General features: G+C 71.3%; 55 protein-coding genes, 3 tRNA genes, 1 other RNA gene and 1 pseudogene (2 of these 60 running past the window's edge). 35 read left to right on the top strand and 25 right to left on the bottom strand.

The genetic code is table 11. The features are described 5' to 3' along the window. Positions 1-374: the beginning of a M23 family metallopeptidase gene (locus tag V5O40_RS06035; protein WP_332904526.1), read on the bottom strand. Its footprint begins 409 nt before the window's first position; only the first 374 of its 783 coding nucleotides appear in the window; it begins with the start codon at positions 372-374; its stop codon lies off the left edge, out of view. Positions 375-403: 29 nt separating this feature from the next. Between V5O40_RS06035 and V5O40_RS06030 the strand changes: the two genes are divergently transcribed. The 4 genes from V5O40_RS06030 (at position 404) to V5O40_RS06015 (ending at position 2,336) form a co-directional block, all read left to right on the top strand. Continuing rightward, on the top strand, positions 404-784 hold the full coding sequence (locus V5O40_RS06030) for a hypothetical protein (protein ID WP_332904550.1): 381 nt from the start codon (positions 404-406) through the stop codon (positions 782-784). 88 nt (positions 785-872) lie between these two features. Next, the gene (locus V5O40_RS06025) at positions 873-1,040 is read left to right on the top strand and encodes a hypothetical protein (protein ID WP_170863604.1); all 168 of its coding nucleotides are present in this window, start codon (positions 873-875) and stop codon (positions 1,038-1,040) included. A 131-nt stretch (positions 1,041-1,171) separates the two neighbouring features. Beyond that, on the top strand, positions 1,172-1,702 hold the full coding sequence (locus V5O40_RS06020) for a tRNA adenosine deaminase-associated protein (protein WP_332904525.1): 531 nt from the start codon (positions 1,172-1,174) through the stop codon (positions 1,700-1,702). A gap of 145 nt (positions 1,703-1,847) precedes the next feature. Next, positions 1,848-2,336 carry a nucleoside deaminase gene (locus V5O40_RS06015; RefSeq protein WP_332904549.1) on the top strand — a complete coding sequence of 163 codons (489 nt, stop codon included), beginning with the start codon at positions 1,848-1,850 and terminating at the stop codon, positions 2,334-2,336. A 9-nt stretch (positions 2,337-2,345) separates the two neighbouring features. Here V5O40_RS06015 and V5O40_RS06010 read toward each other — a convergent pair whose 3' ends face one another. From V5O40_RS06010 to deoD, 3 genes are all read right to left on the bottom strand, one after another. Continuing rightward, entirely contained in the window at positions 2,346-2,798 is a 453-nt protein-coding gene (locus V5O40_RS06010) for an acyl-CoA thioesterase (protein ID WP_269738641.1), read from the bottom strand. Continuing rightward, positions 2,795-3,433 carry a TetR/AcrR family transcriptional regulator gene (locus V5O40_RS06005; RefSeq protein ID WP_332904524.1) on the bottom strand — a complete coding sequence of 213 codons (639 nt, stop codon included), beginning with the start codon at positions 3,431-3,433 and terminating at the stop codon, positions 2,795-2,797. The genes V5O40_RS06010 and V5O40_RS06005 overlap by 4 nt, the downstream gene beginning before the upstream one ends. A gap of 122 nt (positions 3,434-3,555) precedes the next feature. Beyond that, a complete protein-coding gene (gene deoD, locus V5O40_RS06000; protein WP_164450015.1) occupies positions 3,556-4,263 on the bottom strand; it encodes a purine-nucleoside phosphorylase in 708 nt (235 codons plus the stop codon). A gap of 75 nt (positions 4,264-4,338) precedes the next feature. Between deoD and V5O40_RS05995 the strand changes: the two genes are divergently transcribed. The 4 genes from V5O40_RS05995 (at position 4,339) to V5O40_RS05980 (ending at position 9,656) form a co-directional block, all read left to right on the top strand. Further along, positions 4,339-4,425, top strand: a tRNA-Ser gene (locus V5O40_RS05995). A gap of 180 nt (positions 4,426-4,605) precedes the next feature. Next, the gene (locus V5O40_RS05990) at positions 4,606-6,249 is read left to right on the top strand and encodes an FG-GAP and VCBS repeat-containing protein (protein ID WP_332904523.1); all 1,644 of its coding nucleotides are present in this window, start codon (positions 4,606-4,608) and stop codon (positions 6,247-6,249) included. A 30-nt stretch (positions 6,250-6,279) separates the two neighbouring features. Next, complete coding sequence (locus V5O40_RS05985) at positions 6,280-7,935, top strand: hypothetical protein (protein ID WP_332904522.1); 1,656 nt, start codon at positions 6,280-6,282, stop codon at positions 7,933-7,935. A gap of 86 nt (positions 7,936-8,021) precedes the next feature. After that, positions 8,022-9,656, top strand: coding sequence for a hypothetical protein (locus V5O40_RS05980; protein ID WP_332904521.1), 1,635 nt, complete (start codon positions 8,022-8,024; stop codon positions 9,654-9,656). 64 nt (positions 9,657-9,720) lie between these two features. Here V5O40_RS05980 and V5O40_RS05975 read toward each other — a convergent pair whose 3' ends face one another. Genes V5O40_RS05975 through V5O40_RS05960 form a run of 4 tightly spaced genes read right to left on the bottom strand, consistent with a single transcriptional unit; the run spans position 9,721 to position 11,856 of the window. Beyond that, positions 9,721-10,251: a hypothetical protein gene (locus V5O40_RS05975; protein WP_332904520.1), complete on the bottom strand. Its 531-nt coding sequence runs from the start codon at positions 10,249-10,251 to the stop codon at positions 9,721-9,723. A gap of 39 nt (positions 10,252-10,290) precedes the next feature. Continuing rightward, the gene (locus V5O40_RS05970; protein ID WP_332904519.1) at positions 10,291-10,848 is read right to left on the bottom strand and encodes a hypothetical protein; all 558 of its coding nucleotides are present in this window, start codon (positions 10,846-10,848) and stop codon (positions 10,291-10,293) included. Between the two features lie 43 nt (positions 10,849-10,891). Continuing rightward, entirely contained in the window at positions 10,892-11,098 is a 207-nt protein-coding gene (locus V5O40_RS05965) for a DUF397 domain-containing protein (RefSeq protein ID WP_332904518.1), read from the bottom strand. After that, on the bottom strand, positions 11,089-11,856 hold the full coding sequence (locus tag V5O40_RS05960) for a helix-turn-helix domain-containing protein (protein WP_332904517.1): 768 nt from the start codon (positions 11,854-11,856) through the stop codon (positions 11,089-11,091). Before V5O40_RS05960 ends, V5O40_RS05965 begins: the two co-directional genes overlap by 10 nt. Positions 11,857-12,286: 430 nt before the next feature. Between V5O40_RS05960 and V5O40_RS05955 the strand changes: the two genes are divergently transcribed. Further along, positions 12,287-12,607 (top strand): hypothetical protein, encoded by a 321-nt coding sequence (locus tag V5O40_RS05955; RefSeq protein WP_332904516.1) that lies wholly within the window; start codon positions 12,287-12,289, stop codon positions 12,605-12,607. Next, positions 12,604-12,846, top strand: coding sequence for a flavin reductase (locus tag V5O40_RS05950; RefSeq protein WP_332904515.1), 243 nt, complete (start codon positions 12,604-12,606; stop codon positions 12,844-12,846). Before V5O40_RS05955 ends, V5O40_RS05950 begins: the two co-directional genes overlap by 4 nt. 101 nt (positions 12,847-12,947) lie before the next feature. Here V5O40_RS05950 and V5O40_RS05945 read toward each other — a convergent pair whose 3' ends face one another. The 4 genes from V5O40_RS05945 to V5O40_RS05930 form a co-directional block, all read right to left on the bottom strand. Then, the gene (locus tag V5O40_RS05945) at positions 12,948-14,030 is read right to left on the bottom strand and encodes a hypothetical protein (RefSeq protein WP_332904514.1); all 1,083 of its coding nucleotides are present in this window, start codon (positions 14,028-14,030) and stop codon (positions 12,948-12,950) included. Then, entirely contained in the window at positions 14,027-14,392 is a 366-nt protein-coding gene (locus V5O40_RS05940; RefSeq protein WP_332904513.1) for a PadR family transcriptional regulator, read from the bottom strand. Before V5O40_RS05940 ends, V5O40_RS05945 begins: the two co-directional genes overlap by 4 nt. A gap of 226 nt (positions 14,393-14,618) precedes the next feature. After that, positions 14,619-15,764: a hypothetical protein gene (locus V5O40_RS05935; protein WP_332904512.1), complete on the bottom strand. Its 1,146-nt coding sequence runs from the start codon at positions 15,762-15,764 to the stop codon at positions 14,619-14,621. Between the two features lie 217 nt (positions 15,765-15,981). Continuing rightward, positions 15,982-16,066, bottom strand: a tRNA-Ser gene (locus V5O40_RS05930). Positions 16,067-16,147: 81 nt separating this feature from the next. Here V5O40_RS05930 and ffs point away from each other — a divergent pair. The 10 genes from ffs (at position 16,148) to V5O40_RS05880 (ending at position 27,230) form a co-directional block, all read left to right on the top strand. Continuing rightward, an RNA gene (ffs, locus tag V5O40_RS05925) (signal recognition particle sRNA small type) lies at positions 16,148-16,237 on the top strand. 234 nt (positions 16,238-16,471) lie between these two features. Beyond that, positions 16,472-19,468: a DNA polymerase III subunit gamma and tau gene (locus tag V5O40_RS05920; RefSeq protein ID WP_332904511.1), complete on the top strand. Its 2,997-nt coding sequence runs from the start codon at positions 16,472-16,474 to the stop codon at positions 19,466-19,468. 214 nt (positions 19,469-19,682) lie between these two features. Further along, positions 19,683-19,991, top strand: coding sequence for a YbaB/EbfC family nucleoid-associated protein (locus V5O40_RS05915; protein WP_269738761.1), 309 nt, complete (start codon positions 19,683-19,685; stop codon positions 19,989-19,991). Positions 19,992-19,999: 8 nt separating this feature from the next. Then, complete coding sequence (gene recR, locus V5O40_RS05910) at positions 20,000-20,593, top strand: recombination mediator RecR (protein ID WP_332904510.1); 594 nt, start codon at positions 20,000-20,002, stop codon at positions 20,591-20,593. Between the two features lie 29 nt (positions 20,594-20,622). After that, positions 20,623-20,907 carry a hypothetical protein gene (locus V5O40_RS05905; RefSeq protein WP_332904509.1) on the top strand — a complete coding sequence of 95 codons (285 nt, stop codon included), beginning with the start codon at positions 20,623-20,625 and terminating at the stop codon, positions 20,905-20,907. Positions 20,908-21,168: 261 nt separating this feature from the next. Further along, a complete protein-coding gene (locus tag V5O40_RS05900; RefSeq protein WP_332904508.1) occupies positions 21,169-22,830 on the top strand; it encodes an ABC transporter substrate-binding protein in 1,662 nt (553 codons plus the stop codon). 77 nt (positions 22,831-22,907) lie between these two features. Then, positions 22,908-23,912: an ABC transporter permease gene (locus V5O40_RS05895; protein WP_332904507.1), complete on the top strand. Its 1,005-nt coding sequence runs from the start codon at positions 22,908-22,910 to the stop codon at positions 23,910-23,912. Beyond that, complete coding sequence (locus tag V5O40_RS05890) at positions 23,909-24,871, top strand: ABC transporter permease (RefSeq protein WP_269738620.1); 963 nt, start codon at positions 23,909-23,911, stop codon at positions 24,869-24,871. Before V5O40_RS05895 ends, V5O40_RS05890 begins: the two co-directional genes overlap by 4 nt. Before the next feature lie 63 nt (positions 24,872-24,934). Next, the gene (locus V5O40_RS05885) at positions 24,935-26,050 is read left to right on the top strand and encodes an ABC transporter ATP-binding protein (RefSeq protein ID WP_332904506.1); all 1,116 of its coding nucleotides are present in this window, start codon (positions 24,935-24,937) and stop codon (positions 26,048-26,050) included. A gap of 76 nt (positions 26,051-26,126) precedes the next feature. After that, the gene (locus V5O40_RS05880) at positions 26,127-27,230 is read left to right on the top strand and encodes an ABC transporter ATP-binding protein (protein ID WP_332904505.1); all 1,104 of its coding nucleotides are present in this window, start codon (positions 26,127-26,129) and stop codon (positions 27,228-27,230) included. A 94-nt stretch (positions 27,231-27,324) separates the two neighbouring features. Here V5O40_RS05880 and V5O40_RS05875 read toward each other — a convergent pair whose 3' ends face one another. Together V5O40_RS05875 and V5O40_RS05870 are read right to left on the bottom strand one after the other, a co-directional pair. Next, positions 27,325-27,771 carry a hypothetical protein gene (locus tag V5O40_RS05875; RefSeq protein ID WP_332904504.1) on the bottom strand — a complete coding sequence of 149 codons (447 nt, stop codon included), beginning with the start codon at positions 27,769-27,771 and terminating at the stop codon, positions 27,325-27,327. Further along, entirely contained in the window at positions 27,753-28,412 is a 660-nt protein-coding gene (locus V5O40_RS05870) for an HNH endonuclease family protein (protein WP_332904503.1), read from the bottom strand. Before V5O40_RS05870 ends, V5O40_RS05875 begins: the two co-directional genes overlap by 19 nt. A 108-nt stretch (positions 28,413-28,520) precedes the next feature. Between V5O40_RS05870 and V5O40_RS05865 the strand changes: the two genes are divergently transcribed. After that, positions 28,521-29,996, top strand: coding sequence for an MFS transporter (locus V5O40_RS05865; RefSeq protein WP_332904502.1), 1,476 nt, complete (start codon positions 28,521-28,523; stop codon positions 29,994-29,996). Between the two features lie 39 nt (positions 29,997-30,035). Here V5O40_RS05865 and leuA read toward each other — a convergent pair whose 3' ends face one another. The 3 genes from leuA to V5O40_RS05850 all read right to left on the bottom strand — a co-directional run bounded on the left by leuA (position 30,036) and on the right by V5O40_RS05850 (position 33,480). Further along, positions 30,036-31,793, bottom strand: coding sequence for a 2-isopropylmalate synthase (leuA, locus tag V5O40_RS05860; RefSeq protein ID WP_332904501.1), 1,758 nt, complete (start codon positions 31,791-31,793; stop codon positions 30,036-30,038). Between the two features lie 237 nt (positions 31,794-32,030). Then, positions 32,031-32,579, bottom strand: coding sequence for a nitroreductase family protein (locus tag V5O40_RS05855; RefSeq protein ID WP_332904500.1), 549 nt, complete (start codon positions 32,577-32,579; stop codon positions 32,031-32,033). A 109-nt stretch (positions 32,580-32,688) separates the two neighbouring features. Continuing rightward, on the bottom strand, positions 32,689-33,480 hold the full coding sequence (locus V5O40_RS05850) for a hypothetical protein (protein ID WP_332904499.1): 792 nt from the start codon (positions 33,478-33,480) through the stop codon (positions 32,689-32,691). A 222-nt stretch (positions 33,481-33,702) separates the two neighbouring features. Here V5O40_RS05850 and V5O40_RS05845 point away from each other — a divergent pair, with 222 nt between their 5' ends. Then, a complete protein-coding gene (locus V5O40_RS05845) occupies positions 33,703-34,968 on the top strand; it encodes an aspartate kinase (RefSeq protein ID WP_332904498.1) in 1,266 nt (421 codons plus the stop codon). 5 nt (positions 34,969-34,973) lie between these two features. Continuing rightward, positions 34,974-36,035, top strand: coding sequence for an aspartate-semialdehyde dehydrogenase (locus tag V5O40_RS05840; RefSeq protein WP_332904497.1), 1,062 nt, complete (start codon positions 34,974-34,976; stop codon positions 36,033-36,035). A 148-nt stretch (positions 36,036-36,183) separates the two neighbouring features. Here V5O40_RS05840 and V5O40_RS05835 read toward each other — a convergent pair whose 3' ends face one another. Continuing rightward, complete coding sequence (locus V5O40_RS05835) at positions 36,184-37,602, bottom strand: GGDEF domain-containing protein (protein ID WP_332904496.1); 1,419 nt, start codon at positions 37,600-37,602, stop codon at positions 36,184-36,186. A 188-nt stretch (positions 37,603-37,790) separates the two neighbouring features. On the opposite strand from V5O40_RS05835, the gene V5O40_RS05830 reads away from it, so the two are divergent. From V5O40_RS05830 to V5O40_RS05820, 3 genes are all read left to right on the top strand, one after another. Further along, positions 37,791-38,570: a phosphodiesterase gene (locus tag V5O40_RS05830; protein WP_332904495.1), complete on the top strand. Its 780-nt coding sequence runs from the start codon at positions 37,791-37,793 to the stop codon at positions 38,568-38,570. A gap of 360 nt (positions 38,571-38,930) precedes the next feature. Beyond that, complete coding sequence (locus V5O40_RS05825; protein WP_332904494.1) at positions 38,931-39,389, top strand: lamin tail domain-containing protein; 459 nt, start codon at positions 38,931-38,933, stop codon at positions 39,387-39,389. 129 nt (positions 39,390-39,518) lie between these two features. Next, positions 39,519-39,980, top strand: coding sequence for a hypothetical protein (locus V5O40_RS05820; protein WP_332904493.1), 462 nt, complete (start codon positions 39,519-39,521; stop codon positions 39,978-39,980). A 38-nt stretch (positions 39,981-40,018) separates the two neighbouring features. Here the strand turns inward: V5O40_RS05820 and V5O40_RS05815 are convergent, their stop codons facing one another. The 3 genes from V5O40_RS05815 to V5O40_RS05805 all read right to left on the bottom strand — a co-directional run bounded on the left by V5O40_RS05815 (position 40,019) and on the right by V5O40_RS05805 (position 41,515). Beyond that, a complete protein-coding gene (locus V5O40_RS05815) occupies positions 40,019-40,345 on the bottom strand; it encodes a zinc finger domain-containing protein (RefSeq protein WP_332904492.1) in 327 nt (108 codons plus the stop codon). 134 nt (positions 40,346-40,479) lie between these two features. After that, positions 40,480-40,556, bottom strand: a tRNA-Pro gene (locus V5O40_RS05810). A gap of 65 nt (positions 40,557-40,621) precedes the next feature. Next, positions 40,622-41,515 carry a metallophosphoesterase gene (locus V5O40_RS05805; RefSeq protein WP_332904491.1) on the bottom strand — a complete coding sequence of 298 codons (894 nt, stop codon included), beginning with the start codon at positions 41,513-41,515 and terminating at the stop codon, positions 40,622-40,624. 25 nt (positions 41,516-41,540) lie between these two features. Here V5O40_RS05805 and V5O40_RS05800 point away from each other — a divergent pair, with 25 nt between their 5' ends. Next, a complete protein-coding gene (locus tag V5O40_RS05800; protein ID WP_332904490.1) occupies positions 41,541-41,996 on the top strand; it encodes a GatB/YqeY domain-containing protein in 456 nt (151 codons plus the stop codon). 109 nt (positions 41,997-42,105) lie between these two features. Here the strand turns inward: V5O40_RS05800 and V5O40_RS05795 are convergent, their stop codons facing one another. Next, positions 42,106-44,565 (bottom strand): penicillin-binding protein, encoded by a 2,460-nt coding sequence (locus V5O40_RS05795; RefSeq protein WP_332904489.1) that lies wholly within the window; start codon positions 44,563-44,565, stop codon positions 42,106-42,108. A 402-nt stretch (positions 44,566-44,967) separates the two neighbouring features. On the opposite strand from V5O40_RS05795, the gene V5O40_RS05790 reads away from it, so the two are divergent. Further along, positions 44,968-45,288 (top strand): WhiB family transcriptional regulator, encoded by a 321-nt coding sequence (locus V5O40_RS05790; protein ID WP_269738602.1) that lies wholly within the window; start codon positions 44,968-44,970, stop codon positions 45,286-45,288. Positions 45,289-45,335: 47 nt separating this feature from the next. On the opposite strand, the gene V5O40_RS05785 is transcribed toward V5O40_RS05790, so the two are convergent. Genes V5O40_RS05785 through V5O40_RS05775 form a run of 3 tightly spaced genes read right to left on the bottom strand, consistent with a single transcriptional unit; the run spans position 45,336 to position 48,140 of the window. Continuing rightward, positions 45,336-46,487, bottom strand: coding sequence for an ArsA family ATPase (locus V5O40_RS05785; RefSeq protein WP_332904488.1), 1,152 nt, complete (start codon positions 46,485-46,487; stop codon positions 45,336-45,338). A 52-nt stretch (positions 46,488-46,539) separates the two neighbouring features. After that, positions 46,540-47,517: an ArsA-related P-loop ATPase gene (locus tag V5O40_RS05780; RefSeq protein WP_332904487.1), complete on the bottom strand. Its 978-nt coding sequence runs from the start codon at positions 47,515-47,517 to the stop codon at positions 46,540-46,542. Between the two features lie 26 nt (positions 47,518-47,543). Continuing rightward, complete coding sequence (locus V5O40_RS05775; RefSeq protein WP_332904486.1) at positions 47,544-48,140, bottom strand: Rv0361 family membrane protein; 597 nt, start codon at positions 48,138-48,140, stop codon at positions 47,544-47,546. Positions 48,141-48,466: 326 nt separating this feature from the next. Between V5O40_RS05775 and V5O40_RS05770 the strand changes: the two genes are divergently transcribed. The 7 genes and pseudogenes from V5O40_RS05770 to V5O40_RS05740 all read left to right on the top strand — a co-directional run. Further along, positions 48,467-48,961 carry a hypothetical protein gene (locus V5O40_RS05770; RefSeq protein WP_332904485.1) on the top strand — a complete coding sequence of 165 codons (495 nt, stop codon included), beginning with the start codon at positions 48,467-48,469 and terminating at the stop codon, positions 48,959-48,961. Between the two features lie 44 nt (positions 48,962-49,005). Then, positions 49,006-49,161: a DUF4177 domain-containing protein gene (locus V5O40_RS05765; protein WP_013736319.1), complete on the top strand. Its 156-nt coding sequence runs from the start codon at positions 49,006-49,008 to the stop codon at positions 49,159-49,161. Next, complete coding sequence (locus V5O40_RS05760) at positions 49,158-49,628, top strand: RidA family protein (protein ID WP_363917844.1); 471 nt, start codon at positions 49,158-49,160, stop codon at positions 49,626-49,628. Before V5O40_RS05765 ends, V5O40_RS05760 begins: the two co-directional genes overlap by 4 nt. Positions 49,629-49,740: 112 nt before the next feature. Continuing rightward, the gene (locus V5O40_RS05755) at positions 49,741-50,568 is read left to right on the top strand and encodes an MBL fold metallo-hydrolase (RefSeq protein ID WP_332904483.1); all 828 of its coding nucleotides are present in this window, start codon (positions 49,741-49,743) and stop codon (positions 50,566-50,568) included. Then, positions 50,565-54,152: an adenylate/guanylate cyclase domain-containing protein gene (locus V5O40_RS05750; RefSeq protein ID WP_332904482.1), complete on the top strand. Its 3,588-nt coding sequence runs from the start codon at positions 50,565-50,567 to the stop codon at positions 54,150-54,152. The genes V5O40_RS05755 and V5O40_RS05750 overlap by 4 nt, the downstream gene beginning before the upstream one ends. A gap of 189 nt (positions 54,153-54,341) precedes the next feature. Continuing rightward, a pseudogene (locus V5O40_RS05745) lies at positions 54,342-54,735 on the top strand (hypothetical protein); the annotation flags it as partial. Positions 54,736-54,915: 180 nt separating this feature from the next. Beyond that, on the top strand, positions 54,916-55,936 hold the 5' portion of the coding sequence (locus V5O40_RS05740) for a serine/threonine-protein kinase (RefSeq protein WP_332904480.1). The gene runs 455 nt beyond the window's last position; 1,021 of the gene's 1,476 nt are visible here — the first part of the coding sequence; it begins with the start codon at positions 54,916-54,918; its stop codon lies beyond the right edge, outside the window.

The following is a 55,936-nucleotide window of genomic DNA, read 5'->3' as shown; positions in this document are numbered from 1 at the left end:
GTGACCGCGACTACCGGCTCACCGCAGTCGGCGAAGATGTCCGTCCCCGGGTACGCCGAGTGGGTCGGGTGATACGACACCTTCTCGGCGCGTACCGGAAAGACGTGGGGCAGGCCCGCGCGCGGTGCCGCCGGCTGGTCCGGACGATCGGGCGCCGCGCTGGTCGCGCCGGTGGTCGCCACGGCCGTCGGGCTCACCCCGGCCGTCGGACTCAGCCCGGCGGTCGGGCTCGACCCGGCGGTCGGGCTGACCAGTGCGGTCGGGCCGGCGCCCGTCGGTGCGTCGGGCGGCGCACCGCAGCCGCTCGCCGCGAGCACCGGCGCGAGCAGCAACAGGGCGTACGCGCGCCGGCGTCCGGTCGTCAGCGGAACCATCCGGCCATCCTGACAGACTCGGTACGGTGGTGGGCACAGCGTCCGTGCGTGCGGAGGAGTGGGTACCGGTGTTGCCGTACAACCCGTCGGGCCTCTTTCCCACCGGACGGCCACCACGCCCGACCTACCGGGAGCCGAATCCGGTCGGCGGCGGCGGCGTCGCCGCGGGTGCGTTCGGAACCCTGGCCTGGCTGGTCCTCTTCGGCCTGCTCGGTGGCAGCCTCGTCGGGTACGTCTGGTGGACCCTGCTCGCCGGCGCGCTGGCCTGGCTCACGGCCCTGGTGATGGCCGGGTACGGCGACCGGGGAGTGGCGGCCGGCATCGCGATCGTCACCGCCGGAGGCTGGAGCATCGCCACCGCCGCGGTCGTCACCCGCTGGATGAGCAGCGGCGACTGGCCACTCTGGTGAGCACCTCCGGCGGCGACTGCGCTGCGTCGTCGCGCGGACACCGAAACCCGTCTTGACTTCGATGGCCACGACTCGGCACTCTCCCGGTATGGCCTGGACCACTCCGCGGCTGGATCCCGATCGCAGCCGCCGCCGCCTTCAGCTCCTGGCGCAGTTGGCGGACGCGCGCGCGGTACGCGAACGCGAACGGCCACAGCGCGCCCGCACCGCGCAGCTCCGCCAACTGATCGCCACCCGTCGGCGGCTCGCCGGCTGAGCGGCTCCGAAGATCCTTCCCCAGGAATGACCGGCCCTTCGGGGCGTTGACCGGTCGCCTGCCGACCCGACCGGCTAACGTGCACGCGTAACGGATCGGCGAGTGCTGTGCCGAGGCAACTTGGGGGAACCGTGTCGTACTTCGCTGCGGCCGTCGTGCGCGAGAAGGGCGGCTGGACCGCCGCCGAGCTCAGTCTGCGGGGTGCCGCCGACGTCGATGAGGTCGCCGAGCGGCTCCGCGACGTCGCCCCGGACGCGGACCTGTCGCTGCTGTTCGTCGAGGCGGACGACACCTATCTGGTGATCCTGCGCCTCGACGAGGGTGAGGACCTGCGGGTCTTCGGCTCCGACTCGGCGTACGCGGAGGAATCCCGGCTGGGTGCCCTGCTGGTCGGTGACCTGAAGACGTCGGTGACCGGGCTCGACGAGCCCGAAGAGGCGCGTCCGGCCGCCACCGGCGGTGACGAGGACAGCGAGCAGCCGGCCGTCGACCCGGAGGCGGACCCGGTCGGCGAGGCGGACCTCCTGACCGACCTGGGCGTCCCCGCGCAACGGCTGCTCGCGCTCTGCGCCCACGAGGGAATGATGCCGGCCGACGTCACCGCCGAGATCTGCCAGGTCCTGGGCTGCGTCGACGACGTCGAGGAACTGCGTGAGGTCTGAGCCCTCCGACGTCACCGATCCGGCGCTGGAGACGGTCCGGCCGGGGCAACCCACCCCCGGGTCGGTCGGCCGGCGCGGGCCGGGAGCGGACGAGGGCCTGGCCGACCCGACCGGCACCGGCCGGCGGCAGCGCCACGAACTCTGGATGCGCCGCGCCCTCGAAGTCGCGGTCACCGGGGATGTCGCGCCCTCGGGCGGCGGTGCGGCCGGCGCGGTGGTCGGTGACGCCGTGGCGGGTGAGCCCGGCCAGTCCGGCGACGTGCCGGTGGGCGCGGTGATCTACGGGCCGGACGGCCGTGAGCTGGCGACCGGTCGCAACGAACGCGAACTGACCGGCGACCCGACCGCGCACGCCGAGGTGCTCGCGTTGCGCCGGGCGGCCGAGCGGCTGGGACACTGGCGGCTGGACGGCTGCACCCTCGTGGTGACCCTCGAGCCCTGCACGATGTGCGCCGGCGCATCGGTGCTGGCCCGGGTCTCGACAGTGGTCTTCGGTGCCTGGGAACCCAAGACCGGCGCCGCCGGTTCCCTCTGGGACGTGCTGCGCGACCGCCGGCTCAACCACCGGCCGGAGGTGTACGGCGGCATCCTGGAAGCCGAGACCGCCGCCGTCCTGCGCGCCTTCTTCCGCTGACGCCGAGGGTCAGGAGCGGAGCAGCGTGCTGGCGACCGCCCGGGCGGTGTCGGTCCACGGGGCCGGCCGCAGGGTCGCCGGGTCGAGGCGGACGACCGTGCGATGTCCTTCCGCGTACGTCGTGGTGCCGTCGAGCGAATGGAAGCGGAAGGCGTACCGGGCGCTGCTGGTGCCGAGGTGCTCCAGCCAGAAGTGCACGGCGACCGGGCCGGTGCCGGTGACGGGCGCGAGGTAGCTGATGGTGAACTCGCGTACCGCGTGGAACACGTCGGGTGTGCTGGCCCGTCCGGCCTGGTAGGCGACGCCACGGTCGGACCAGTACGCGGTCAGCGCCCGTTCCAGCAGCAGCGCGTACCGGGCGTTGTGCAGGATGCCGAGCGCGTCGAGGTCGTCGAAGTGGACCATGGCGGGCTCGACGTGGCCGTACTCGACGGCCGGCTGTTCGGCGACTGCGTTGCTCATGACGGGCCTTCCGGTAGCAGGGCGGGATCGGGGCAGAGCGCCCGCAGGCGGCCCAGCACGCCGTGGCGGGCGTGCCGGTAGGTGACCTCGGGGTCGAGCAGGCGGGAGCGCATGGCGGCGGCGATGCCGTAGGCGTCGATCTCGTACGCCAGCAGCGCGACATCCGTGTCGGCGGGCAACTCGCCCAGCTCGACCGCCTCGGCGACGAGCCGTTCCAGGAACGCCGTCCAGGCGGCGATGACCTCGGCGAGGCGGTCCCGGACCGCGCCGGGCCGGGCATTGAACTCGAACTCAGTGGTGGCGAAGAAGCAGCCGCCGGGCAGCACCCGGCCGGCGTAGAAGACGATCCGGGCCTCGTGCAGGGCGTGGATCCGGCGTACGCCCCGGGGGGCGCGCAGCGCCGGGCCGATGATCTGTTCCTGCCACTGGGCGACGGCCCGGTCGATGGTGGCGAGCTGCAACTCCTCCTTCGATCGCCAGTGCGCGAAGAGGCCGGACTTGCTGACTCCGAGCGACTCGGCGAGATGCCCGAGCGAGAGCCCGTCGAGACCGCTCGCGGAGGCCAGGCTGACGGCGGCGTCCAGCACGGCGGTGCGGGTGCGCTGCCCCCGGGCGAGGCGGCCGTCGACGGTCATGCGGCGAGACTACTAAAAAGAACGACCGGTCGTATACATTTATCGAGTGGAGACGGTCACACCGACGCCGACACAGCACGTCCCGCCACCGCACGGGGGGTGGCGGGACGTCGCGGCGGTGCTCAGGCGGTGATGGTGTCCAGGGCGATCTCGACCATCTGGCTGAAGGTCTGCTCCCGCTCCTGGGAGGTGGTCTTCTCGCCGGTCTTGATGTGATCGCTGACGGTCAGCAGGGTCAGCGCCCGCGCCTTGAACCGGGCCGCGATCGTGTACAGCGCCGCCGACTCCATCTCCACCGCCAGCACGCCGTACTCCGCGAGACTGTCGTAGAGGTCCGGCCGGTCGGTGTAGAAGGCGTCCGCCGCCAGGATCGGCCCGACCCGCATGGCGATGCCGCGCCGCTCGGCCACCTCGACGGAGGTACGCAGCAACCCGAAGTCGGCGACCGGGGCGTAGTCGATCAGCCCGTCGAAGCGCATCCGGTTCATGTTGGAGTCGGTGGACGACCCGATCGCCGCGATCACGTCGCGCAGCTGGAGATCCTCGGTGAGCGCGCCGCACGAGCCGACCCGGATCAGCGACTTCACGCCGTACTCGTTCACCAGTTCGTGAGCGTAGATCGACGCCGAGGGCATGCCCATCCCGGAGCCCTGCACGGAAACCTCGACGCCGTTCCAGCGTCCGGTGAAGCCCAGCATGCCCCGGACCGTCGAGTAGCAGTTCGCGCCCTCGAGGTAGGTCTCCGCGATCCACTTGGCCCGCAGGGGGTCACCCGGCATCAGGACCCGCTCGGCGATCTCGCCCGGCTTCGCGCCGATGTGCGTACTCATGGCGTTGATCCTGCCAGGCCGGGCTGGCCGGGACCGGTTCGGCGTCGGAACCTGTGGTCCTGTACCCTCGTCGGCGGTGGCGTGTCCGAGCGGCCTAAGGAGCACGCCTCGAAAGCGTGTGAGGGTTTACGCCCTCCGAGGGTTCAAATCCCTCCGCCACCGCTCTCAGCAACGAGAACGCCCGGTCGGTCCGTGAGGACCGGCCGGGCGTTCCGCTTTCTCCGACGCGCGTGCTTGCCGGTTTCCGCCCGTGCGGGTCGTCGTGTCTGACCGACCGGACATGGTTTTTGATCTACGTGTCCCTAGGATGTGGGAGCGACTACGGGGATGTGAGGATTTTCGATGCGGCGGAAGCTTGCCGGACTGAGTGTTGTGACGGTGTTGGCCGGGCTGGCGGTGAGTGTCCCGGCGCAGGCGGCGAGCGAGTTCCGGACCATCACCCGCGACGGTGTCTTGATGCAGTACCAGCGGGTGGCGAAGGCGGTCACCCCGATGAAGGGGACGGGCGCGACCCGGTCCGACTTCGACGGGGACGGGGTCGACGACATCGCGGCAACTTTCGAGGCCGGCGGCAACAGTGTGCTGCCCCACCACGCGTCCGGTGCGGTCGTGGTGCGTTATTCGTCCGCGCCGCACATCGACTATCTGACCGGCACGATGACGCTCTACCTTGCGTCCGGCTTCGGCAGCGATCTGGCGGCCGGTGACTTCAACGGTGACGGGTTCGACGATCTGGCGATCGGCGCCGAACTCGAGGTCGACCTGAGCAACAAGGCCCCCGGTGGGGCCGTCTGGATCATCCCGGGCAGCAGTAGCGGCCTGGTGGTCGACTCGACCCGGCGATTCACCCAGGGGTCACCGGGTGTGCCCGGCGCTTCGGAGGCCCACGACAGGTTCGGCTTGTCCCTGGCCACGGGCGACATCAACGGTGACGGGCGGGACGATCTGGCCGTCGGTGCCCCCGGAGAGTCGATCGGGAGTGTGGACGAGGCGGGTGCGGTCACCGTCCTCTACGGCGGGGTCGACGGCCTGACCGCCAGCGGCGTGCAGCAACTGCATCAGAACCAGGCCGCGGTGCCCGGCACGGCAGAACGTCGGGACCTCTTCGGGCGGTCTCTGGCCGTCGGGAAGGTCAACAACAACAAGTACGCCGACCTGGTCATCGGCGCGCCCAACGAGAACGACGGGTCGGGCGCGGCCGGCAGCGGGATGGTCACCCTGATGTGGGGATCGGCAAGCGGGGTGAAGCTCAGCGGCGCCACCTCGGTCACCGGTGCCGCGATCCACCACGCGACCGGCCATCGGTTGACCATTGCCTGGTATCTGGGCAGGTCACTCGCGGTCGGTGATGTCAACGGAGACGGCCTGGGCGAGGTTGTCGCCGGAGCACCGAGTGCCCAGGGCCCGGGCCCTCACATCAACGCCGGTCTGGTCGCGGTGTTCACCGGCCGTAGCACCGGTGGTCTCTCCGGCAGCGCCGTGAAGGTGTTCACGCAGGCCACGCCGGGCGTGCCGGGTAGCCAAGAGGACGAGGACCGGTTCGGCGAAACGCTCGCGGTGGGTGACGTGACCGGCGACGGCCGGGCCGACGTGCTGATCGGTGCGCCGGGCGAGGCGATCGGTACGAAGGCCGAGGCGGGCACGATCGCGTTGCTCAAGGGAAGCACGTCGGGGCTGACCGCCAGCGGCGCCCAGGGGTTCGACCAGGACCACTCGGTGGTTCCGGGTGCGGCGGAACGCAACGACCGGTTCGGCGCCTCGGTGGCGATCCTGAACCTCAACGGCACCGGCCCGCTGGACGCCGTGGTGGGATCGCCCGACGAGGAAGTGACCGGAGATTCGGTGGGGTACGGATCTGGGACGTTGTCCCGGTTCCACGGGGCTTCCGGCGGGCTCGTCCCGCAGTCGACGTCGTGGAGCGGGAGGTCGCTGAACACCGACCGCATATTCGTTGAGTGGTACGGCCGGGACCTGGTGCATCGGTAGCCGGTGGAGCCCCAGATGGTGAGGATGGCGATGCGGCGGAGAATTGCCGGAGTGTCGGCGCTGGCGGTGGCGGCCGGTTTGGCGGTGAGCGCCCCAGCGCAGGCGGCGGACGAGTTCCGGACCCTTGATCGAGAAGGCGTCACCCTTCAGTACCACCGGGTGGCGAAGACCACCACCGCGGTGACGGGAACGGGTGCCACCCGTTCGGACTTCGACGGTGACGGTGTCGACGACATCGCGGCCACGGGTGACCCGGGCGACTTCAACCTGCCGCACCATCCGACCGGCGTGGTGGTGGTGCGCTACTCGTCCGCGCCGCAGGTCGACTACTTCGCCGGGGTGCTTCCGCCCGACGGCGGCTGCGGGTGCTTTGGCCTGGCGCTGGTGGCCGGCGACTTCAACGGCGACGGCTACGACGATCTGGCGATCGGCGACATGGACGAGGTCGACCCGGGCAACAAGACCCGGGCCGGCGGGGTGTGGGTCATCCCGGGTAGCCGCACCGGCCTGGTGGTCGACTCGGTGCAGCACGTCAACCAGAGTTCCCCTGGGGTCCCGGGTGGGGCCGAGGAGTTCGACTCGTTCGGGTCGGCGCTCGCGGCCGGTGACATCAACGGCGACGGCCGCGACGACCTGGCGATCGGTGCGTTCCGGGAGGCGATCGGCAGCATCGAGGACGCGGGCGCGGTCACCGTCCTCTACGGCAGCGTTGGTGGCCTGACCACAGTCGGTGCGCAGCAGCTGCACCAGGACCAGGCAGCGGTGCCGGGTTCCGCCGAACGCCGGGACCACTTCGGCCGGACCCTCGCCATCGGACGGGTCAACAACAACAAGTACGCGGACCTGGTCATCGGTGCGCCGCAGGAGAACGACGGCCAGTCCTGGGACGGCACCGGCATGGTGACCCTGATGTGGGGTTCGGCCAGCGGGGTGAAGCTCAGCGGGGCCACCTCCGTCACCGGGGCGGCGGTATACCCGAAGACCGGCGACGAGAACACCGTCGCCTGGTATCTCGGCGAGACGCTGGCGATCGGCGACGTCAACGGCGACGGGCTCGGCGAGGTGATCGCAGGTGCGCCCGGCGCCCAGACGCCGGCCATCAATGCGGGCCTCATCGCCGTCTTCACCGGCCGCAGCGGCGGCCTGTCCCGCGACGCCGCGAAGATCATCAGCCAGCGTACGGCGGGAGTGCCGGGAAGCCCGGAGCAGGAGGACCGGTTCGGCGGGACGCTCGCGGTCGGTGACGTGACCGGCGACGGCCGGGCGGACGTGCTCGTGGGTGCGCCCGGTGAGGCGATCGGCACGAAGGCCGGGGCGGGTACCTTCGCATTGCTGAAGGGCTCCGCCTCCGGGCTGACCGGCACCGGTGCCCAGGGCTTCGACCAGGACCATTCGGTCGTCCCCGGTAGTGCGGAGCGCGGCGACGTGTTCGGTAGCTCGGTGGCGATTCTCAACCTCAACGGCACCGGCCCGCTGGACGCGGTCGTCGCGTCGAGTGGGGAGGAGGTCGCGGGCGACGTGGCCGGATACCCGTCGGGCACCATCTCGCGGTTCCACGGTTCATCGACCGGGTTGGTCGCGCAGGCCGGTTCGTGGAGCGGCCTGTCGCTGCGTACCGATCGGCTCTGGCCGCGACGGTACGGAATGCGGATCGCCGGCCCGCAGAGCGGCGGCTATCTCTACTGAGCGCACCCGCCCCCAGATCACAGACGAGCAGCACGAACAGCACGAACAGCAGAACGGGGTTTTTCATGCGGCGCAGAGTTGCCGGAGTGTCGGTAGTGGCGGTGGCGGCCAGCCTGGCGGTGGGTGTGCCGGCCGGGGCGGCGGCGGCCGAGGTCTTGTCGGTGACCCGGGAGGGGGTCACCCTTCAGGTGCACCGGGTGGCGAAGGCGGTCACCCCGGTCACGGGCAGCGGGCAGACCCGGTCCGACTTCGACGGTGACGGTGTCGACGACATCGCGGCCTCCGCCGATCCGTTCGAGTACACCGCGCCCGAGTCGCCGGCCGGCCTGGTCGTGGTGCGTTACTCGTCGGCACCGCACGTCGACTACTACGCGAGCTTGATCTCGGCGGGCGGCGAGTTGCGCTTCGGTGATGTTCTCGCCGCCGGGGACTTCAACGGGGACGGCTACGACGACCTGGCAATGGGTGACCTGGCCGAGTACGACCCCACCGCGAAGGTGCACGCCGGCGGAGTGTGGGTGGTCCCGGGCAGCAGTACCGGCCTGGCCATCGGGTCGGCGAAGCATTTCAACCAGAGTTCGTCGGGCGTACCGGGTGCCTCGGAGCAGGAAGACTGGTTCGGTTCGGCGCTGGCCGCCGGTGACCTCAACGGCGACGGCCGGGACGACCTGGCGATCGGGGCGTACGGCGAGTCGATCGGCACCATCAAGGAGGCCGGCGCGGTGACCGTGCTGTACGGCGGTGTCGGTGGCCTCAGCGGGACCGGTGCACAGCAGTTGCACCAGGACCAGGCGGCGGTGCCCGGCTCGGCCGAACGCGGTGACCACTTCGGGTGGACCCTGGCGATCGGAAAGGTCAACAGCAACAGCTACGCCGACCTGGTCATCGGCGCGCCGCAGGAGAACCAGAGCAGCTCGCCGACGGGCAGCGGCATGCTCACGCTGATGTGGGGTTCGGCGAGCGGGGTGAAGCTCAGCGGGGCCACGTCGATCACCGGGGCGGCGCTGCGCGCGGCGACCGGCCGCAGTGACAGCTATGTGTGGGATCTGGGCATGGCCCTCGCGATCGGCGATGTCAACGGCGACGGCTCGGGCGAGGTGATCGCCGGTGCGCCGTTCGCGCAGAGCCCGACCGGCAACGAGGGCATGGTCGCCGTCTTCCCGGGCAACTCGACCGGGCTCTCCAGCGGTTCGGTGAAGCTCTTCTCCCAGCGTACGGCCGGGGTGCCGGGGTCGCCGGAGGCCGGTGACCTGTTCGGCGCGGCGCTCGCGGTGGGTGATGTGACCGGCGACGGCCGGGCGGACGTGCTGGTGGGTGCGCCCGGTGAGGCGATCGGCACGAAGGCCGAGGCGGGCACCGTCGCGCTGTTGAAGGGTTCGGCCTCCGGGCTGACCGGCACCGGCGCGCAGGGCTTCGACCAGGACCACGCGGTCGTGCCGGGCGGCACGGAGCGGGCTGACCGGTTCGGTGGCGCGGTGGCGATCCTCAACCTCAACGGCACCGGCCCGCTGGACGCGGTGGTGACCTCACCCGGCGAAGAGGTCTCCGGCGACTCGGCCGGGTTCGGGTCCGGATCGGTCGCCCTGTTCCACGGCGGCTCCGGCGGCCTCGCCCCGCAGTCCACCTCGTGGAGCGGCCTGAGCATGCGTACCGACTTCGTCTGGCCCAAGTGGTACGGCCGTCGCCTCGCCACCCCCCAGTCCGGCGGCCTCTACTACTGAGCACCCGCGACGAGATCTTGGTACGGACGCGCCCCTCGGAGGGCAGGTTCGTACCAAGATCTCGTCAGCAGGGAGCGTGGCCCTCGATGAAGAGGCGATGGGCCCAGGTGGCGTAGCCGACGATGATCTTTTGCACCGTCTGGCCGTCGTGCAGGAACAGGTAGGCGCGGTCGCCGTCGCGGGCGAGCAGGCCGTCGAAGCGGTACGTCCCGTGTGGAGCGCGTAGCTCGCGTACGGTCGGATAGCTCGCCCGGACCTCGGCGACGGGTGAGCCGGCCGCGATGCCCTCCGGGGTGCGGACCGGATCGCCGGCCCAGAGCAGCACCAGCCGATCCTCGATGAAGATCGGGCTGATCTCGTCGTACCCGGCCAGCGTCGGGCCGCAGGCGTCGACGTCGGTACGCAGGATGCCGCGCCGGGTCAGCTCGCTCTCCGAGTCACCGAAGTCCACATCGGCCACTCCGTCGAGATCGACGACGCTCACCGACGCGACGGGCTCGCGGACGGCGATGCTGTCCGGTGGCATGGCTCCGCTACCCGATGCCGAGGCAGCCAGAAGCAGTGCGGCGATGAAGCCGAATTGTCGCAATTTCATCAGAATCCCCCAGTCCCCAACGTGACGGGGGCGCTGAGGTTATTGCCGAGCCTCCCATTCGTCGGCCAATTCGTCCCAGTAGTCGGCGCTGAGCCCTCGCCGCCCGTGCGCGAGCCACCCCTCGGTGCTCCGCTCGACGTGTAACCCCAGCTCAGCGAAGGGGTCGATCCACCGGCCCGGCTCCACGCCCAGCTCGACAAGCGCCGCGTTGATCGGCCACTCCGGGCGCGGCCCGTCGAGCGCCGCGTCGAAGCGCGGCCCCCAGGCGAGGCCGCCGCCCAGCCAGACCGCCGCGGCCTGGTGCCCGGCCCCACCGGCGAACTCCGCCTCGACGTACGCCAGCGGGCCGCGCACCGACCAGCGGGCCAGGACCTCGGTAAGCGCGGGGGAGAGGATCAGCTCGAACGGCTGCGCCGGGCCGGGCTCGTCGGTGCGGTAGTCCGGCGGGGTGCCGGTCAGCTCCAGCACGAGCTGCGGCGTGACCGGCAGCAGCGCGAAGTCCTGCCGCAGCTCGCCGAGCACGGCATGATCCAGCTCGCGGGTCTCCTCGCGCAGCAGCTCGGCGTCCGCGACGACCGCGCTGAGCTGGTAACTCACCCGGCGTCCACAACCTGTGGATAGAACATGTGTACGACGGTGGTCAGGTCTTGTCGACGGTGGCGACGAAGGCCCGCCAGGCGGCCGGGCTGAACACCAGCGCCGGGCCGGTCGGGTCCTTCGAGTCGCGTACGCCGACCACGTCGGGCAGGTTCCGGGCGACCTCGACGCAGTTGCCGCCGTTGCCGCTGCTGCGGCTGCTCTTCTGCCACCGGGCGCCGGACAGCTCCGGAGTGTCGTTCACTGCCATGACTGCGCCACCTCCCTGATCAGGTCGACCGACTGCCAGTGCGAGAGTGTCTCGCCGCGCACGTTCTCCCACGCGGCAAGTATCGCCGCGATCTCGGCCTGCTCGCTTACCACCTGCCCCTGCAACTGGTTGTCCAGGTAGCCGGCGATGCGGTGATCGGGCGCGGTCGCCAGCACGAACGGACCGTTGAGCCCAGCGTATTCGCCCACTGTGGACGGAACCACATGCACCCGGATGTGCGGCCGGGTCGACGCCTCGGCGAGTGACAGCAGTTGCTCGCGCATCACGGCCGGGCCGCCGACCGGCCGGCGCAGCACCGCCTCGTCAAGCACGGCGGTGAGCAGCGGCGGCTCCTCGCGGTGCAGGATCAATTGGCGGGACATCCGGTGGTCGACAAGCCGTGCGACCTCGCTGCGCGGGATCAGGCCACCGCCGGTGAGCACCGCGCGGGCGTACGCCTCGGTCTGGAGCAGGCCCGGCACCACCAGGGATTCGAATGATCGCAGCGTGGTCGCCTCGCGCTCGATCTCCTGCCAGGGGCGGAACCAGACCAGCGCCCGACGTCGCGAAATGTCCGGCCAAATGTCCGAGACATTCTTCTGGAGCGCATCTGCCGCCGTGAGCCGGTGCCGGGCATGCGGGATCCGATCTTCGAGCAGCCACCGGCTTACCGTCTTCGGGTCGACGCCGACGCGTTCCGCGAGCGACTCGATCGTGTGCCCGGTGTCCCGCAGCGCCACCCGCAGCGCGTCGTTCATGGCCGCCTCCCATCGGACGTCTCGAATATCCGCCGACCATACCCACACGCCATGTAGTTGTCTCGTTACCTGCGGCAAGTTGGGGTATCGATGGCGCGGCCGGTGGAGGTTCATCCCCCTTGACCCGGCGGTCGTGACATCCGGGGGCCGCCGCCGGGCGAGCAACCACGGCGGCCCCCATCCACCACTGCTCGGCGATGGTGCCGGGTGAGCGGGGTGCGGACCTCGCGGCGTGGGCCGGTGCCGAGCTTGCGGCGTCACCGTGCCGGCGCGGGGGGCGGTACCTGCGCCTGCGCCGCCTGTCGAGCTGAGAGCGCAGACGACTCAGCCCGCCCCGAGACGCGCGCCGGGTGACCTGTGCAGGCAGCTCGACCAGCCGGAGGGAGCGAGGTGACCAGTGCGGACAGTTCGAACAGCCGGACCGAGCGAGGTGACCCGTGCAGCATCGGTGCCGCCGTCCGCGCCGGGTGAGTGCGTCGGGTCGATCACGCCGGGGGAGCTTCTCGTGCTGACCCGCGCGGCGTCACCGCAGTTCGTCCGCCCGATCACGGTCCGGGTCATCCGGCATCGCACCGACCGGAGCACCTATGACGGCTGGACCTGGATCGAGTGCTACCAGCTCGACGCCCGGGGCGACGCGGTCGAGCGTCGCGAGCTGTTTCTGATGCCGGCCGGCCTGATCCGGAGCGGGAATCATCCTCCGCACCGGCGCGCCGGGTCGGGCCAGCCAGCCGGGGCGGCGCGCCGATGAGTCGCCGTCGCCCGGAACACGCACCGTCCCGCCCGACCTGGCGTTGCCGGGAGTGCGGTGCCGGGTGGCCGTGCGGTACGGCGAAGCTCCGGCTGCTGGGCGAATATCGGGAGGATCGGGCCGCGCTGCTGGTGCACCTCGCGACGCTGTACGCCCAGGCGAGCACGCAGCTCGGTAACACCACGTCGGCGGTCGGGCTGTTCGACCGCTTCGTGTCCTGGGCGCGTGGGCGCGGATGAGGAGGCTGTCCGCGTACCGTCGCGGGAGCCGGACCGGGACGGGCCCGGCGCGATCAGAGGCCGCTCCCGGTCGGAGCGGCCCCTGCCCCCGTTTGTCGCGCTCAGCCTGGGACGACGGTGGGCTGTGGCGGTTGCTCCGCCGGGCGGGCGGCGAGGGTCGCGGCGACGGCGACCACCAGCCCGGCGACGGTGAGCCCGAGCACCAGCCAGTGCGGGCCGAAGGGGTAGTACTCACCGGGTGTGAACGCACTGTGCACGGTCAGCGGAGAGCCTTCGTGGACGCTGCTGTCCCGGAACACCCGCATGACGTTGCCGTAGAGAGCGACCGCCGGTAGGGCCAGCACCATCAGGGCCCCACTCCAGAGCGCTGCGGCGGCGTGCCGGCGTCCGGGCGGCGTTGCCGTCATCCGGTACGCGACGGCCGCCGCGACCAGCCAACCGGCGAGCAGCCCGGCGGCGGTGCCGACGACGACAAGCGGCAGGAACACGGCGGTACGCTGCGGCATCGCGAGGAGCGAGACGTCGCTGCGGAGGGCGATGGAGCTGCTTTCTGCCGGGTTCCAGCCCATCACGATGATGCTCAGGTCGGCCGACTCGGCTGTGAAACGCGTGCCGTTCAACGGGACCTCGACGAAGGAGCCAGCCTCGTCGCGGGTGCCCGACATGCCGGTGACCGGGGTGAAGCCGGAAACCGACCAGCCGTCGGCGGTCAACCGCTGCCGTACCTGCTCGGCGTCCCAGACGCCGTCGACCCGACTGAACGAATGGGCCGCCTCGGCGGTCCACGGCGACGACGAGTAAAAGGAGTGAAGGGTCTCGTCCCCGCCGGCCTGCTGGGTGAGTCTGGCCATGCCGGCTTGGTCGGGCAGGTCGGCGAAGGTCTGGGCACCGAGCCAGGAGCCGGCGGCGGCACCGAAAGCGCCGACGACAAGTGCGGTGAGCAGCGCCGCGACCGCCATGAACGGGCGACCGGCGGGCAGCCGGAACCGTAGCCGCAGGCCGCTGCCGATCAGGTGCAGAGCCTCACTGGCCCGCGGACGGCGCTGGCCCGGCTCCGCCATCTCCAGCAGCGTGGTCACCACCTCGGTGCCGTGCCGCCGTCGGTGCCGACGCGGGTAGGCGAGCAGCAGCCTGCGGTAGCCACGCTCCAGCCGGTCATCGGCGGTCGGCCAGGCCGCGGTCATCCGGTCACCGTGCCGAAGGTGGGGGCGCTCGCCGGGCCGAAGCTGAGCGCACCGCCGAGGCGCCTGCCCAACTGGATCTCGGCGGCGGTGGCGTGCCGGCGCAGCCGCTCGACCTGCGCCTGCAACGCGGCGGCACCGGCGTCGCTGAGCCGGTAGTAGCGGCGTAGGCGGCCCTCGACGGCCTCCTCCCGGTCGACGGTGACCAGGCCCTGCTCGGCCAGCCGGTCCAGGGCGCCGTAGAGGGTGCCCGGCCGCAGCTTCACCTCGCCCGCCGACAACTCGTCGACCGACCGGATCACCCCGTAGCCGTGCAGCGGCTGCGCCGCCAGCGCGGTGAGGATCAGAAAGGTGGGTTCCTGCATGAGGACCATACTACGGTTGACGATATATACCGTCAACCGAGCATCATCGAGCGAAGTGGTTCGGTACGGCCTGGCGGCGGCGCGGCCTCGCTGCGGTGTGCCGGTGCGGCGAGCCGGGGACGGGGCGGTTCAGGCCGGCGACACCAAGAAGACGCCCTCCGGCACCGGTGCCGGAGGGCGTGACGGCCACGGGATTCCCCCAACGGGCAGGGGGTTCCGCGACGTGCTACTTCTTGAGGGCCACGTGGTCACCTGCGGCCGAGACGGACGCGACTGTGGCGTTCCCCGCGTACGAGAAGCGCCAGTAGCCGGCGGCCTTGGCGGTGGTGGTCGTCTTCAGGTAGCCCTTGGCGTCGGTGTAGACGGTTTTGACAGTGGTGTACGTGCTGCTGCCGGACTTGCGGAACTGGAGCTTGACCGGCTGCTTCGCGTACCCGACGAAGGTGCTGGCGGCGTCGGTGGTGGCCCGGGTCAGCCGGCCGGTGACGGTGAGCTTGCGGCCCTTGACCACCGGCTCCGGAGCGGCGTTCACGGTCAGCTTGGAAACCTTGTAGAGGGTCACGCTGTCCGCGCCCGAGGTTGAGCCGACGGAGGTGCTGCTGCCGGCGAACGACCACCGCCATGTACCCGAGGTGGTGGCCTTGACTGTCGTCTTCAGCGTGCCGTCGGAACCGGCGGTGACGGTCTTGACGGTGCTGTACGAGGTGGCACCGGCCTTCTTGAACTGGAGCCGGACCGGCTGGCTCGGATAGCCGACCACCACGTAGGTGCTGCCGTCGGCCGTGAGGTGGTTCCAGTTGGGCTGGGTGAGCCGGCCTGAGACGGTGAGGGTGCCGTTCTTGCGGACCGGCTCGGGCGTCGCATTCGCCGTTGCCAGCCAGGTCTGCTTCAGCAGTGGAACACTGTCCGCCGCCGCACTTATCAGGTTGTCGTAACGCCCACCGTCGAGCGCGTAGCCGTGGATCGACAGGTGGACGGGGCGGCCCGCCGACGCGTTGTCCATGTGGTACTGACGAACCATCGCGGTTCCGGTGCAGATCTGCGTGGTGGCGGTGGCTGTCACGCAGTTCATCTCGTAGCCGGGCGTGCCCTCCAGGAAGACGAAGAAGTAGCCGCCGCCGATGGTGCGCAGCCTCGCGCTGATTCGTACGACTCCACCGGAGTCGTCGTAGATTTCCGTCCGCACCGGCACCTCGACCAGTCCGGTGGTGCCCATGACGATCGGCTTGCCGTTGTTGATGGTGGTGCTCAGGATCTTGGTGTCGTGGTAGCTCGGTTCGGCATGGGCTGGCGGTGCCAGCAGCAGGCCACCCGCGACGGCTCCTGTCAGGATCAACCCGACATGACGGAAGGGCGTCAAGAAGTCCCCCATGGCTCAGGACCGCGTCTGCGACGCGGTGGCCGCATCGTGCCACACCGAACAGCCATGATCAAGAAGTCGGCAGGGGGTCTGGCGGCGGTTTCGCGGGCGGTGGGTGGCGGCGGGTGGGCGTCAGCCAGGATTCTGGTGGTGCTCGCCCGGGTGCTGACCACGAGAAAGGCCCCGACCTGGAATCGGTCGGGGCCTTACATCTACCTGCTCAGGTGAGCGGAGGATACGAGATTCGAACTCGTGAGGGTGTTAACCCAACACGCTTTCCAAGCGTGCGCCCTAGGCCTCTAGGCGAATCCTCCGCGAGCCAGGATACAGGTCCGTGCCGAGCCTCCCACCCCACCACCCCCTGAAGATCCACGGTCGGTCGGGTAGGCTGGTCCTACCTCCCGTGCGGCGGTATCTCGTGAACCTCCCCAGGGCCGGAAGGCAGCAAGGATAAGCGAGCTCTGCCGGGTGCACGGGAGGCCTTTCTGTCTCTGGCACTCCCCGGCGTTCCCCGATTGCGGCATCTGGGGGCTTCCCGGCCGCCGGAGGCCGCGAAATGCCGCAACCGGAGTGGATCACCCACCCGTGCGAGCCATCGCAGCGAGAGTGGATCATCCAGCGGTGTGGCCTGCCGGACCGGCCGGGGCGACCCGGCGGGGTGGGTGGTCAGGCGGGCGGGGGCGGCGCAGAATGGCTCGGTCGAGAGGAGGCGGGACGCCGTGGCACTGGCGCTCTACCGCAAGTACCGGCCGCGTACCTTCGCCGAGGTCATCGGGCAGGAGCACGTCACCGAGCCGTTGTCGCAGGCGCTGCGCAGCGGCCGGCTCAACCACGCGTACCTCTTCTCCGGCCCGCGCGGCTGCGGCAAGACCTCCAGCGCCCGCATCCTGGCCCGCTCGCTCAACTGCGAGCACGGGCCCACCCCGGAGCCCTGCGGCACCTGCGACTCCTGTCGCTCGCTGGCCGGTGACGGGGCCGGCTCGATCGACGTCATCGAGATCGACGCGGCCAGCCACGGTGGCGTGGACGACGCCCGTGAGCTGCGGGAGAAGGCATTCTTCGCGCCGGCCAACAGCCGCTTCAAGATCTATGTCATCGACGAGGCGCACATGGTCTCGTCGGCCGGCTTCAACGCCCTGCTCAAGCTGGTCGAGGAGCCGCCGGAGTACGTCAAGTTCATCTTCGCCACCACCGAGCCGGAGAAGGTCCTCGGCACCATCAAGTCGCGGACCCACCACTACCCGTTCCGGCTGATCCCGCCGAAGGTGCTCCGGCCCTATCTTGAGCAGCTCTGCGAGGCCGAGGGGGTGCAGGTCGAGCCGGCGGTGTTCCCGCTCGTGGTGCGCGCCGGTGGCGGCAGCGCCCGGGACAGTCTCTCCGTACTCGACCAGCTCATCGCCGGTGCCGGTCCCGACGGGGTGAGCTACGCCCGGGCCGCCGCGCTGCTCGGGGTGACCGACGCGGCGCTGATCGACGAGATGTGCGACGCCCTCGCCGCCGGGGACGGTGCCGCCGCGTACGCCACCGTCGACCGGGTCGCCGAGGCCGGGCACGACCCGCGCCGGTTCGCTTCCGACCTGCTGGAACGGCTCCGCGATCTGATCGTGCTCCAGCAGGTGCCCGACGCGGTGGCCAAGGGCCTCATCGACGGGCCGGACGACCAGATCGAGCGGATGGCCGCCCAGGCCCAGCAGCTCGGGCCGGGCACCCTGTCCCGCTGCGCCGACATCGTGCACGACGGCCTGGTGGAGATGCGCGGCACCACCGCGCCCCGGCTGCTGCTCGAACTGATCTGCGCCCGGATGCTGCTGCCCGGCGTCGACGACTCCACCGGCGGCCTGCTCCAACGCGTCGAGCGGATGGAGCGCCGGCTCACCCTCGCCGGCACCGACGCGCCGCAGCCCGCCACCAACCCCCCGGCGGTACGCACCCAGCCTCCCGCCGTGCCCGCGGCTGCCGCCGCGAACCGGGCCGGGACCGGCGCTGCCGCGCCGGCTACCGCCACTTCGCCAGCACCCGGTGCGGGCGCCGCCCCGGCTGCCGGCCACGACGGCGCGTCCCCGTCGGCAGATCGCGGCGACGGCCACCCCCACTCGTTCCGTGCCGACGTGGCGACCGGTCATCGCGACGGGTCGCCGTCGGCCGCTTCCGGCGGCGCGGCTCGGAACGCCGGTCGGGGCGGCACGAACCCGGCAGCCGGTCGTGACGGAATGCCCTCGACCGCCGGTCGTGACGGGGCGACCGAGAGCGCCGGTCGTGACGGAGTGACCTCGACCGCCGGTCCTGGGGCGGGCGGTGCCGCAGCGGGTGGCGGAGCCGACGGTCACCGCGCCGGCACGAACGGGACCGCCGCCGGTCCGGCCGGCGGACCCGGTGACGGCCGTCCGGCGCGGCCCGATGGCACCCAGGACGGTGTGCCGAACGGCGCGGCCACGCCCCGGCGACCCGTGCCGGCGTCGGCCGTCATGCCCGATCCGGCGACCCCGGAGCCGCCCCGCCCCGGCGCGGTGAGCCCCGGCGTGCTGGACGCGGTCGCGGTGCGCCGGGTCTGGCCGGAGGTGGTCGGCAAGGTCAACCGGAGCAACAAGCGGATCGCCGCGCTGATGCGCGACGCGGTCGTCCGTGACCTCGACGGGGACACCCTCGTGCTGACCGTGAAGTCGGCGGTGCTGGCCCGGATGATGTCCGACCACGCGCAGGTGCTCACCGACGCGCTCTACGAGGAGTTGGGCGGGCGCTGGCAGATCCGCTGCGAGGTGGCCGGCGAACGGGGCGGGGCGTCGCCTGGTCCGCACCGCAGCCCGTCCGCTCCCGGCCCGACCCCGACGCCGGTCGACGCCAGTCCGCAGGTGCCGGCGGGCCGGGCCGACCAAGGCCGCTCCGGCGGCGCTCAGCGGTCGGATGATTCGGCTGCCACCACGGCTGAGGACGGCGACGACGACTGGCCCGAGCCGGCCCGCCCAGGTGGCAGCGCCCCGTCCGCTGCCGACGACGACTGGCCGGAGGCGGCACGTCCCGGCGGTGGGTCAGGCGATGCGTCGGGCGACCCTCGGGCGGTCACCTCGCACACCTCGGCGAGCCCGGCTGCGTCGGGCGGCGGCTCTAGCCGTGGCGCGGGTGACGGCTCACCGGTCGCCGGCTCGGACGGCGCGGGGACGCATGCCACCGGGACGACCGGCGGGCCGGACGGGGCGCGGACCTCTGTCGACCCGGGCCGAACCGGCGCGAGCGGGGTGCCGGGTACCGCGCGGGCGACCGTCGGATCGGCTGGAGCGGCGACGACCGCCGGTTCGGGTGGGGCTCGGGCGAACGGTGGGCCGGGTGGCCATGGGCCCGGTGCCGCGCCGCGCCAGGCGGCAGCGCCCACCGGCAGTGGCAGCTCCGGTGGTGCCCCGGTGAGCAGCGCGATCGCGGCGGCCCGGGCGGCAGCGGCCGGGCGGGGGACGCGTACCACCAAGGGAGCCCGGCAGACGGCGGACGTGGAGTTCGCCGGCGAGCCGCCGTACGACCCGGATTTCGACGGCCCGCTGCGCGGTGGCGCGGGTCGTCCCGGCGCTGCTCAATCGCCCGCCACCCCCGCCTACGAGGGCTTCGACCCGGGCGACGAGCCCCTCGACGAGATCGTCGACGAGAAGACCGCCCGCGAGTCGAGCGAGGAACAGGCCGTACGCCTGCTCCGCGACGCCTTCGGCACCGTCGAAAAAATCAACGACTAACCCCGCCCCCATCCCCGTCCCCCGCGATCTTGCACTTTTCGCCTCCGCAAAGGTGTGCAAAACCGGCATAACGGCGACCAAAAGTGCAAGATCGACGGGGTGGTTGGCGGCGTGGGGTGCGGCGCGTGGGGTGGTCGGTGGGTGGGGTTAGGGTGGGCGGCGGTGGAAATGGCGAGTCGAGGGAGTCATCGTGCGGCCTGGTGGACAGCCGAACATGCAGCAGATGCTGAAGCAGGCGCAGAAGATGCAGCAGCAGATCGCCAAGGCGCAGGCTGAGCTGGCCGAGGCCGAGGTGACCGGCACCGCCGGCGGTGGCCTGGTGACCGCTGTCGTCGCCGGCTCCGGCGAGGTCAAGAGCATCAAGATCGACCCGAAGGCCGTCGACCCGGACGACGTGGAGACCCTTGAGGATCTCGTCGTCGCCGCACTGCACAACGCCAGCGAGGCGGCCCGCGAGCTGACCGAGCAGAAGATGGGCCCGGTCGCGGGCGGGATGGGCGGCCTCGGCCTGCCCGGGTTCTGAGCCCGCAGATGTACGAGGGCGCGATCCAGGATCTGATCGACGAGCTGGGCCGGCTGCCGGGCGTGGGGCCCAAGAGTGCCCAGCGGATCGCCTTCCACGTGCTGTCCGCCGACCCGGCGGACGTCAACCGGCTGGCCGGCGCGCTGCGCAAGGTCAAGGAGCTGGTGCGGTTCTGCACCAGTTGCTACAACGTGGCCGAGTCCGACACGTGCCGGATCTGCCGCGACCCGCGCCGCACCGACGAGGTGATCTGCGTGGTCGAGGAGCCGAAGGACGTGGTGGCGATCGAGCGGACGGGTGAGTTCCGCGGCCGGTACCACGTGCTCGGCGGGGCGATCAATCCGCTGGAGGGCATCGGGCCGGACAGCCTGCGCATCCGCGAGCTGATGACCCGTCTCGGCGGCGGTGAGGTGCGGGAGTTGATCCTGGCCACCGACCCGAACACCGAGGGCGAGGCGACCGCCACCTATCTCGCGCTGATGGTGAAGCCGATGGGGATCGCGGTGACCCGGCTGGCCAGCGGGCTGCCGGTCGGCGGCGACCTGGAGTACGCCGACGAGATCACCCTGGGCCGGGCGTTCGAGGGCCGTCGCGCCGTCTGACGGGTCCGCCGAGCGGCGGCCCGTGGCGGTTGCCCGTCGGTGGTGACCTGCTGGTAGCGGCCGGCCGCACCGGGTGCCCGGGGCGCGAGGAGGGTCGAGGTGCGGCGGAGCGGGACAACCGGCCGTGGGCGCCGTCGGTGCTGGCCGCCCTGCTGGTGCTTGCCGCCGTCCGGTGGTGTTTCGCGGGCAAGGCGCGCCAGCTCCGCGAGGCGAGCGCCCGCGGCGAGACGGCGGCTGCGGCGGAACTCGACCGACGGGCCGCCGGCTTCGATCTGGTACGTCTGCCCTCCTGCCCCACACCGCCGACACCGTGACCGGTGCCTGCCGACGGTATGACACACTGCTGATTATCCGATCAATCGATGTAACAGAATGGTATCGATTGTTTGGGGTTGTTGGGGGGTTTTGTCCGCGAGCCCGCTGGTCCACGTGACCGGGGCCAGGCACTAAGGACACGATCCGGTACCAAGAGCTTCCAGCGCCGTTTCCCGCCGGTCCGAACGGGAGCTAAGGTCACGGCCATCGGTGACCCTGTCACCACGTTGTCCGTACCCCCAAGGACGAGGTGAAGCACCATGCGTGCATCCAGGCCGAAGGTCGCTATCGCGGCCGTGGCGGCCGCGGCCCTCGCGGTAGCAGGCTGTGCCGAGAGCGACCGCGAAGGTTCCAGCGGTAGTAGCAAGGACACCCTGGTCTTCGGCGTCGCCGGAGACCCGAAGGTGCTCGACCCCAGCTTCGCCAGTGACGGTGAGTCGCTGCGCGTGGCCCGCCAGGTGTTCGAGACGCTGGTCCGCCCGGAGGAGGGTGGCACCAAGGTCAGCCCCGGCCTCGCCGAGTCCTGGGAGCCGGACGCCGCGGGCACCACGTGGACGTTCAAGCTGCGCTCGGGCGTGAAGTTCCACGACGGCACCGACTTCAACGCCGAGGCCGTGTGCGTCAACTTCGACCGCTGGTACAACGCCAAGGGCCTGATGCAGAGCCCGGACGTGACCGCGTACTGGCAGGACGTCATGGGTGGCTTCGCCGCCAACGAGGACGACACCCTCGGCGAGAGCCTCTTCAAGTCCTGCTCCGCCACCGACCCCACCACGGTCGCACTGACCTTCAGCCGGGTCTCCAGCAAGATCCCGGCCGCCCTGATGCTGCCGTCCTTCTCCATGCACAGCCCGAAGGCGCTCCAGGAGTACGACGCCAGCAACGTCTCGGGCAGCGCGGACGACATCAAGTACCCGGCCTACGCGACCGCGCACCCGACCGGTACCGGTCCGTTCAAGTTCAAGGCCTGGGACATCGCGAACAAGACGCTGACCCTGGAGCGGAACGAGGACTACTGGGGCGACAAGGCCAAGCTCAAGAGCCTGATCTTCAAGACCATCTCGGACGAGAACGCCCGTAAGCAGGCGCTGCGCGCCGGCGACATCCAGGGCTACGACCTGGTCGGCCCGGCCGACGTCCAGCCGCTCAAGGACGAGGGCTTCAACCTCCTGACCCGCCCGGCCTTCAACATCCTCTACCTGGCCATCAACCAGAAGGGGAACCCGAAGCTGGCGGACCTGAAGGTCCGGCAGGCGCTCGCCCACGCCGTCAACCGGCAGGCGCTGGTCGACTCGAAGCTGCCCCCGGGTGCCCAGGTCGCGGTGAACTTCTTCCCCGACACGGTCGAGGGTTGGAACGGCGACGTCACCAAGTACGAGTACGACGTCGAGAAGGCGAAGTCGCTGCTGGCCGAGGCCGGCGCCTCGGACCTGACCCTGCGGTTCCACTACCCGACCGAGGTCACCCGGCCCTACATGCCGAACCCGAAGGACCTGTTCGAGCTGGTCTCGGCGGACCTCCAGGCGGCCGGCATCAAGATCGAGCCGATTCCGCTGAAGTGGAGCCCGGACTACCTCAACGCCACCACCTCGGGCAGCGAGCACGACCTGCACTTCCTCGGCTGGACCGGCGACTACGGTGACGGTTACAACTTCATCGGCACGTTCTTCGACCGGCAGAAGGACGAGTGGGGCTTCAACAACAAGGCCCTGTTCGACAAGTTCCGGCAGGCCGACACCACCGCGGACCAGGCGGCCAAGGTGGCGCTCTACAAGGAGTTGAACGCCGACATCATGAACTTCCTGCCCGGTGTGCCGATCTCGCACTCGCCGCCGGCGATCGTGTTCGGCAAGGACGTGACCGGGGTCAAGGCGAGCCCGCTCACCGACGAGCGGTTCGCCACCGCGGAGTTCAAGTCCTGATCTGACGCACCGACCACGGGCGGGCGCTGTGACCCACAGCGCCCGCCCGTGATCCCTTGCCCCCTTCCGAGGCCGCCGTGTTCCGGTTCATCGTCAGACGCCTGCTTCAGCTGATACCCACGCTGTTCGGGCTCTCCATCCTGTTGTTCATCTGGCTCCGGCGACTGCCCGGAGGCCCCGAGACCGCCATTCTCGGCGAGCGGGGCACACCCGAGATGCGTGCCGCGATCCGCCGCAATCTCGGTCTCGACGAACCGATCCTGATCCAGTACGGCCGGTTCGTCCGTCGGATGATCCGCCTCGACCTGGGTACGTCCATCTCGACCAAGCGCGAGGTGACGACGGAGTTCCTGCAACGATTCCCCGGCACCGTCGAGCTGACCATCGCCGCGATGGTGATCGCGGTCGGCATCGGCATCCCGCTGGGCTACCTGGCCGCCCGTCGTCGTGGCCGGTTCCTCGATCACGCCTCCGTCGGCGGGTCGCTGATCGGCATCTGCATCCCGGTCTTCTTCCTGGCGTACATCCTCAAGGCGATCTTCTCGGAGAACCTCGGTTGGTTCCCCTCCAGCGGCCGGCAGGACCCGACGATCGATGCCACCCGGATCACCAACTTCTTCGTCCTCGACGGGCTGATGACCCGGGAGTGGGACGCCGCCGCCGACGCGCTCATGCATCTCGTGCTGCCGGCGCTCGCCCTGGCCAGCATCCCCTTGGCGATCATCGTCCGGATCACCCGGGCCAGCGTGCTCGAGGTGCTCAACGAGGACTTCGTGCGTACCGCCGAGGCCAAGGGCCTGACCGAGAACGTCGTCCGCCGCCGGCACGTGCTGCGCAACGCCATGCTCCCGGTGGTGACCTCGATCGGTCTGCTCACCGGTGGCCTGCTCTCCGGCGCGGTGCTGACCGAGACGGTCTTCGCGTTCAGCGGGATCGGCGCCTTCCTCGCCGACTCCATCGACCAGCGCGACTACCCGGTCCTGATGGGCTTCATCATGATCATCGCGGTGGTGTACGTGCTGGTGAACCTGATAGTGGACCTCTCCTACAGCCTGATCGACCCGAGGGTGAGGGTCCGATGACGACAATCGGCGGCAAGAAGCGAGAGAAGATCGACCGGCTCGCCGAACTGGCCGCCCGCGACGAGGAGCGGGGGGTGAGCCTCTGGCAGGACGCCTTCCGCCGGCTGCGGCGTAACCCGGCCGCCATCATCGGCGCGGTCATCCTCACCGTCTTCGTCCTGGTCGCGCTGATCGGCCCGTTCCTGGTGCCGTACGGCCCGACGGACACGATGGGCATCCGGGAGGGCGTCATCAAACCGGGGGTCATCCCCGGGGCCTCCAGCGAACACTGGTTCGGTTACGACCACCAGGGTCGGGACGTCTTCAGCCGCATGATCGTCGGGGCCCGGCAGACCCTGCTGGTCGGCGTGGTGGCGACCCTGATCGGTCTCGCCGTCGGCGTGCTGATCGGCGGTGTCGCGGGTGCCGCCGCCGGCCTCGGCGGGCGCTGGGGCCGTTGGGTCGACAGCACCCTGATGCGGTTCATCGACATGCTGCTGGCGCTGCCGAGCCTGCTGCTCGCGGTCAGCATCGCCGCACTGCTCGGACCGAGTCTGACCACGGTCATGATCGCGGTCGGAATGGTTTCGGTGCCGGTCTTCGCCCGGCTGCTGCGCGGCTCGATGATCGCCCAGTCCAACAGCGACTACGTGCTGGCCGCCACCTCGCTCGGGGTACGCAAGTCGAAGATCGCCCTGGCCCACGTGCTGCCCAATTCGCTCGCCCCGGTCATCGTCCAGGCGACGTTGACCCTGGCCACCGCGATCATCGAAGCGGCGGCACTGTCCTTCCTCGGGCTGGGCAACCCCGACTCGGCAACCCCCGAGTGGGGCGTCATGCTCGCCGACGCGCAGGACCAACTGGGCGTCCGGCCCGAGCTGGCCATCTACCCGGCGGTCGCCATCATCATCACCGCGCTGGGATTCACCCTGCTCGGTGAGTCGATGCGTGAGGCCCTCGACCCGAAGCTGCGGAAGTAGGCGTGCCGAGCATGAGAAGCGCGCACGTGACCTCCGTGGCTGTGAACGAAAGGGCGGTGCGGCATGGCACTGCTTGATGTCGAAGATCTTTCCGTCAGCTTCGCCCGACGCGGTCAGCGGACCGTCCGGGCCGTGGACGGAGTTTCCTTCTCCGTGGACGCGGGCGAGGTGGTCGGCCTGGTCGGCGAGTCCGGCTGCGGCAAGTCGGTCACCTCACTGGCGATCATGGGCCTGCTGCCCAAGCAGCCCGGCCTCCGGGTGACCGGCAAGGCCGTCTTCGACGGCACCGACCTGCTCCAGCTCGACGACCGGTCGCGGCGGGACATCCGGGGTCGGGACGTCGCGATGATCTTCCAGGATCCGCTGTCCTCGCTGAACCCGGTGGTGCCGATCGGCATCCAGGTGACCGAGGTGCTGACCCGGCACCGTGGGATGAGGGGGGAGGCGGCGTCGAAGGAGGCGGCGCAGCTGCTGGACCGGGTCGGCATCCCCGACCCGAAGCGGCGGCTGAAGGAGTATCCCCACCAGCTCTCCGGTGGCATGCGCCAACGCGCCCTCATCGCGATGGCGGTGGCCTGCCAGCCCCGGCTGCTCATCGCCGACGAGCCGACGACCGCCCTGGACGTCACCATCCAGGCGCAGATCCTGGAACTGCTGAAGGACCTGGTCCGGGACTCCGGCACCGCGCTGGTGATGATCACGCACGACCTGGGTGTGGTGGCCGGCATGTGCGACACGATCAACGTGCTCTACGGCGGGCGGGTGGTGGAGACCGCTCGGCGACGTCCGCTGTTCCGTCAGCCCCGGCACCCGTACACCGTGGGGCTGCTCGGCTCGGTGCCGCGCCTGGACGCGGGACGCGGTGAGCGGCTGAACCCGATTCCGGGCTCGGTGCGGGATCTGCTGCCCTGGCCGGACGGCTGCGCCTTCGCCCCGCGCTGCGACCGCCGGGTGGATGCCTGCGTCGGCGAACCACCGGAACTGGTGCTGACCCACGACGGTCGCAGCTACCGCTGCGTCAACCCGGCCCCGCTGCCGGGTCTGACGCCCGGCGACGAGGTTCGGGCGGCGGTACCGGGACAGGCGACCCCGGGTTCGGTGCCCGCGCAGGCGGTGCCGGACGAACCACCGGCCGTGCCGGGCCTGGCCGCCGCCCCCAGCGAGGAGGAGACGCCATGAGCGAGCGCAGCGAGCGAATCATTCGGCTCAGTGTGGTGGTGCCTCATGGCGGCACGCAGCGAAGCGGAGTGCCGTCATGACCGGAGAAAACACCCTCGTCGAGGTACGGGACCTGAAGGTGCACTTCCCGATCAAGCGGGGGGTGCTGTTCGACCGTACGGTCGGCCACGTCAAGGCGGTCGACGGCGTCGACCTGCGCATCGCGCGGGGCAGGACGTACGGTCTGGTCGGCGAGTCGGGCTGCGGGAAGTCGACGCTCGGGCGGGCGCTGCTTCAGCTCACCCCGCCGACCGCCGGCGAGGTGAGCTTCGACGGGGTCGAGCTGACCACGCTGGTGCCGAACAAGCTGCGCGCGATGCGTCGCCGGATGCAGATGATCTTCCAGGACCCGATGTCCAGCCTCGATCCCCGGCAGAACGTCGAGTCCATCCTCACCGAGGGGCTACAGGCGCACGGCATCGGTGGTGACCGGGACGGTCGTCGCAAGATCATCGCTGAGACGCTGGACCAGGTCGGGCTGCCCCGCTGGGCGCTCTCCCGCTATCCGCACGAGTTCTCCGGTGGCCAGCGGCAACGCATCGGCATCGCCCGGGCGCTGGTGCTGGGGCCGGAACTCATCGTCGCCGACGAGCCGGTCTCCGCCCTCGACGTGTCGATCCAGGCCCAGGTGGTCAACCTCCTCGACGAACTGCAGGACAATCTCGGTCTGACCTACCTGGTGATCGCGCACGACCTGGCGGTGGTCCGGCACATCTCCGACACCGTCGGGGTGATGTATCTGGGCGCCCTGGTCGAGGAGGCGCCGAGCGACCGGCTCTACACCGAACCACTGCACCCGTACACCCGGGCGCTGATGTCGGCGGTGCCGGTGCCCGACCCGGACGTCGAGGATCGCCGGGAGCGGATCCTCATCGCCGGCGATCTGCCGTCACCGGCCAACCCCCCGTCAGGCTGCCGCTTCCACACCCGGTGCCCGTGGGCGCAGCCGACCCGCTGCGCCGACGAGCGGCCCCAACTGCGGGAGATCGGCGGCAGCCGGGTGGCCTGCCACTGGGCCGAGCAGATCGCCAGCGGGGAACTGCGTCCGCACAAGGTCAGCGTGCAGATCACGCGGCCGGCGGGCGAGGGCGAGGAGCCCTCGGTCGTCTCCGCCCCCACCGAGCCCGGCTCCTTCGTGTAGTTGTTGCCGGCGGGCCCCTGCTGACCGAGAGCGTCCGAAGGGGCCCGCCGGACACTGCGTGTCGCCGGTCCGCCGGGCCGTCACCGTGACGCGGTCAGCCTTCGGGCCGGTGCAGCAGACCGACGGCGATCTCGTGCACCGCGTCCAGCCCGGCGGCGTCGGGCAGCGGTGCGCTGCCGCCGGTGACCGCGTACCACTCGTCGGCGTCCTTGTACTGCACGTGCAGGCTGACCCGCCCGTCGGCGAAGTTGGTGCGCAGGGTCAGCTCGCCGGTCACCACACCGACCTCGTCGGTCATCACGCCGCCCGGTCCCGGCACGATGTCGGCGGTGCGGCTCCGCGGGCCGGTGGCACCGCCGGCGTCGGCGGTCATCCCGGCGCCCGGCACCTCCACCGCACCCGCGGGGGCACCGTCCGCGGTCATGCCGGCCGTGGCCGGGCCGGGACTGCCGGTCGCCGCCGCCGCGTCCTCGCCGCCCGGGTCCGGCGTACGCTCGGGCGCCGGCGCACCGTCGGCCCCGGTTACGGCTTGCTCTCCCATGTGCAGCCCTCCAACATGTCGGCCAGCTCGGCCTGCTCGGCGCTTGTCACCGTCAGCCGCCAGTGGTGCTTCACCGCCACCCAGTCCCCGGCGTATTGGCACCAGTATGACCGGTTTGACGGCTTCCACTGGGACGGGTCCTGGTCACCCTTTGCCCGGTTGGACGAGGCGGAAACCGCGAAGAGCTGCGGGCGGTCGAGGTCGTTGGCGAAGTCACCGCGCTTCGAGTCGTCCCATTCGTCGGCACCGGAGCGCCAGGCGTTGGCGAGCGGCACCATGTGGTCGATGTCCACGTCGGAGGGGTCGGTGAAGGTGCGGCCGTCGTAGACGCTCTCCCACCGCCCACCGACCACGTTGCACCCTGAGTGCTCGATGGACTTGCCGTCCCGCTCCAGCACGGTGTCGCGGACGTCGCAGTTCTGGCCGGTCTTGCGCCAGTGCGGGAAACGGTTGCGGCTGTACCCGCGCATCGAGCCCGCCTCGGCGACGGTCAGCTCCGCGAGCATCTGGTTGATGTTGCCGCCGCCGGTCGGCGGAGTGGCCGGCTCCTGCTCAAGCGGGACGCAGCCGGCCGCGCCGAGGGTCAGCGCCGCGACGAGCGCGAGCGCCACCGGGGCGCGCGATCCTGATCTGGTACGCACAGACGACACCTTTCCAGCTTGCGGGCTTCCGGCGATCCCGCACAGTACCCGGCCAGGGTTTCGGCGTTTCGTGGTGTCTGGCGGATGGCGCACGGCAGATTGGTGGGCATGCCCGAACACACGTCCGCCCTCCGCCTGCGCAGCACCGCCGGCCGGGGCACCCTGGCCGCCGCCGTGCTGGCCTCCGGCATGGTCTTCCTGGACAGCACCGTGGTCAACGTGGCGCTGCCCCACCTCGGTGCCGACCTCGGCGCGTCGGTGTCCGGTCTCCAGTGGACCATCAACGGCTACCTGTTGACCCTCGCCGCGTTCGTCCTGCTCGGCGGCGCGCTGGGGGACCGCTTCGGGCGTCGTCGGGTGTTCCTGCTCGGCGTGGTCTGGTTCACCGCCGCCTCCGTACTGTGCGGGCTGGCGCTACGCACCGACTGGCTGATCGCCGCGCGGTTCCTCCAGGGTGCGGGGGGCGCCCTGCTGACCCCGGGATCGCTGGCGCTGCTTCAGGCCAGCTTCCATCCCGACGACCGGGCGAAGGTGATCGGAGCCTGGTCGGGACTCTCCGGCGTCTCCACCGCGCTCGGGCCGTTCATCGGTGGTTGGCTCATCGACGCCCTCTCCTGGCGGTGGATCTTCTTCCTGAACGTGCCGCTGGCGGTGCTCGTGGTGCTGGCGACGCTGCGCTGGGTGCCCGAGAGCCGGGACGAGAACGCGTCCCGCAAGCGCGGAACCCGCCAGTTCGACGTGGCCGGTGCCCTGCTCGGCGCCCTCGCCCTGGCCGGTGTCACGTACGCCCTGGTCGATGCCCCCGACCGGGGCCTGGGTTCACCGGCGGTGGTGGCGGCGGCCCTGGCCGGGGTGGTGGCCGCAGTGGTGTTCGTGGTCCTGGAGCGGCGCCGGGGGGAGACGGCGATGCTGCCGACCGGGCTGTTCCGCAGTCGGTTGTTCTCGGTGCTGAACTTCTTCACCGTGCTGGTCTACGCCGCTCTCGGCGGGTTCACCTTCTTCATCGCCGTGTATCTGCAGAACGTGGTCGGGTGGTCGGCGCTGCTCACCGGCCTCGCGTTGCTGCCGATGACCCTGTTGCTGCTGGTCGGCTCGCCGCTGACCGGTGCGTTGTCGACGCGGATCGGGCCCCGGTTGCCGCTGACCGTCGGGCCGGTGCTGGCCGCCGTCGGGCTGCTGATGCTGCGCGAGATCGAGCCGGGAGCGTCGTACTGGGGGCAGGTGCTGCCGGGGGTGGCGATCTTCGGAGTCGGGCTGACCCTGGTCGTGGCGCCGCTCACCGCCTCGGTGCTGGCCGCGGTCGACGACCGATTCGCGGGAGTGGCCAGCGGCTTCAACAACGCCGCCTCGCGGGTCGGTGGGCTGCTCGCGGTGGCGGCCCTGCCGCTGCTGGTCGGGCTCACCGGCACCGGGTACGAACAGCCCGCCGAACTCACCGCCGCGTACCGTGGCGCGCTGCTCTGGTGTGCCGGTCTGCTGCTGGCCGGGGCGCTCATCGCCGCCCTGCTGGTCCACCGGCCGGCCCGTCGCCCGCCACCGGCCCAGCCCTGTCACTCGATGCCGGTCTCCACGCCACGGAGATGACGCAGGGCCCCGTGCCGGTACGGGGCCCTGCCGGTCGGATCAGCCGCGGGCGCGGTTGACGGCGCTGGTGACCGCCTTGACGGAGGCGGTGACGATGTTGGCGTCCATGCCGACACCCCACACCGTCTGCCCCTGAACCTCGCACTCGACGTACGCGGCGGCCTGGGCGTCCCCACCGGAGGAGAGCGCGTGCTCGTGGTAGTCGAGCACGCGTACGCTCACCCCGGCCGTGCCCAGCGCGTTGACGTACGCGTCGATCGGGCCGTTGCCGATCGCGGTGATCGAGCGCTCCTGCCCACCGGTGTGGAGCTGGGCGGTGATCTCGACCTTCCCGTCGGCGGTACCGATCGTGTAGTCGGACAGCGCCACCGCGGGGTCGCGCTGGTGGTCGAGCAGGTACTGCCCGGCGAAGATCTGCCACATGGTGGCCGGGTCGACCTCACCGCCGTCGTGATCGGTCACCTGCTGCACCACGCCGGAGAACTCGATCTGGAGCCGGCGGGGCAGGTCGAGCTGGTGCTCGGTCTTCATGATGTACGCGACGCCGCCCTTGCCGGACTGCGAGTTGACCCGGATCACCGCCTCGTAGCTGCGGCCCAGGTCCTTCGGGTCGATCGGCAGGTACGGCACCGCCCAGGTGAACTCGTCGACCGGCACCCCGGCGGCCGCCGCGTCGGCCTCCAGCGCGGTGAACCCCTTGTTGATGGCGTCCTGGTGGGAGCCGGAGAAGGCGGTGTAGACCAGGTCTCCGGCGTACGGGTGACGTTCGTGCACGGGCAGCTGGTTGCAGTACTCGACGGCCCGCTTGATCTCGTCGATGTCGGAGAAATCGATCATCGGGTCGATGCCCTGGGAGAACAGGTTCAGCCCCAGGGTCACCAGGTCGACGTTGCCGGTGCGCTCACCGTTGCCGAACAGGCAGCCCTCGATCCGGTCGGCGCCGGCCAGCAGGCCCAGCTCGGCCGCGGCCACGCCGGTGCCCCGGTCGTTGTGCGGGTGCAGGCTGAGCACCAGGCTGTCGCGCCGCGGCAGGTGCCGGTGCATCCACTCGATCGAGTCGGCGTACACGTTCGGGGTGGCCATCTCGACGGTGGCGGGCAGGTTGACGATCAGCTTGCGGTCCGGGGTGGGGTCGATCACCTCGGTGACCTTCGCGCACACCTCCAGCGCGTAGTCCAGCTCGGTGCCGGTGTAGGACTCGGGGGAGTACTCGTAGAAGATCTCGGTGTCCGGGGTGTGGATCTCGGCGTACTTCTGGCAGAGCCGGGCGCCGCTGGTGGCGATGTCGGTGATGCCGTCCCGGTCCAACCCGAACACCACCCGGCGTTGCAGGGTGGAGGTCGAGTTGTAGAAGTGCACGATCGCCCGGCGGGCCCCACGCAGTGACTCGAAGGTTCGGTCGATCAGGTGCTCCCGGCACTGGGTCAGCACCTGGATGGTGACGTCCTCGGGGATCAGGTCCTGCTCGATCAGCTGCCGGACGAAGTCGTAGTCGGTCTGGCTGGCCGACGGGAAGCCGACCTCGATCTCCTTGTAGCCCATCTGCACCAGAAGCTGGAACATGCGGCGTTTGCGCTCCGGCGACATCGGGTCGATGAGCGCCTGGTTGCCGTCGCGCAGGTCGACCGCGCACCAGCGCGGCGCGGTCTCGATGTGCCGGGTCGGCCAGGCCCGGTCCGGCAGGTCGATCCGGAACTGCTGCCGGTACGGCTCGTACCGGGCGTACGGCATCCGGCTCGGACGCTGCCGGGCGAACGGATCGGAGTCGATGTCGGTGGTGCCGGCTGGGTGAGCCATGGCGGAATTCTCCCGTGGTCATGTGACGTCAGCGATGGAGGTCGGCGGCGAGGCCGAGGAGGATCCGGGAACTGCTGGCGGCGCGGTTCGACTCCGCGACGAGGTGCCGGCCGTCAGGCCTCGTCGCGGCGACCAAGGAGAAGGTGCGCCTGCCACATGACAGAGTGACACTACGTGGTGGGCGTCAGGTCTGGGAAGGGTCGTCCGGGATGTGGGATGAGGCTCGCAACGCGACCCTCAATGCGTGAGGTCCGAGCAGGTCAGCATCAGTTCGGCGAGTGGTCGGCGACGGCGTAGCGAGGTCTCGTGGACCAGCAGGTCGGCCGGGAGACTGAACGGGTCGCCGAGCTGCCCGATCGCCGTCACGACGTACGGTTGCACGTCGGCGGGCAGATCGAGGTCGGCGACCAGACCGTGCCGGTCGAGGTCGGTCACCTGGCGGACGTGCAGCCCGAGCGCGGTGGCCTGCACGGTCAGGTGGGCCACGGCCTGCCCCAGGTCGTACGCCGCGAACGGGTTGTCGGTGGCGTGCCGCGCGGCGAGCAGCAGGAGGCTGGCCCGCCCGGCCCACCGCTGTTCGCCCGGCGGCAGGTTGACGAGGATCCGCTTGAAGGTCTCGTCCTCGCGGTGTCCGACGGCGAACCGCCACGGCTGGCGGTTGCCGACCGAGGGTGCCCACCGTGCCGCCTCCAGCAGGGTCGACACCTCGGCCGAGGTCAACTCCGCGACCGGGTCGAAGGAGCGGGGGCTCCAGCGGAAGGCGAGCAGCGGAGTGAGATCGGTCATGGGAAGAGTGTCCCGTATGGGCGATTTCGCCACCCGAATCCGGGTGGTCAAATGTGGGCAAGGACACCCGTAACGGGATGGTCGTCAGGGCGTTCCCGCGTGCTCACCGCTACTGGGTCGGCTCCGGGCCGGCGGGTGTGGTCGGGTCCACCGGCGCGGCCATGCCCAGCGGCTCACCCTCGACCACCGGGCCGGGCAGTTGGACCGTTCCCGGGGCCGGTTCGGGCGGGCCGGCCAGCGTCAGCGTGCCGAACGCCGCACGTACCGCCGTCGGCGTGCCGTCGGCGTCGAAACAGTAGATGCCGACATCCAGCGGTGGATTGATCGACGCCGCGGTGGTCTCCACCGAGTAGCAACTACCGGTCGCCCCGGGCAGTGCCATGGCCGGCGACACCGACAACGGGGCGCGCCGGTCGGTGAGCACGTCGAGCCAGTCGGTGAACGGGTGCTGCACCCGGGGATCCAGACGGCGCGGCAGCGTGTCGTCGGGCTCGCCGAGGCGTACGCAGCTGGCCGGTTCAGGTCGGGCGGTCGACGGCAGCCCGCACTGGAACAACCCGTCCGCGATGGCGGCCAGCGCGATGTCGGCTGTGCCACCGAGCGCCCCGCCCGGCACGTCCACCCGCCAACTTCCGTCGTCGGCGCTGGTGAAGACGATCAGGCGGTCGGCGGACCCGTCGACCCGCAACGTGTACCGGGCGACCAGGTGCCGGTCCTGGGCGGCGGCCGCGAGGGCGGCCAACTCGTCCCGGGCCGCGTCCGGGCCGGCCGGGCGTGGTGGGACGGTCGGGGGCGGTGCGGGGTCGGTCGGCGGATCGGGCGAGCAGGCGGCGAGGAGTGCGGGCACGGCGAGCGCGAGCGCGGCGATCAGGTGGCGGTTCGGGTGATGGGCGGCGGGCACCCGGTCATTCTGGGTGTTCGGCCGGGCTCGGCACAGCCCCGGGACGGCCGGCGTTCCCAGCGTGTCGCAGGCCACTGCCGTCGTGCCTGCGGGCCGGATCGTGGGATCACCTGACCTGGCGGTCAGAGACGCCCGATACCCTGAGGTCGTCCGACCCGCGCCGCCGGCCCCGGTGCCGGCGGCGTCGGCACGCTCAGGGCAACCGGGAGGGAGTGCACCGTCGTGGCACTCGTGGTGCAGAAGTACGGCGGGTCCTCCGTCGCCAACGCCGAGCGGATCAAGCGGGTGGCCGAGCGCATCGTCGCGGCCCGCAAGGCCGGCGACGACGTGGTCGTGGTGGTCTCCGCGATGGGTGACACCACCGACGAACTGCTCGACCTGGCCAACCAGGTGAGTCCGCTGCCGCCCGGGCGGGAGCTGGACATGCTCCTCACCGCCGGCGAGCGGATCTCCATGGCGCTGCTCGCCATGGCGATCCACAACCTGGGCTACGAAGCCCGTTCGTTCACCGGCTCCCAGGCCGGCGTGATCACCACGTCGGTGCACGGCCGGGCACGGATCATCGACGTCACCCCGGGGCGCCTGAAGGGCGCCCTGGACGAGGGGGCGGTGGTCATCGTCGCCGGCTTCCAGGGCGTCTCGCAGGACACCAAGGACGTCACCACCCTCGGGCGGGGCGGGTCCGACACCACCGCCGTGGCGCTGGCTGCGGCGCTGCGGGCGGACGTGTGCGAGATCTACACCGACGTCGACGGGGTGTTCACCGCCGATCCGCGGATCGTGCCCAACGCCCGGCACATCCGGCAGATCACTTACGAGGAGATGCTCGAGCTGGCCGCCTGCGGCGCCAAGGTGCTGCACCTGCGTAGCGTGGAGTACGCCCGGCGGGCCGGGCTGCCGATCCACGTCCGATCGTCATACTCGACAAACACCGGCACCATGGTCACCGGATCGATGGAGGAGCTCTCTGTGGAGCAGGCACTGATCACCGGGGTCGCCCACGACCGCAGCGAGGCCAAGATCACTATCGTCGGGGTGCCCGACGAGCCCGGCGCCGCCGCGCGGATCTTCGACACCGTCGCGAGCGCTGAGATCAACATCGACATGATCGTGCAGAACGTCTCGACCGAGGGCACGGGTCGTACGGACATCTCGTTCACGCTGCCGAAGACCGATGGTCCGACCGCGATGGCCGCGCTGAGCAAGATCCAGGAAGTGCTGAACTTCAAGGGTCTGCTCTACGACGACCACGTCGGCAAGGTTTCCCTGATCGGCGCGGGGATGCGCTCGCACCCCGGAGTGGCCGCCGGCTTCTTCGCCGCGCTGGGCCAGGCCGGGGTGAACATCGAGATGATCTCGACCTCGGAGATCCGCGTCTCGGTGGTCTGCCGGGACACCGACCTCGACGCGGCGGTCCGGGCCATCCACGAGGCCTTCGACCTCGGCGGCGACACCGAAGCCGTGGTGTACGCGGGGACGGGGCGGTAGCCCGGGTGGCCAGGCTGCCCACCCTGGCCGTGGTCGGGGCGACGGGAGCCGTCGGCACCGTGATGTGTGAGCTGCTCACCGGGCGGCGCAACGTCTGGGGCGAGATCCGGTTGCTGGCCTCCGAACGCTCCGCCGGCCGGCGGGTCCGCTGCCGGGGCGAGGAGCTGACCGTGCAGGTGCTCACCGAGGAGACGCTCGACGGCGTCGACGTGGCGATGTTCGACGTGCCGGACGAGATCGCCGCCCACTGGGCGCCCATCGCGGTCGACCGTGGGGCAGTCGTGGTGGACAACTCGGGCGCCTTCCGGATGGACCCAGACGTGCCGCTGGTGGTGCCCGAGATCAACCCGGAACAGCTACGGAACCGCCCTCGGGGGATCGTCTCCAACGCCAACTGCACGACGCTCGCGATGATCGTCGCGGTCGCCCCGCTGCACCGCGAGTACGGCCTGCGGGAGCTGGTGCTCGCCTCGTACCAGGCGGTCTCCGGGGCCGGTCAGGCCGGAGCGGAGGCACTGCACGACCAGTTGGCGAAGGTGGCCGGTGATCGGCTGCTCGGCTCGCGCACCGGCGACGTGCGGCAGGCGGTCGGCGACGAACTCGGCCCGTTCCCCGCGCCGCTGGCGCTCAACGTGGTCCCCTGGGCGGGCTCGCTGGCCGATGGCGGCTGGTCGTCCGAGGAGATGAAGCTGCGCAACGAGTCACGCAAGATCCTCGGACTGCGCGACCTCAAGGTCTCCGCCACCTGCGTACGGGTACCCGTGGTGACCGGCCACTCGGTCGCGGTGCACGCCGTCTTCGCCACCGAGATCGACGCCGAGGGCGCCCGGAACGTGCTGCGCAACGCGCCCGGGGTGATCGTGGTCGACGATCCGGCGGCTGGCGAGTTCCCGATGCCGATCGACGCGGTGGGCACCGACCCGTCCTGGGTCGGCCGGATCCGCCGCGCCGTCGACGACCCGCGCGCCCTGGACTTCTTCGTCACCGGCGACAATCTCCGCAAGGGCGCCGCCCTCAACACCGCCCAGATCGCCGAACTCCTCGCCAAAGACCTGACCCACCCCTGACCCCACCCCCACCCCCACCCCACTTCTCGGCGTTGATCAAGAAGTTTGCGTCATTTTCGATCTCCCCGAGGACCAAAACTTCTTGATCAACGAGGCGGGGTGGGGTGGGGTGGGGTGGGGTGGAGGCGGGGGTGGGTGGGGTGGGGTTTTAGGCGGCGGAGAGGTGGACGCCGTCGCGGCCCTGGCGTTTGACCGCGTAGAGGGCCTGGTCGGCGCGGCGCAGGGCGAGTTCAGGTGGCTCGCCGGGGCGGGGGAGGGCCACGCCGACGCTGATCGTGCGGCCCACCCGGCGTGCCGCCTCGGTCAGCCGTTCGGCGACGCGTACCGCCTCCTCGGGGCGACTGACCTCGATCACCGCGACGAACTCGTCCCCGCCGATCCGGTACAACTCGTCGCCCTGGCGCAGCGCATCCTCCAGAGCCCGGGCGAGTCCGACCAGCACCCGGTCACCCGCCTGGTGGCCGTACGTGTCGTTGACGGTCTTGAAGCCGTCCACGTCGATCGCCAGCAGTGCGGTGCGGCCCGGGGTCACGGTGGCGATCCGCTGCCCGAACGGGCCGGTGTGCCGCAGCCCGGTCAGCGGGTCGGAGCTGGCCTGCTCGCGCAGCCGGTCCAGGGTGCGTAGCCGGTCGAGCAGGCCCCACGCCTGCCCGGCCAGCAACTCCAACAGGTTGACCGTGGTCGGGTCCGGCCGCAGGAGCCGCTCGTCGGCGACCAGCAGTACCCCGCCGCGTTCCGGTGGCCCGAACGGCACCGCCACCAGGGTGCTGACGCCCGCCCGCACCAACGGCTGATGCTCGTCGGTCGGTGGATGGCCGGCCTCGCCGAGCGTGTAGCCGGCTCCGTAGCGGTGGGCCCGGTCGATGATGCGTCCGATCGCCGGGGCGGCCAGCTCGGCCAGTTCGGTGCGCATCCGGGTCTCCAACTCACCCGGTGCGACCGTCGGGGCACCCAGTCGCGGCCCACCCCGGCCACCGAGCAGCAGCACGGCGGCGGCGAGGGTCGACACGTCCCGGGCCGCCGCGATCGCGGCCGTCATCAGCTCCCACTCGGTGGTGGCGGCGGTCATCGCCGAGACGTGCCGGAGCAGCTTCTCGCTACGGCTCTCCGCCGGTCCACCGAGCGCCGAGATCCGGGTGCCGAGGCGGGCGGCGACCTGTTCGGCGACCACCTGCCACGAGCCGAGGTCGGCGGTCCCGGTCCACTGCAGGTCGAGTACGCCGATGGTCCGGCCCGCCGGGTTCAGCACCGGTACGCACACCTCGGCGGTGACGTCGGGGCGTACCGGGATGTGCGCGTCGTCGGCGGCGACGTCCGGGACGACGGCCGAGCGTCCAGCGGTGTAGACCCGGCCCACGATGCCGGCGTCCGGCGCGACGGCGGCGAAGACCTGCCAGGACCCGGTGGCGGCGACGCAACGCAGCCGGCCGTGCACGTGCAGCAGGACGGCGATCGTGGCGGGGGTGTGTCGGGCGAGGGTGTCGACGGCCGCATCGCAGACCTCGGCGACGGTCGACGCCATGGGCAGGCGGACCGTGACGTCACGGATGACTTTCTGGTGATCCACTCGCACGTCGTCCCAGGTCGGATCCGATCCCGGTGGCGCCGGGTCGCGGATCAAGCGTACTCACGCGGAGCTGGGAGCCGGCTGTGGTCGTACACATGTGCTATCCACAGGATGTGGACACGGCCGGTGGGGCCACGCGCGGGACGCGGCGGCGATAGCGTGAGGATTTCCGGTCGAGTGGAGGCCCGATGCTCATCGCCCACCTCAGCGATCCGCACCTGACCACCGGTGTCCTCGGTGCCGAGCCGGCCGCTGGCCTGCACCGGGCGCTCGGCCGGGTGCTGGCGCTGAACCCCCGGCCCGACTGCGTGGTCATCACCGGCGACCTGGCCGATCACGGCCGTCCCGACGAGTACGCCGTGCTGCGCGAGGTGCTCGGGCGGTTTCCGCTGCCGGTGCACCTGGTCACCGGCAACCACGACGACCGCGAGTCGCTGCTCGACGCCTTCGGGGGCACGCCCTGGCTCGGCGGCGGCTTCTCCGCGCACTACCAGGTCGATCACCCCGGGGCGACCGTGCTGGTGCTCGACTCCCTGGTCCCCGGCTCGGACGGCGGGCGGCTCGGCGCGGAGCAGCTGGCCTGGCTGGACGGCGCGCTGGCCGCGCGCCCCGACGTGCCGGCCGTGGTCTGCCTGCACCACCCGCCGGTCGAGGTCGGCATCCCGGTCGCCGACGCGATCCGGCTCGCCGACGGTGCCGAACTCGCCGAGGTGCTGCGCCGACACCCCCACGTGGTACGCGTCGCCGCAGGCCACCTGCACCGCCCGGTGACCGCGACCTTCGCCGGCACGGTGCTGTCGGTGGCACCGAGCACCTGGCGACAGTCGACGCTGACCATGAGCGACGACGAGCGGATCGGGTGGGTCGCCGAGCCGACCGCGCTGCTGTTGCACGTGGTGTCCCGGTCGGGCTGCGTCACGCACACCGTCCAGGTGAGCCACACCGCCGGAATGACCTGCGGCTTCTGAACCCCGGGGCGGGTGCCATGCCCGTGACCGGCACGGACGGACGGCTACCCGGAGGAGCGACCGAGGGCCATGCCCGACGGTCCGAAGCGGACGCCGAAGGCGTGATCCGACGCAGCGGTTCGGCCGCTGATCATGTTCGTGAGGCGGGCCCGGTCGGTCGGACCGGGCGATTCCAGCGAGCCGGCCGGGTGGACCGGAGATGCCGGCCGGATGTGCCGGGGTCGCTGGTCGGCTCTAATCGGTGGCAGCGCATGCCGGGGTGTTCACTGCGCGGTGATGCGTCGTTAACCTCGCTCCGTCACGCGTCGGCGTGACACAACCGCGCCGAGATCCCGGCGCTGTCCGTGGGGGTTGACACGTATGACGAGAAGGCTCATCGGGCTGGTGGCCGCGGTCGCGGTGGTGGTGGGTGGTTCGCTCACCTTGGCCGTCCCGGCGCAGGCCGCCACTCCGGCCATCGAGATCACCAAGATCTACTACGACTCGCCGGGCACTGACAACCGGTCGAATTCCAGCCTCAACGCCGAGTACGTGAAGCTGACCAATCGACGGTCCAGCACCATCAACCTGAAGAACTGGACCCTGCGCGACAAGGCGAACCACGTCTACAAGTTCAGCGGCGACGTCAAGATCGCCAAGGGCAAGAGCGTCGTCATCCGTACCGGCAAGGGCACGAACACGGCCGGTACCCGGTACTGGGGCTCGGGCAACTACATCTGGAACAACACCGGCGACACCGCGTACCTGCGCGACGCCAGCGGCAAGCAGATCGACAAGTGCGCCTGGACGAAGAAGGGCAACGGCTACACGAACTGCTGACCGGACGACGGCCCGGGGCGACGAGGAACCACGCGAATCACTATCGTTGGTTCGCCGAGGTTACCGGTGGTTGCCCCGGGCCGTCAGACCCGGCGGCTGAGCGGCCCAGCCGGACAGAGGGGTGTCGTGGTGAGGCGTGGTCTCGGGCTGCTGGCGGTGGCCCTGCTGCTGAGCACTCCGGTGGTGACCGCCTGGCTCGTCGGCGACCTGACCGGCGAGGCGGCGCGGCAGCTCGCGGCCGAGGGAGAGTCGCTCGACTACGCGGTGGAGCCGGTCAGCCTGGGCCCGACCGGCGACCGGGTCCTGGTGGTCGTGGCCGGCGCGCTGCTGCTGGTGTCGCTGGCCCTGTTGATTCGCGCCACCGTCACCCACAAACTCGATCCGCGCTGGTGGTCCGCGCTCGTACCGGTGATTGTCGCCGGAGTGCTGATCGGTCTCGGCTGGCGGATCATGACCGCCGGAGCGATCGGTGCGAACATCGGGGCCGGTCTCGTCGTCCTCGGTGGCGGCCCGGTGCTCCTGGTCCTCCTCGGCGTCGCCGCCGTACAGGCCGCGCGGCTGCGCCGCGAGCACCGCCGCCGGGTGGGGTGAGGTGGGGCGCTCCGACGTCGGCCGGCCGGACCAGGCGGTCAGCGCAGCGGAGGGGGAAGGGGCGCCTCTCCGCTGAGCGTCTTCGCCGCCAACTCGACGCGCTCCGGGTGGCATTCCCGATCTCCGAGCGGGTGACCGGCCACGTTGATGCAGAGTTGACCGGGCAGGGCGTCGCAGATCGGGCACTGCAGGAACAGCCCGCCGGACGGCACCAGCTCGACGCCCTGCGCCAGAGCGGCTCTGCCGATCTTGACGATTGCCTGGTAGAGGGCTTGATCCTGATGGCGTGCGGCGGCGTCGGCGACGTCCCGCATCCCTTCCCAGAACAGGTTGCGGGCGTCGGGCTCGTCCACGTCGATGTGCATGCCCGCGGATCCCCGTCGACCCATAGGCCAAACCTGACCACGAAAACTCACCGCGCCCGATGCGTCGGCCGGGCGATGGCGTTGTCACGCCCCAAAAAGAGGGGCACATCCAGTGGCTGGATGTGCCCCTCACCTGGTCGGGGTGGCCGGATTCGAACCGACGACCTCTTCGTCCCGAACGAAGCGCGCTACCAAGCTGCGCCACACCCCGAGGCGTGCCGACAAATAGTAGCCCACCCGTCCCGGGGCTCAAACTCGGTACCCCGGTGCGGACGGTCAGCGCGGGATCAGCGTGAGCAGGCTGGCCTCCGGTGGACAGGCGAACCGGACGGGCGCGGTCGGGTGGGTGCCGAGCCCCGCGGAGACGTGCAGCCAGGAGTCCGACCCAGGCCAGCGGTGCAGGCCCTTCGCCATCGACCGGGGCAGCCCGCAGTTCGTCACCAACGCTCCTACTCCCGGTACGCACACCTGACCGCCGTGGGTGTGCCCGGCGAGCAGCAGCCCGAAGCCGTCGGCGGCCATCTCGTCGAGCAGCGCCGGCTCGGGAGAGTGGGTGAGCGCGATGGACAGGTCGGCGGCGGGGGAGATCGGCCCGGCGACCGAGGCGTAGTCGTCCCGCTCGACGTGCGGGTCGTCCACGCCGGCGATGTCGATCGCCCGGCCACCGGCCTTGACCGTGGTACGCCGGTTGTTCAGGTCTACCCAACCGGCCCCGGTGAGCACGTCACGCAGCTCCTCGGCGGGCAGCTCGACCCCCTCGGTGTACTCCCGCTCGGGCAGGAAGTAGCTGAACGGGTTCTTCCAGACCGGCCCGGTGTAGTCGTTCGAGCCGAACACGAACGCACCTGGGTAGTCGAGCAGGGGTTGCAGGGCCCGCAGCACGCCCGGCACCGCGCCCGGGTGCGCCATGTTGTCCCCGGTCACCACCACCAGGTCGGGGTCTACAGCGGCCAGCGAGGCGACCCACTGCTGCTTGCGTACCTGGTTGGGGGTCATGTGCAGGTCCGACAGGTGCAGCACGCGCAGCGGCTCGGTGCCGGTCGGCAGCACCGGCACGTCGAAGCGGCGGAGGGTGAACATGTTGCGCTCGACGAGGGAGGCGTACGCCAGGGCGGCGGCACCCGTCGCGACGGTCGCCGTCGCGAGCCGGAATAGTGTGCGCTTTCGCATGCCGATCAGGGTAGTTTGACCGTCCATGAGCACGCTGAAGGACCGCCTCACCGCCGACATGCGCGCCGCCCTGAAGGCCCGCGACGAGCTGACCACCTCCACCCTGCGGATGGCCCTGGCCGCCGTCGGTACCGCCGAGGTCTCCGGCAAAGCCAAGCGGGAACTCAGCGACGACGAGGTGGTGGCCGTGCTGACCAAGGAGGCCAAGAAGCGCCGCGAGGCCGCCACCGCCTTCGCCGACGCGGGCCGCGCCGAGCAGGCCGCCAGGGAGAGCGCCGAGGGTGAGGTGTTGGACCGTTACCTGCCGAAGCAGCTCTCCGACGCCGAGCTGACCGCGCTTGTCACGCAGGCGCTCGCGGCGGGCGGCTTCACCGGTAGGGCCCAGATGGGCCCGGCGATGAAGGCGGCCCAGGCCGCGGTGGCCGGCCAGGCCGAGGGCGGCCGGGTGGCCGCCGAGGTACGCCGCCAACTGGGTCTCTGAGCCCTTCCGGCCGACCATCCGGCCCGCCCTCCTGACGGCGGCACGGGACACCCACACGAACGGGCGGGCACCCTCGATGGGTGCCCGCCCGTTCGAGCGTTGCTGGCGGTCAGCCGCCGGGTCGGTCCGGCGGACGCCCGGGGTTGCTGGGCGGGCCGGAGGGCGAGCCGTTGCCCGGACGGTCGTTACCGCCGCCGTTGTTGTTACTGGGCTTACCGGCGCTGACCATGATCGTCACGATGCCGCCCTTGATGGTGCGGCCGCTGGGGCTGGTACCGGCGGCGGTGCCAGCGGGGCAGTCGGAGGTGACCCGGCTGCTGGAGACGATCGGCTCGAAGCCGGCACCGGAGAGACGGGACTTGGCCCGGTCGAGGTCCAGGCATCCGACGCCGGGAATGGTGCGCTGGTCGCCCAACGAGATCTTCTTACCGGGCGGCTCGAAGTCGATCCGCTTCTTGCCCTTCATGGCGTCGCGCAGCGTCTCCCACACCGGCGGGTTGATGCCGTCCGGCTGGTTGTGCTTCATCTTGGCGTTGGTCTGCGGCCAGTCCGGATCCGCCATGATGCCGGCCACCGCGTACTGCTTGGTCATCGCGACCAGGGCGGCGCTCTTCTCGGAGTCGGTGGTGCCGGACTTGCCGGCCACCGGAGCGTTGACGATGTACTTGGTCTGGGCCGCGGTCCGGCTGCCGCCGCACTTGCTGGTGGAGGAGTTGTCGCCGACCGGGCAACGGGCCGCGTCCACCGCGGCCCGGGCCACCTCGGTGCTGATCCGCTTCTCGCAGCGCGGGTTGGCCACGTCCAGCTTGTTGCCGTCCAGGTCCCGGATCTCCTGCACCGGGATCGGCTCGCAGTACTTGCCGTCGGCGGCCAGGGTGGCGTACGCGTTGGCCAGATCCAACGGAGTCACCTGCGAGACGCCCAGGGTGAACGCGCCCCACTGGTGCGCGGCCTCCTTGGTGTTGGCGAACTCCGCGTCCTTGCTCTGCCGGAACTGGATGCCGAGGCGCTTGGCCACGTCCACCACGTTCTCCGCGCCGACCTGCTGCTGCAACGGGACGAAGTACGTGTTGATGGAGGCGGAGAAGGCGCTCCACATGTTCTGCACGCCACCGGCCTTCTTGCCGGAGTTGGTCGGGCAGTAGAGGTTGGTGCCCGGACAGGCGGCGGGGCTGCTGCTGTCGATGATGTATTCGGACTTGAACTGCTGCGGCGCGTTGAAGGTGTAGCTGAGCGGGATGCCCTTCTCCAGGGCGGCCACGATGGTGAAGATCTTGAAAGTTGAGCCGCCCTGGTAGCCGGTGATGCCGTCACCACCGGTCAGCAGTGGGTTGACCGTGTTGGGATAGTTCCCCCGCTTGCCCTTCTCGCGCTGCTTCGGGTCGCTGTGCGGCTTGTTCTTGGGCTTGTCGGGGTTGTCGAGCTTGAAGTTCCGGTTCACCGACAGCGCCCGGACCCGACCGGTGCCGGGCTCGACCACCGCCACCATGGCAGCCTCCTTGGCGGTCACCGGCTTCGCCTTGCGTACCGCCTTGTCGGCGCCATTCTGGGCCTGCTTGTCGAGGGTCGTGATGATGGTGTAGCCGCCGCTCTTGAGCCGCCGCTCCCGGTCGTACGAGGTCGCCCCGAACGTCTCCTGCGACATCCACCAGCGGTAGAAGTAGTCGCAGAAGAAGCCCCAGGCGTTCTTGTTGGTGGCGACGCAGCCGTTCGGCGCCCGCTTGCCCTTGACCACCAGCTTGACGGCCTTGGCCTCGTCGGCCTGCTGCTGGGTGATCGCGCCGGTCTTGACCATGTTGTCGATCACGTAGTTGCGCCGGTCGACCGCGTGCGGGTAGCCGTCCTTGGTGGTCGGATCGAACGAGGTGGGGGCCTTCACCAGGCCGGCCAGCATGGCCGCCTCTTCGATCTTCAGGTCTTTCGGCGGCTTGTTGAAGTAGACCTGGCTGGCGGCGTAGACACCGTACGCGCCGTTGCCGAAGGCGGCGAGGTTGAGGTAGCGCTCCAGGATCTCGTCCTTCGACATCTCCTTGTCGAGCTGGAGCGCGTACCGCATCTCGCGCAGCTTGCGGGCGCTGGTGTCCTCGGTCGCGGCGATCACGTCGGCCGGGTGGGTGGCCGAGTACGCGATGCCCATCCGGACGTACTGCATGGTCAACGTCGAGGCGCCCTGGCGGTCGGCACCGGCCTGGCTGTTGTTGACGAAGGCCCGGGCCACGCCGTTGAGGTCGACCCCGTTGTGGTTGTAGAAGTCGTGGTCCTCGGCGGCGATGATCGCGTTGCGCATGTTCTCCGAGATGTCGGCGAGCTTCACGTCGCGCCGGTTCTCGTCGTACATCGTGGCCAGCGGCGTCTTGCCGTCGGAGGCGAGCAGGTAGCTGATCTGCGGTGCGCGGGCCACGGTGAGTTCCTTCGGCAGCGCGCCGAAGGTCTCCGCACCGGCCTTCGCGGCCAGGCCCGACATCGCCACCGCGGGGAAGGCCGCAGCGGCGACCACCACGCCGGCCAACAGCCCACAGATGAGCAGCGATGCGGCGTTGGTCAGGACGTTGTGGTCACGTTTCCGCATCCAGGTCACCTCGACAGGGTACGCGAACAGGTAACGAGGGGCGCCGGGGCGTCTTTTCCCCATTTCCTGCGCGCGCCGTCCTCGTTGTGCTAGACGCGTGGCACCGGGTGTCCGGTTGCGTGGATTCGAGCCGAGTTTCCTCCGTACGGAGGCGACTCGCAGCGTTTTTGCCGACCTCGGTGGGGTAAGCGGCGGTCCCAGGCCCGAGTGGCCGGGGTTGTCCGGAATGATGGATTTCGCCGACAACGTTGCGTAATCGTGCGACTACAGAGCATGATGTAGGCGGCGACAGTGCCACATGTCGTCTGTGCCGCCTTGGGGTAAGGCGTGCCGGACGACCCGGGGGGATTGCCGGCTGGCCCGCGACGGCGTCGGTAGTACAGCAAGGGGGGACGTGTACAGATGGGCATGATCACTGACTGGCCGTCGTTGGCGGCGTGTCAGAACGGGGACCCGGACGCGTTGTTCGTACAGGGCGCCGAACAGAACGTGGCCAAGCGGATCTGCCGGAGCTGCCCAGTCCGGTACGAGTGCCTGGCCGACGCGCTGGACAACCGGATCGAGTTCGGCGTGTGGGGCGGCATGACCGAACGGGAACGCCGCGCGCTGTTGCGTCGCCATCCCCAGGTCACCAGCTGGCGCAAGATGTTCGAGGCGGCGATGAAGAAGAACGCCAAGGACAAGACCGGCAAGGACAAGATCCTGGCCGCGGCCGGCAACTGACCAACCGGCACCGTCGGCCGGTGGCTTCCCGCCCGACCGACAGCGGGTCAGGGGTGGCCGATCGCCGCCGCGATCGTCCGTAGCCCGTCGACGTCATGCACGTCGGCGGGCTGCGCCGTCACCGACACGGTCGGCACCTCCGGGAACGCGTCGGTGAACCGCGCCGCAACCTGCTGCTCACGGACCGCCTGTTCGACCAGGACGGCATGGGCCCGCAACACCTCGACGGTGCCCTCGTGACCACCGGCCGTGGCCAGCCGGTCGGCGGCGGCGCGGCTCTCCGCCGCGCCCAGCTCGGCCACCGTCGGCTGGTGCACCCGGTTGAGTACCAGGCCGGCGAGCGGCATCCGCTCCGCGCGCAACCGACCGGCGAAGTAGGCGGCCTCCCGGACCGCGTCCGGCTCCGGCGCCGCGACCAGCAGGAAGGCCGTCTCTCGCGCCTGCAGGATGCGGTACGTCTGCTCGCTGCGCTGCCGGAACCCACCGAACATCGAGTCGAGCGCGGCGACGAAGCCGGACAGGTCGGTCAGCAGCTGGGTGCCGATCACCTTCTGCACCACTCGGGAGAACATCCCGAAGGAGGCGGTGACCAGGCTGAACATGCTGCGACCACCGGTTCGGGCCGGCGCGAGCAGCAGCCGTAGCATCCGCCCGTCGAGGAACCGCGACAGCCGGGCCGGTGCGTCGAGGAAGTCCAGCGCCGAGCGCGACGGGGGAGTGTCCACCACGATCAGATCCCACTCGCCCCGGGCGTGCAACTGGCCGAGCTTCTCCATCGCCATGTATTCCTGGGTCCCGGCGAAGGTGGAGCTCATGGCCTGGTAGAACGGGTTGGCGAAGATCTCCGCCGCCTTCGCCGGGTCGGTGTGCGCCAGCACCACGTCGTCGAAGGTGCGCTTCATGTCCAGCATCATGGCGTGCAGTTCGCCGCCGCTGTCCTCGACGTCGATCCCCTTGACCTGCCGCGGGGTGTTGTCCAGCTCGGTCAGGCCGAGGGACTGGGCCAGGCGCCGCGCCGGGTCGATGGTGAGCACCACCGTGCGGCGGCCGTGCTGCTCGGCGGCGCGCAGCGCCAGCGCGGCGGCCGTGGTCGTCTTGCCCACCCCGCCCGCACCGCAGCACACCACGATCCGGACTCCCGGGTCAGCCAGGATCCGGTCGACGTCCAGCGGCGGCGCGGCGTTGTCGGAAGACACCAATCGAGCGTATCGGGCTGACCGGCTCCGCGCGCCAGGCCGAGGGAGGTGTGAGTCAATCACCGGGCACGAGCGCGGCGGCGAGCACCGCCAGGCCGGCCCGGTCCACCCCGTCGGGCAGCAGCGGCAGTTCGACCATGGGCGGGCCCAACTCCACCAGGTCGGTGCGGAGCGAATCCTCCAGTTCCCGGCGGATCATGAGGTCCCGCGCCTCGTCGTGCAGACCGGTGACGATCCGCTCGCCGGCCGGCAGCCCCGCCGCGCGCAGGCCCCGTGCCAATTCCGCCTCGGTGACCACCTGCGCGGTCGGCAGCGGTGCCCGGGTCCCGTTGACGATCACTCGCCCTACGGGAAAACCGAGCGAAGTCAGCTCGGCGATCGCGTCGACGGTCTCCTGTACCGGCATCTCCTCGAGCAGGGTCACCACGTGCACGGCGGTCATCGGTGAGCGCAGCAGCGCGGACACTCCCTCGCTCTGCGTCTTGATCGGTCCCACCTTGGCCAGCCGGGCGGTTTCGGCGGTGACGTTCAGGAAACGCCCGATCCGGCCGGTGGGTGGCGCGTCCAGCACCACCGCGTCGTACACCCGCCGTTTGTCGACGGTGCGGGTGGTGGCCTCCTTGACCTTGCCGGTGAGCAGCACGTCGCGCAGACCGGGGGCGATGGTGGTGGCGAAGTCGATCGCCCCGAACTTGCGCAGCGCCCGGCCGGCCGCGCCGAGCTTGTAGAACATGTCGAGATATTCGAGCAGCGCCTCCTCGGCGTCGACCGCGAGCGCCGACACCTCGCCACCGCCGGTGGCGTCGGCCAGGTGGCGTTCGGCGTACGGCAGCGGCTCGGTGCCGAAGAGCTGGGCGATGCCCTGCCGCCCCTCCACCTCCACCAGCAGGGTGCGCCGACCACCGGCGGCCAACCCCAGGGCGAGCGCGGCGGCCACGCTGGTCTTGCCCGTGCCGCCCTTGCCGGTCACCACGTGCAGGCGGGCGGGCCAGTCGAGGCCGGCCCGGTCGTTCGGTCGCTGCGCTGCTCCCACCCGTCGAGCCTATCCATCCGGCGTGCTCAGGCGACCTCGCAGACCCACCAGCCGGTCTTACGGAGCACCGTGAAGCGCAGGTCCTGATCCGCGATCTTCTCGTCGGCGGTGGTCACGGTCACCGTGGTGGTGACGGTTGCCCGGTCGCCGGTCTCGTTGTCCACCGTCGGGGTGTCCCAGCGGAACTGCGGGTTCTGGTAGGTCGCGACGTACTCCTCGACCTCGGCCACCTTCGCCCGGATCTTGTCCTGGTCGCGCGCGGCGGTGCAGACCAGATCCGCCGCCTTGGCGGCGTCCCGGTCCTGGTAGACGGCGGTCAGGAAGTCGTCGACGGCGACCGACGGATCCGGCGCCCCCTCGCCAGACTCGGTGTTGCGCAGGGTGAGGAAGGCGGCCACGCCGCCGCCGGCGCAGAGCAGCAGCACCACCACCAGCGTGAGCGAGGCCAGCAGCGGGCCCCGCTTGCGTGGCGGTCCGGCCGGCGCGTGCTGCGGCCGGTACCCGCCCTCCGCCGGCCCGGGCGGCACATCGTGGCCGGTGGCCGGCGGCGGGGACTCGGGCGGTGAAGCGGCCGGCGGGAGGTCGGTGGGGCCGGTCGGGCCGCCGGCGGGTGGCTGGGTCATCGGTCCCCCCGGGTGCGGCGCAGCACCGCGTACCGGCGGTGTGCGTGGGATCGGGTGGCCGGGCCGGGCGCCCGTCCAGACGGGAAGGGTAGCGGTCCGCGGTGCCGCTGCGGGGAGCCCGGTGTGTCCGGTACCCGGTTCGCGATCAACTTTCCGCTGGTCGGGTGTCGCAAATGTGACCGAAGGCGACCGGGCGCGCGCGTCCTGTTGATGGGACCGGGGTGGCGGTCCTACGGTCGCTCCGGCACGCCCCGGTCCGGGCCGGGCGAATTAGTTCCGGACCGGTGAGCGGCACCGTGACCAGGTACGACGCCCGGAGGCAGTGCATGCGCGACACGGACAACACCCCCCGAGCCCAGTTCCCCGCCGGGCCGCGCCGGGGCAGCCGGACCGCTGGCGGAGACATCTCCGGCCGGCTGCCGGTCAACGAGCGGTCGTACCGCCGCCCCGTCGACCCGGTCGCCAGTGCCGAGCCGGCCGGTGGACGGGAGGAGGACGGTCCCGGATACGTCATCCATCTGCCCATCCGGGTGACCGACCTGGCCGCCGCCACCGCGTTGGCCGGCCGGTTGGCCACGTCGCTGAACTTTCTGCTCGAACTCGACGCCGGGGAGACCGAGGTGTCGACCGCCGACGACCAGAACAACCGGCACCGGGTCTTCTGCGACCTGCTGCTGCCGGATCGCACCCGCTGCCCCCAGCCGTACGACCATGCCGGGCCCTGCGGCGAACTGCCGAGCGCGCCCGAGCAACGGACCGCCCCCGAGCAGTGGCCCGACGCCGAGCAGCGTCCCGCGCCCCGACCGGCCGGTGGACCGTAGGCTGTGTCCCGAAGTGTCCGTGCCACCGAGGGAGCCCTCCACCGATGCAGAAGTGGGAATACGCCACCGTCCCGCTGCTGGTCCACGCGACCAAGCAGATCCTCGACAACTGGGGTGAGGACGGCTGGGAACTCGTCTCCGTCGTCCCCGGGCCGAACCCGGAGCAACTGGTCGCCTACCTGAAGCGCCCGAAGGCATGAGTGTCGTGGCCAACGGACCACACGCCAGGCTGGCGGAGCTCGGACTGGAACTGCCGGAGGTGGTGCCGCCGGTGGCGAGCTACCTGCCGGCGGTCCAGTCCGGGCAGCACGTGTACGTCTCCGGGCAACTGCCGATGGCCGAGGGCAAGCTCCTGGCCACCGGCAAGGTGGGTGCCGGCGTCTCCGCCGAGCAGGCCAAGCAGTTGGCCCAGCGCTGCGCCCTCAACGCTCTCGCCGCGATCGACTCGCTCGTCGGTCTGGAGAACGTGGTCAAGGTCGTGAAGCTGACCGGCTTCGTCGCCAGCGCCTCCGGCTTCACCGGTCAGCCCGGTGTCATCAACGGCGCCTCGGACCTCTTCGGCACCGTCTTCGGTGAGGCCGGCCGCCACGCCCGCTCAGCCGTCGGCGTAGCGGAACTCCCCCTGGACGCCCCGGTCGAGGTCGAGGTCATCGTCGAGGTCTCCTGACCCTCCGCGATCTTGCAGTTTCCGTCCGGACGAAGGCCCCTAACGAGGACGAATCGGGGACCGGAACTGCAAGATCGCGGAGGTACGCCCGCGGAGTCGTACGATCGCAGCCATGGGAGGGCATGTGACGGGGGCGGTGACCGCCCTCGCCAGCGAACTGCCGGACTGGGTGACACTGCTGCGGGCACCGAATCCGGGGCCGATGACGCTCGACGGCACCAACACCTGGGTGCTGCGGGCCCGGCCCGGCGAACCGGCCGTGGTGGTCGACCCGGGGCCGGCGGACGAGGCGCACCTCGCGGCGATCGTCGCGCAGGGGCCGGTCGGGCTGGTGCTGATCACCCACGGCCATCCGGACCACACCGAGGGCTCGGCGCGCCTGCACGGGATGCTCGGTGGGGCGCACGTCCGCGCCGCCGACCCGGCGCACACCATCGGCGGTGCGCCGCTGACCGGCCCGGGACAGGCCCTGGCCGGCTTCGGCCTGGACATCCGCCTGCTCGCCACCCCCGGGCACACCGCCGACTCGGTCTGCTTCCTGGCCGAGCGGGACGGCCAGCGGCTGATCCTCACCGGTGACACGATCCTCGGCCGGGGCACCACCGTCGTGGCGCACCCCGACGGGCACCTCGGCGACTACCTGACAAGTCTGGAACTGCTCTCGACGTACCGGGGAATGCCGGCGTTGCCGGGGCACGGGCCGGCGCTGGCCGACTGCGGTGCCGCCGCCGACTTCTACCTCGCCCACCGCCGTGGCCGCCTCGACCAGGTCCGGGCGGCGCTGGACACCGGCGCGCGTACCGCGGCCGAGGTGGTCGCCGTGGTCTACGCCGACGTGGACCGGTCGCTGTGGTGGGCGGCGGAATGGTCGGTACGCGCCCAACTCGAATACCTCGGCCGGGAATCCGACGGCGGCGACGCGAGGTTGGATCCAGCGTGACCTGCCCGGTGTGCGGAACCGTCGCCGTGCCCGGCGCCCGGTTCTGCCACAACTGCGGCGCCGCGCTGCCGGCCGCCGCCACCCTGCCGGCCGCCGAGCGCCGCGTGGTGACCGTGCTCTTCGGCGACCTGTCCGACTTCACCTCCTGGTCGGAGGACCTCGACCCGGAACGCGTCGGCGCGGTCACCGACCGGGTGCTGGCCGCGCTGGCCGGGGCGGTCAAGACCTTCGGCGGGCACGTCGACAAGCTGACCGGTGACGGGATCATGGCGGTTTTCGGCGCGCCGGTGGCGCACGAGGACGACGCCGAGCGGGCCGTCCGGGCCGCCCTGTCCATGCAGCGGGCGGTGCGCCGGGTGCTCGACGACGAGCGGGGCGGCGGGGCACCGCTGGGACTGCGGGTCGGACTCAACACGGGCGACGTGATCGCCGGCATCCAGGCCGCCATCGAGTACACCGTCATCGGCGACACGGTGAACACCGCCGCCCGGCTGGCCGACGCCGCCGCCGTCGGCGCGGTCTACGCCGGTGGCCGCACCGCCGCGGCGACCCGGCATGTCGCGAGCTGGCGGGCGCTGCGGCCGCTGCGGCTCAAGGGCAAGCGCGAGCCGGTCGAGGCGTACGAGCTGCTCGGCCTGCTGGACGCGCCCGGCACCCGCTCCGGTCTCGGCGACGAGGCGCCGTTCGTGGGCCGGGAGACCGAGATCGGCCGGGTCGCCGGCCGGCTCGCCGAGGTGATCGACCGTACCGAGCCCCGGGTGTTGCTGATGACGGCCGAGGCGGGCATCGGCAAGTCCCGGTTCGCCGCCGAGGTGGAGCGCCTCGCCGCCGGCTACGACGTCGGCGCCGGCCGGTACGCCGCGCACACCGGTGCCCGGGTCCTCTCGGTGCGCTGTGCGGCGTTCGGCGAGCGTCGAAGGCTGGCACCCCTCGCCGACCTGGTACGCGCCGCGACCGGGTTGCCCAACGACGCCGCGACCGCGGTCACCCGGGCGGCCGTGGAGGAACGGCTGCGTCGGCTCGGACAACGGCTCAGCCGTACCCGGACCGAGCCGGCCCCGATCGCCACCGACCAGCTGCTGGCCCTGCTCGGGTACGCGGAACTGCCCGCCGGTGGCCCCACCGACCAGGGTGAGTGGAGCAGCGCGCAGCCGCCGGCCGACGCCGACGCGGTGCCCAACGCGGTGGCGGACCTGCTCAGCGCGCTCGCCGAGGAGGCGCCGCTGGTGGTGATCGTGGACGACCTGCACGACGCCACCGCGGAGACCATCGGCGCATTGGAGATCACGCTGTCCCGGCTCGCCGGGCCGGTGCTGGTGCTGCTGCTCGGTCGACCCGAACTGGTCCGTACCGCCGGTACGCTGGCCCGGGTCTCCGATGCCGAGGTGCAGCCCCTGCCTCCGCTGCGTGGTGCCGACGCGGCCCGGCTGCTGACCAGTTACCTCGGTGGTGGACGGTTGCCTCAGGCCGACGCCGACCGGCTGCTCGCCACCGCCCAGGGCAATCCCTTCTACCTGGCGGAACTGGTCACCCTGCTGATGGAGCGGGGCGCGCTCACCGCCGGGGCACGCAACACCTGGCGGCTGGCGCCCGGCTCACTGGGTAGTCGCCTGCTCTCCCGGGACCTCGCGGCGGTGCTCGCCGCCCGGATCGACGCCCTGCCGGCCGAGGCCCGCTCGGTGCTACGGGACGCCGCGGTGGTCGGCGACACCGTGCCCGACGGTGCGCTGGAGGCGCTGCGGGAGCAGCGCACCGGTCGGGACGGCCGCCCGGCCGCCGTCGTCGCCGTCGAGTTGGAACGGGCCGTTGAGGAGCTGCTGCAACGGCGGATGCTGCACCGCACCCGCAGTGGGTACGCCTTCGCCACCCCACTGATGCGGGAGGCCGCGTACTCCGGGATCAGCAAGGCGGAGCTGGCGGAACGGCACGCCGCGCTAGCGCGCTGGGCGGCTCCGGCGACCGGCACCGCCGGCCCGGGCGGCACCGGGGCCGGACCTGGCGGTTTCCCGGAGGGGGCGCGGGACGACTTCGTGGCCGAGCACGTCGAGCGGGCCACCGCGCTCGCCGACGCGGTCACGCTACGCCCGGACGCCCCGGCCCGGGCGGTCGCGCCGCTGGGCGTGGCGGCGCTGGGCCGGGCCACCCGACGGGCGTTGCACGCGGGGGAGCCGGCACTCGCCGTCGAGTACGCCGAACGCGCCGCCGAGCTGGCTCGAGACGGAATACCCGCGGTCGACCGGGTGGCACATGCCCGGGCCCTGCTCCAGGTCGGCCGGGCGGCCGACGCCCTGGCCTCCGCCGAGAAGATCGCCGCGAACGCGGGAGATCCGGCGACGCGGGCCAGCGCCCTGCTGCTCGCCGGGCAGGCCCAGCAGGTGATGGGCGACCTACGGCGGGCCGAGTCCTGTTGGCGGGAGGCGCTCCAGGTGGCCGCCGACGCCGCCCTGCCCACCCTGCGCGCCTCGGCGATGCGCCGGCTGGGCATGACCGACTTCCTGGTGGGCCGGCTGGGCCAGGCCAGCAGCCGCCTGGCGGCGGCGTACCAGGTGAGTCTGGCCGCGGGTGACCGTCGCGGACAGGCCTGGTCGTTGCAGAACTTGGCCTGGGTGACCACCACCCGTGGCGACTTCGCCGGCACGGATGCGGTGCTCGGCCGGGCCGCCCGGCTCTTCGCCGAGCTGAAGGACCCGTACGGACGGGCGTGGCTGCGCGGCACCACCGCCTTCGCCCGGCTGCTCGCCGGTCGGCTGCGGGAGGCGCGCCGGCTGGCCCGGGTCTTCCTGCCGTTCGGTGAACGGGTCGGTGAGGCGTGGGCGGTGGGCACCCTCCGGGCCGTCGACGCGTACGCCAACGCCGAGCTGGGGGAGCTGGTCGACGCCGACCGGGAGGCCCGGCGGGCGTACCGGGACTTCGCCGCCGCGTCGGACGACTGGGGTCAGGGCTTCGCGCTCGTCGTCCGGGGGGTGGTCGCCCGCGGGCTGGGCGAGCCGGAGCACGCGGCGGACCTGCTCACCGACGCGCTCGCCTACGGCCACCGGACGGCGCATCCGCTGCTGACCGGGATGGCCGGCACGCTGCGTGGCTTCGTCTCGCTGGAGATGGGTGACGTGGCCGCCGCCGAGCGGGACGCCCGCGCGGTGCTCACCACAGTGGAACCACACAATCCGCAGGCACCGGCACAGGTCGCCCCCCGGGTGCTGCTGGCCACCGCGCGGTTGGCCGCCGGCGACTCCGCCACCGCGGTCGGCCTGCTCGCCCCGGTCGCGACGATGGCGGCCACCACCCCGTCCCTGCTCTTCTCCCGCCGGCAGTCGATGGCGCGTTACGCCTCGGCCCTGCTCGCCCACGGCCAGCGCGAGCAGGCGTTGGACTGGGCCCGTCGGGCGGTGCGGGTGCAGGCCGAGGACGTCCGCAGCCAGGTGATCGCGGCGAGCGTACTGGCCGAGGCACTTGCCGCGTGCGGGCGGCCGGCGGAGGCCAAGGCCAGCGCCGAGGACGCGCTCCGGCTGGCGTACGCCACCGAGCAGCGCAGTGAGCGGGCCGCCGCGGAGGCGCTGCTGAACCGGCTGCGTACGCCCGGCTGACCGGCTCGTGCCCGTGCTGTGGGCGCGGTGTCGAGGAACCGGGTCGGGCCTCGGTCCGATTCGTCCGGTCGGTCGGTGGCCGGTGCGGATCTGCCGGTTTCGGGGATGTGGCCGGTCGGGGCCGGCGGCTAGCGTGGCGGGTGCACGCGACCGTCGATGTCGTCGGTCGTGTCGTCGAGGGGGGCGAAGATGAGGCTGCCGCGTTCGGTCGCCGGATGGACGATCGCGGTGTTCGGCGTGCTGGCGCTGGTGATGGGGACGGTCGGCCTGCTCTGGCCGGAAGCGCTGCTGCGGATGCTCGGCTTCGAGATTCCACCGAGCCGCGCACCGGGCGACTACACGGGTGTCTTCGTGACCGCCTCCTCGATGGCGTCGTTCAACATGGGGGTCTACTACCTGCTCGCCACGGCCACCGAGTGGCGTGCCTTCTACCGCTTCACGGTGGTGTTCCGGCTGGTCACGTTCACGGTCTTCACCCTCGCGGTGCTGGCCGACATCGCGCCGGGGCGGTTCTTCGGGGTGGCGGCCTGGGAGGGCCTGGGTGCGTTGGCGACCGCCGGCGGCCTCTGGTGGGACGCACGCCGGTCCACCGCCACGGGTACGACCGGTGGCCGGCGGATCATCGATCCGACGGGCGGGAGCGGATCGACTCGCGACGAGGCGGAGCGCGACGACGACCGGCGCGGTGCCGGAACATCGGCTGTGGGGCCGGCCACCGATGCGGTTCAGTGAGCGGCCGGCAGAGTTCGGTATTTTCGAAGTTGTGACCGACACCCCGCCCGGCGCCCTGCCGACGCCCATCGTGCCTGGTCTGACTGATTTGCAGGTGTTTGCCCGAGGTGGTTACGCCACCGTCTACCGGGCGACGCAGATCTCGGTGGGTCGCGAGGTCGCCGTGAAGGTGGAGAACCGGACGCTGGCCAGCGACCGGGACCAGGCCCGCTTTCTGCGCGAGGCGCGAGCGGCCGGTCGGATGTCGTCCCACCCGCACGTGGTCGACCTGTTCGACGTCGGGGTCACCATCGACCAGCACCCGTACCTGATCATGGAACTCTGCGACGGGTCGTACGCCGAGCGGATGCGCAACTCGCCGCTGGACGCCGTCGAGGCCCGCGATCTCGGTATCAAGATCGCGGATGCCATCGCCCACTCGCACGCCGCCGGCGTGCTGCACCGCGACGTCAAGCCGGCGAACATCCTCCACTCGCATTTCAACCCGGCGGTGCTTGCCGACTTCGGCCTCGCCGTGGTCGCCGAGATGCGGGACGCCTCCGTGGCGCTGGAGGTGCTCACGCCGGCGTACGCGCCGCCGGAGATGTTCAGCCACAGTCCACCGTCGCCGGCCGTCGACGTGTACGCGCTCTGCGCCACCCTCTACGCGGTCATGTACGGTCGGCCGCCGCGCTGGCAGAGCGAGCGCAACCCGAGCCTGGTCACCGTGCTGGAGATGTTCCACCAGCCGATCCCCGGCCTGCCCGGCGTCCCGAAGGCCCTGATCGACGTGCTGCGGGCCGGCATGGCCAACGATCCCGCGGACCGGCCCTCCGCGGCGGAACTGCGCGACATGCTCACCAACCTCACATTGGACGGCTCGGGCGCGGCGGACGGCGGGGTGGCCCCCCGGGTGGCACCGATCGGCGGTACTGCCACCGGTGGATCCGCCCCCGGCCGCCCCGCCCCGCCGGCCGAGGGCGGATCCACCGAGCGCAACCGGCGCCGACGCTGGTTCCTGGGGGCTGCGGGGGTGCTCGCCCTCGCCGCCTCGGCGGGCGTCGGCGCCTGGG

Source organism: Micromonospora palythoicola (assembly GCF_036689795.1).
Classification (GTDB): domain Bacteria; phylum Actinomycetota; class Actinomycetes; order Mycobacteriales; family Micromonosporaceae; genus Micromonospora; species Micromonospora palythoicola.
This window is presented reverse-complemented; position numbering and strand designations above follow the sequence as displayed.

Coding starts and splice junctions, on each gene's coding strand:
- V5O40_RS06025 (WP_170863604.1), top strand. CDS start 873: ATGGCCTGGACCACTCCGCGGCTGGATCCCGATCGCAGCCGCCGCCGC.
- V5O40_RS06015 (WP_332904549.1), top strand. CDS start 1,848: ATGCGCCGCGCCCTCGAAGTCGCGGTCACCGGGGATGTCGCGCCCTCG.
- V5O40_RS06010 (WP_269738641.1), bottom strand. CDS start 2,798: ATGAGCAACGCAGTCGCCGAACAGCCGGCCGTCGAGTACGGCCACGTC.
- V5O40_RS06005 (WP_332904524.1), bottom strand. CDS start 3,433: ATGACCGTCGACGGCCGCCTCGCCCGGGGGCAGCGCACCCGCACCGCC.
- deoD (WP_164450015.1), bottom strand. CDS start 4,263: ATGAGTACGCACATCGGCGCGAAGCCGGGCGAGATCGCCGAGCGGGTC.
- V5O40_RS05990 (WP_332904523.1), top strand. CDS start 4,606: ATGCGGCGGAAGCTTGCCGGACTGAGTGTTGTGACGGTGTTGGCCGGG.
- V5O40_RS05985 (WP_332904522.1), top strand. CDS start 6,280: ATGCGGCGGAGAATTGCCGGAGTGTCGGCGCTGGCGGTGGCGGCCGGT.
- V5O40_RS05975 (WP_332904520.1), bottom strand. CDS start 10,251: ATGAAATTGCGACAATTCGGCTTCATCGCCGCACTGCTTCTGGCTGCC.
- V5O40_RS05965 (WP_332904518.1), bottom strand. CDS start 11,098: ATGGCAGTGAACGACACTCCGGAGCTGTCCGGCGCCCGGTGGCAGAAG.
- V5O40_RS05960 (WP_332904517.1), bottom strand. CDS start 11,856: ATGAACGACGCGCTGCGGGTGGCGCTGCGGGACACCGGGCACACGATC.
- V5O40_RS05950 (WP_332904515.1), top strand. CDS start 12,604: ATGAGTCGCCGTCGCCCGGAACACGCACCGTCCCGCCCGACCTGGCGT.
- V5O40_RS05945 (WP_332904514.1), bottom strand. CDS start 14,030: ATGACCGCGGCCTGGCCGACCGCCGATGACCGGCTGGAGCGTGGCTAC.
- V5O40_RS05940 (WP_332904513.1), bottom strand. CDS start 14,392: ATGCAGGAACCCACCTTTCTGATCCTCACCGCGCTGGCGGCGCAGCCG.
- V5O40_RS05935 (WP_332904512.1), bottom strand. CDS start 15,764: ATGGGGGACTTCTTGACGCCCTTCCGTCATGTCGGGTTGATCCTGACA.
- V5O40_RS05915 (WP_269738761.1), top strand. CDS start 19,683: ATGCAGCAGATGCTGAAGCAGGCGCAGAAGATGCAGCAGCAGATCGCC.
- recR (WP_332904510.1), top strand. CDS start 20,000: ATGTACGAGGGCGCGATCCAGGATCTGATCGACGAGCTGGGCCGGCTG.
- V5O40_RS05900 (WP_332904508.1), top strand. CDS start 21,169: ATGCGTGCATCCAGGCCGAAGGTCGCTATCGCGGCCGTGGCGGCCGCG.
- V5O40_RS05890 (WP_269738620.1), top strand. CDS start 23,909: ATGACGACAATCGGCGGCAAGAAGCGAGAGAAGATCGACCGGCTCGCC.
- V5O40_RS05885 (WP_332904506.1), top strand. CDS start 24,935: ATGGCACTGCTTGATGTCGAAGATCTTTCCGTCAGCTTCGCCCGACGC.
- V5O40_RS05880 (WP_332904505.1), top strand. CDS start 26,127: ATGACCGGAGAAAACACCCTCGTCGAGGTACGGGACCTGAAGGTGCAC.
- V5O40_RS05875 (WP_332904504.1), bottom strand. CDS start 27,771: ATGGGAGAGCAAGCCGTAACCGGGGCCGACGGTGCGCCGGCGCCCGAG.
- V5O40_RS05865 (WP_332904502.1), top strand. CDS start 28,521: ATGCCCGAACACACGTCCGCCCTCCGCCTGCGCAGCACCGCCGGCCGG.
- leuA (WP_332904501.1), bottom strand. CDS start 31,793: ATGGCTCACCCAGCCGGCACCACCGACATCGACTCCGATCCGTTCGCC.
- V5O40_RS05855 (WP_332904500.1), bottom strand. CDS start 32,579: ATGACCGATCTCACTCCGCTGCTCGCCTTCCGCTGGAGCCCCCGCTCC.
- V5O40_RS05830 (WP_332904495.1), top strand. CDS start 37,791: ATGCTCATCGCCCACCTCAGCGATCCGCACCTGACCACCGGTGTCCTC.
- V5O40_RS05825 (WP_332904494.1), top strand. CDS start 38,931: ATGACGAGAAGGCTCATCGGGCTGGTGGCCGCGGTCGCGGTGGTGGTG.
- V5O40_RS05815 (WP_332904492.1), bottom strand. CDS start 40,345: ATGCACATCGACGTGGACGAGCCCGACGCCCGCAACCTGTTCTGGGAA.
- V5O40_RS05805 (WP_332904491.1), bottom strand. CDS start 41,515: ATGCGAAAGCGCACACTATTCCGGCTCGCGACGGCGACCGTCGCGACG.
- V5O40_RS05800 (WP_332904490.1), top strand. CDS start 41,541: ATGAGCACGCTGAAGGACCGCCTCACCGCCGACATGCGCGCCGCCCTG.
- V5O40_RS05795 (WP_332904489.1), bottom strand. CDS start 44,565: ATGCGGAAACGTGACCACAACGTCCTGACCAACGCCGCATCGCTGCTC.
- V5O40_RS05790 (WP_269738602.1), top strand. CDS start 44,968: ATGGGCATGATCACTGACTGGCCGTCGTTGGCGGCGTGTCAGAACGGG.
- V5O40_RS05775 (WP_332904486.1), bottom strand. CDS start 48,140: ATGACCCAGCCACCCGCCGGCGGCCCGACCGGCCCCACCGACCTCCCG.
- V5O40_RS05770 (WP_332904485.1), top strand. CDS start 48,467: ATGCGCGACACGGACAACACCCCCCGAGCCCAGTTCCCCGCCGGGCCG.
- V5O40_RS05765 (WP_013736319.1), top strand. CDS start 49,006: ATGCAGAAGTGGGAATACGCCACCGTCCCGCTGCTGGTCCACGCGACC.
- V5O40_RS05760 (WP_363917844.1), top strand. CDS start 49,158: ATGAGTGTCGTGGCCAACGGACCACACGCCAGGCTGGCGGAGCTCGGA.
- V5O40_RS05755 (WP_332904483.1), top strand. CDS start 49,741: ATGGGAGGGCATGTGACGGGGGCGGTGACCGCCCTCGCCAGCGAACTG.